Annotated in this window: 49 protein-coding genes and 4 tRNA genes (2 of these 53 only partly in view); 36 read left to right on the top strand and 17 right to left on the bottom strand. The window is 64.9% G+C overall.

Features of this window, described 5'->3' with window-relative positions; genetic code table 11:
- The 13 genes from cysS to ileS form a co-directional block, all read left to right on the top strand.
- A protein-coding gene (gene cysS / locus BMX99_RS11190; RefSeq protein ID WP_093451599.1) for a cysteine--tRNA ligase crosses the window boundary here: on the top strand, positions 1-515 show its end. Its footprint begins 982 nt before the window's first position; 515 of the gene's 1,497 nt are visible here — the last part of the coding sequence; the start codon falls outside the window, past its left edge; its stop codon occupies positions 513-515.
- A gap of 90 nt (positions 516-605) precedes the next feature.
- On the top strand, positions 606-2,240 hold the full coding sequence (gene cimA, locus BMX99_RS11185; RefSeq protein WP_093453229.1) for a citramalate synthase: 1,635 nt from the start codon (positions 606-608) through the stop codon (positions 2,238-2,240).
- 43 nt (positions 2,241-2,283) lie between these two features.
- A complete protein-coding gene (locus BMX99_RS11180; protein ID WP_093451597.1) occupies positions 2,284-3,264 on the top strand; it encodes an alpha/beta hydrolase in 981 nt (326 codons plus the stop codon).
- Positions 3,257-4,024 carry a squalene/phytoene synthase family protein gene (locus tag BMX99_RS11175; RefSeq protein ID WP_093451594.1) on the top strand — a complete coding sequence of 256 codons (768 nt, stop codon included), beginning with the start codon at positions 3,257-3,259 and terminating at the stop codon, positions 4,022-4,024. Before BMX99_RS11180 ends, BMX99_RS11175 begins: the two co-directional genes overlap by 8 nt.
- A gap of 38 nt (positions 4,025-4,062) precedes the next feature.
- Entirely contained in the window at positions 4,063-4,833 is a 771-nt protein-coding gene (gene truA, locus BMX99_RS11170; RefSeq protein WP_093451591.1) for a tRNA pseudouridine(38-40) synthase TruA, read from the top strand.
- Between the two features lie 198 nt (positions 4,834-5,031).
- Positions 5,032-5,892: a uroporphyrinogen-III C-methyltransferase gene (gene cobA / locus BMX99_RS11165; RefSeq protein ID WP_093451589.1), complete on the top strand. Its 861-nt coding sequence runs from the start codon at positions 5,032-5,034 to the stop codon at positions 5,890-5,892.
- 4 nt (positions 5,893-5,896) lie between these two features.
- A complete protein-coding gene (locus tag BMX99_RS11160; protein ID WP_093451586.1) occupies positions 5,897-7,210 on the top strand; it encodes a cobyrinate a,c-diamide synthase in 1,314 nt (437 codons plus the stop codon).
- Between the two features lie 178 nt (positions 7,211-7,388).
- Complete coding sequence (locus BMX99_RS11155; protein ID WP_093451583.1) at positions 7,389-8,612, top strand: MFS transporter; 1,224 nt, start codon at positions 7,389-7,391, stop codon at positions 8,610-8,612.
- Between the two features lie 197 nt (positions 8,613-8,809).
- Complete coding sequence (locus BMX99_RS11150) at positions 8,810-10,237, top strand: YcjX family GTP-binding protein (protein ID WP_093451580.1); 1,428 nt, start codon at positions 8,810-8,812, stop codon at positions 10,235-10,237.
- Entirely contained in the window at positions 10,234-10,719 is a 486-nt protein-coding gene (locus BMX99_RS11145; protein WP_093451577.1) for a GNAT family N-acetyltransferase, read from the top strand. Before BMX99_RS11150 ends, BMX99_RS11145 begins: the two co-directional genes overlap by 4 nt.
- Positions 10,716-11,747 carry a YcjF family protein gene (locus BMX99_RS11140; RefSeq protein WP_093451574.1) on the top strand — a complete coding sequence of 344 codons (1,032 nt, stop codon included), beginning with the start codon at positions 10,716-10,718 and terminating at the stop codon, positions 11,745-11,747. The genes BMX99_RS11145 and BMX99_RS11140 overlap by 4 nt, the downstream gene beginning before the upstream one ends.
- Positions 11,744-12,052, top strand: coding sequence for a hypothetical protein (locus tag BMX99_RS11135; protein ID WP_139199498.1), 309 nt, complete (start codon positions 11,744-11,746; stop codon positions 12,050-12,052). Before BMX99_RS11140 ends, BMX99_RS11135 begins: the two co-directional genes overlap by 4 nt.
- Positions 12,053-12,521: 469 nt before the next feature.
- Positions 12,522-15,440 carry an isoleucine--tRNA ligase gene (gene ileS / locus BMX99_RS11130; protein WP_093451569.1) on the top strand — a complete coding sequence of 973 codons (2,919 nt, stop codon included), beginning with the start codon at positions 12,522-12,524 and terminating at the stop codon, positions 15,438-15,440.
- Positions 15,441-15,704: 264 nt separating this feature from the next.
- On the opposite strand, the gene BMX99_RS11125 is transcribed toward ileS, so the two are convergent.
- The gene (locus BMX99_RS11125; protein WP_093451567.1) at positions 15,705-16,724 is read right to left on the bottom strand and encodes a ketopantoate reductase family protein; all 1,020 of its coding nucleotides are present in this window, start codon (positions 16,722-16,724) and stop codon (positions 15,705-15,707) included.
- Between the two features lie 271 nt (positions 16,725-16,995).
- Between BMX99_RS11125 and BMX99_RS11120 the strand changes: the two genes are divergently transcribed.
- From BMX99_RS11120 to preA, 4 genes are all read left to right on the top strand, one after another.
- Positions 16,996-19,149, top strand: coding sequence for an anthranilate synthase (locus tag BMX99_RS11120; RefSeq protein ID WP_093451564.1), 2,154 nt, complete (start codon positions 16,996-16,998; stop codon positions 19,147-19,149).
- 228 nt (positions 19,150-19,377) lie between these two features.
- Positions 19,378-19,701, top strand: a complete 324-nt coding sequence (locus BMX99_RS11115) for an H-NS histone family protein (RefSeq protein WP_093451561.1) — start codon at positions 19,378-19,380, stop codon at positions 19,699-19,701.
- Positions 19,702-20,007: 306 nt separating this feature from the next.
- Positions 20,008-21,345 (top strand): NAD(P)-dependent oxidoreductase, encoded by a 1,338-nt coding sequence (locus tag BMX99_RS11110; RefSeq protein WP_093451559.1) that lies wholly within the window; start codon positions 20,008-20,010, stop codon positions 21,343-21,345.
- Between the two features lie 3 nt (positions 21,346-21,348).
- Positions 21,349-22,653: an NAD-dependent dihydropyrimidine dehydrogenase subunit PreA gene (gene preA / locus BMX99_RS11105; protein WP_093451556.1), complete on the top strand. Its 1,305-nt coding sequence runs from the start codon at positions 21,349-21,351 to the stop codon at positions 22,651-22,653.
- A 94-nt stretch (positions 22,654-22,747) separates the two neighbouring features.
- Here preA and BMX99_RS11100 read toward each other — a convergent pair whose 3' ends face one another.
- Together BMX99_RS11100 and BMX99_RS11095 are read right to left on the bottom strand one after the other, a co-directional pair.
- Entirely contained in the window at positions 22,748-23,965 is a 1,218-nt protein-coding gene (locus BMX99_RS11100) for an MFS transporter (protein WP_093451554.1), read from the bottom strand.
- A gap of 221 nt (positions 23,966-24,186) precedes the next feature.
- Complete coding sequence (locus BMX99_RS11095) at positions 24,187-24,804, bottom strand: TetR family transcriptional regulator C-terminal domain-containing protein (protein WP_244525550.1); 618 nt, start codon at positions 24,802-24,804, stop codon at positions 24,187-24,189.
- 198 nt (positions 24,805-25,002) lie between these two features.
- Between BMX99_RS11095 and BMX99_RS11090 the strand changes: the two genes are divergently transcribed.
- The 6 genes from BMX99_RS11090 (at position 25,003) to BMX99_RS11065 (ending at position 30,813) form a co-directional block, all read left to right on the top strand.
- A complete protein-coding gene (locus BMX99_RS11090) occupies positions 25,003-26,253 on the top strand; it encodes a Zn-dependent hydrolase (protein ID WP_093451548.1) in 1,251 nt (416 codons plus the stop codon).
- A 139-nt stretch (positions 26,254-26,392) separates the two neighbouring features.
- The gene (gene hydA, locus BMX99_RS11085; RefSeq protein ID WP_093453226.1) at positions 26,393-27,853 is read left to right on the top strand and encodes a dihydropyrimidinase; all 1,461 of its coding nucleotides are present in this window, start codon (positions 26,393-26,395) and stop codon (positions 27,851-27,853) included.
- Positions 27,854-28,636, top strand: coding sequence for an ABC transporter ATP-binding protein (locus BMX99_RS11080; RefSeq protein WP_093451545.1), 783 nt, complete (start codon positions 27,854-27,856; stop codon positions 28,634-28,636). It begins immediately after the preceding gene.
- Positions 28,629-29,054, top strand: a complete 426-nt coding sequence (locus BMX99_RS11075; protein ID WP_093451542.1) for a GNAT family N-acetyltransferase — start codon at positions 28,629-28,631, stop codon at positions 29,052-29,054. The genes BMX99_RS11080 and BMX99_RS11075 overlap by 8 nt, the downstream gene beginning before the upstream one ends.
- Positions 29,051-29,968, top strand: coding sequence for an ABC transporter permease (locus BMX99_RS11070; RefSeq protein WP_093451539.1), 918 nt, complete (start codon positions 29,051-29,053; stop codon positions 29,966-29,968). The genes BMX99_RS11075 and BMX99_RS11070 overlap by 4 nt, the downstream gene beginning before the upstream one ends.
- Entirely contained in the window at positions 29,965-30,813 is an 849-nt protein-coding gene (locus tag BMX99_RS11065; protein WP_409371776.1) for an ABC transporter permease, read from the top strand. The genes BMX99_RS11070 and BMX99_RS11065 overlap by 4 nt, the downstream gene beginning before the upstream one ends.
- A 152-nt stretch (positions 30,814-30,965) precedes the next feature.
- On the opposite strand, the gene BMX99_RS11060 is transcribed toward BMX99_RS11065, so the two are convergent.
- Positions 30,966-31,526 carry a VPLPA-CTERM sorting domain-containing protein gene (locus tag BMX99_RS11060; RefSeq protein WP_170848750.1) on the bottom strand — a complete coding sequence of 187 codons (561 nt, stop codon included), beginning with the start codon at positions 31,524-31,526 and terminating at the stop codon, positions 30,966-30,968.
- A gap of 372 nt (positions 31,527-31,898) precedes the next feature.
- On the opposite strand from BMX99_RS11060, the gene BMX99_RS11055 reads away from it, so the two are divergent.
- Positions 31,899-32,894: an ABC transporter substrate-binding protein gene (locus BMX99_RS11055; RefSeq protein WP_093451534.1), complete on the top strand. Its 996-nt coding sequence runs from the start codon at positions 31,899-31,901 to the stop codon at positions 32,892-32,894.
- A gap of 134 nt (positions 32,895-33,028) precedes the next feature.
- Here BMX99_RS11055 and BMX99_RS11050 read toward each other — a convergent pair whose 3' ends face one another.
- Positions 33,029-33,664 carry a PAS domain-containing protein gene (locus tag BMX99_RS11050; RefSeq protein WP_093451531.1) on the bottom strand — a complete coding sequence of 212 codons (636 nt, stop codon included), beginning with the start codon at positions 33,662-33,664 and terminating at the stop codon, positions 33,029-33,031.
- Between the two features lie 495 nt (positions 33,665-34,159).
- On the opposite strand from BMX99_RS11050, the gene lon reads away from it, so the two are divergent.
- Positions 34,160-36,574: an endopeptidase La gene (gene lon / locus BMX99_RS11045; RefSeq protein WP_093451528.1), complete on the top strand. Its 2,415-nt coding sequence runs from the start codon at positions 34,160-34,162 to the stop codon at positions 36,572-36,574.
- 72 nt (positions 36,575-36,646) lie between these two features.
- On the opposite strand, the gene BMX99_RS11040 is transcribed toward lon, so the two are convergent.
- Positions 36,647-36,829 (bottom strand): hypothetical protein, encoded by a 183-nt coding sequence (locus tag BMX99_RS11040; RefSeq protein ID WP_093451525.1) that lies wholly within the window; start codon positions 36,827-36,829, stop codon positions 36,647-36,649.
- Between the two features lie 228 nt (positions 36,830-37,057).
- Here BMX99_RS11040 and BMX99_RS11035 point away from each other — a divergent pair, with 228 nt between their 5' ends.
- The 3 genes from BMX99_RS11035 (at position 37,058) to BMX99_RS11025 (ending at position 39,564) form a co-directional block, all read left to right on the top strand.
- Entirely contained in the window at positions 37,058-37,441 is a 384-nt protein-coding gene (locus BMX99_RS11035) for an HU family DNA-binding protein (RefSeq protein ID WP_170848751.1), read from the top strand.
- A 104-nt stretch (positions 37,442-37,545) separates the two neighbouring features.
- Positions 37,546-37,620, top strand: a tRNA-Val gene (locus BMX99_RS11030).
- Positions 37,621-37,818: 198 nt separating this feature from the next.
- The gene (locus BMX99_RS11025) at positions 37,819-39,564 is read left to right on the top strand and encodes a sugar phosphorylase (protein ID WP_093453220.1); all 1,746 of its coding nucleotides are present in this window, start codon (positions 37,819-37,821) and stop codon (positions 39,562-39,564) included.
- Positions 39,565-39,969: 405 nt separating this feature from the next.
- Here BMX99_RS11025 and BMX99_RS11020 read toward each other — a convergent pair whose 3' ends face one another.
- Together BMX99_RS11020 and BMX99_RS11015 are read right to left on the bottom strand one after the other, a co-directional pair.
- Complete coding sequence (locus tag BMX99_RS11020) at positions 39,970-41,190, bottom strand: glycosyltransferase family protein (protein WP_093451520.1); 1,221 nt, start codon at positions 41,188-41,190, stop codon at positions 39,970-39,972.
- A gap of 63 nt (positions 41,191-41,253) precedes the next feature.
- Entirely contained in the window at positions 41,254-42,024 is a 771-nt protein-coding gene (locus BMX99_RS11015) for an HAD-IIB family hydrolase (RefSeq protein ID WP_093453217.1), read from the bottom strand.
- 46 nt (positions 42,025-42,070) lie between these two features.
- Here BMX99_RS11015 and BMX99_RS11010 point away from each other — a divergent pair.
- Positions 42,071-42,146 (top strand) — tRNA-Val (locus tag BMX99_RS11010).
- A 16-nt stretch (positions 42,147-42,162) separates the two neighbouring features.
- Here BMX99_RS11010 and BMX99_RS11005 read toward each other — a convergent pair.
- A complete protein-coding gene (locus BMX99_RS11005; RefSeq protein ID WP_093451518.1) occupies positions 42,163-43,401 on the bottom strand; it encodes a lytic murein transglycosylase in 1,239 nt (412 codons plus the stop codon).
- A gap of 266 nt (positions 43,402-43,667) precedes the next feature.
- Between BMX99_RS11005 and BMX99_RS11000 the strand changes: the two genes are divergently transcribed.
- The 3 genes from BMX99_RS11000 (at position 43,668) to BMX99_RS20015 (ending at position 44,938) form a co-directional block, all read left to right on the top strand.
- Positions 43,668-43,744: transfer RNA gene (locus BMX99_RS11000), tRNA-Asp, on the top strand.
- Between the two features lie 197 nt (positions 43,745-43,941).
- Positions 43,942-44,018: transfer RNA gene (locus BMX99_RS10995), tRNA-Asp, on the top strand.
- Positions 44,019-44,131: 113 nt separating this feature from the next.
- Positions 44,132-44,938 carry a CatB-related O-acetyltransferase gene (locus BMX99_RS20015; protein ID WP_093451515.1) on the top strand — a complete coding sequence of 269 codons (807 nt, stop codon included), beginning with the start codon at positions 44,132-44,134 and terminating at the stop codon, positions 44,936-44,938.
- Here BMX99_RS20015 and BMX99_RS10985 read toward each other — a convergent pair.
- Entirely contained in the window at positions 44,935-45,696 is a 762-nt protein-coding gene (locus BMX99_RS10985) for a hypothetical protein (protein WP_244525551.1), read from the bottom strand. The two genes, BMX99_RS20015 and BMX99_RS10985, sit on opposite strands and share 4 nt — an antisense overlap.
- Positions 45,697-45,826: 130 nt before the next feature.
- On the opposite strand from BMX99_RS10985, the gene BMX99_RS10980 reads away from it, so the two are divergent.
- Positions 45,827-46,705 (top strand): glycosyltransferase family 2 protein, encoded by an 879-nt coding sequence (locus BMX99_RS10980; protein ID WP_093451513.1) that lies wholly within the window; start codon positions 45,827-45,829, stop codon positions 46,703-46,705.
- Positions 46,706-46,750: 45 nt separating this feature from the next.
- On the opposite strand, the gene BMX99_RS10975 is transcribed toward BMX99_RS10980, so the two are convergent.
- Both BMX99_RS10975 and BMX99_RS10970 read right to left on the bottom strand, forming a co-directional pair.
- Complete coding sequence (locus BMX99_RS10975) at positions 46,751-48,127, bottom strand: M20/M25/M40 family metallo-hydrolase (RefSeq protein ID WP_093451511.1); 1,377 nt, start codon at positions 48,125-48,127, stop codon at positions 46,751-46,753.
- A 254-nt stretch (positions 48,128-48,381) separates the two neighbouring features.
- Complete coding sequence (locus tag BMX99_RS10970; protein ID WP_093451509.1) at positions 48,382-49,092, bottom strand: endonuclease/exonuclease/phosphatase family protein; 711 nt, start codon at positions 49,090-49,092, stop codon at positions 48,382-48,384.
- 58 nt (positions 49,093-49,150) lie between these two features.
- Here BMX99_RS10970 and BMX99_RS10965 point away from each other — a divergent pair, with 58 nt between their 5' ends.
- Both BMX99_RS10965 and BMX99_RS10960 read left to right on the top strand, forming a co-directional pair.
- Positions 49,151-49,765 (top strand): hypothetical protein, encoded by a 615-nt coding sequence (locus tag BMX99_RS10965; protein ID WP_315855982.1) that lies wholly within the window; start codon positions 49,151-49,153, stop codon positions 49,763-49,765.
- Between the two features lie 38 nt (positions 49,766-49,803).
- A complete protein-coding gene (locus BMX99_RS10960; protein ID WP_093451506.1) occupies positions 49,804-50,679 on the top strand; it encodes a DMT family transporter in 876 nt (291 codons plus the stop codon).
- Positions 50,680-50,816: 137 nt separating this feature from the next.
- Here the strand turns inward: BMX99_RS10960 and BMX99_RS10955 are convergent, their stop codons facing one another.
- The 3 genes from BMX99_RS10955 to BMX99_RS10945 all read right to left on the bottom strand — a co-directional run bounded on the left by BMX99_RS10955 (position 50,817) and on the right by BMX99_RS10945 (position 53,773).
- On the bottom strand, positions 50,817-52,235 hold the full coding sequence (locus BMX99_RS10955; protein WP_093451503.1) for a protein adenylyltransferase SelO: 1,419 nt from the start codon (positions 52,233-52,235) through the stop codon (positions 50,817-50,819).
- Between the two features lie 156 nt (positions 52,236-52,391).
- Complete coding sequence (locus tag BMX99_RS10950; RefSeq protein ID WP_093451500.1) at positions 52,392-52,838, bottom strand: GNAT family N-acetyltransferase; 447 nt, start codon at positions 52,836-52,838, stop codon at positions 52,392-52,394.
- Complete coding sequence (locus tag BMX99_RS10945) at positions 52,835-53,773, bottom strand: nucleoside hydrolase (protein WP_093453208.1); 939 nt, start codon at positions 53,771-53,773, stop codon at positions 52,835-52,837. The genes BMX99_RS10950 and BMX99_RS10945 overlap by 4 nt, the downstream gene beginning before the upstream one ends.
- A 116-nt stretch (positions 53,774-53,889) precedes the next feature.
- Here BMX99_RS10945 and BMX99_RS10940 point away from each other — a divergent pair, with 116 nt between their 5' ends.
- Positions 53,890-54,771, top strand: coding sequence for a hypothetical protein (locus tag BMX99_RS10940; protein ID WP_139199496.1), 882 nt, complete (start codon positions 53,890-53,892; stop codon positions 54,769-54,771).
- 78 nt (positions 54,772-54,849) lie between these two features.
- On the opposite strand, the gene BMX99_RS10935 is transcribed toward BMX99_RS10940, so the two are convergent.
- Complete coding sequence (locus tag BMX99_RS10935; protein WP_093451494.1) at positions 54,850-55,863, bottom strand: Fe(3+) ABC transporter substrate-binding protein; 1,014 nt, start codon at positions 55,861-55,863, stop codon at positions 54,850-54,852.
- A gap of 78 nt (positions 55,864-55,941) precedes the next feature.
- Positions 55,942-56,278, bottom strand: the 3' portion of a protein-coding gene (gene mazG, locus BMX99_RS10930) for a nucleoside triphosphate pyrophosphohydrolase (protein ID WP_093451491.1). It continues 545 nt past the right edge of the window; only the last 337 of its 882 coding nucleotides appear in the window; its start codon lies beyond the right edge, outside the window; the stop codon is at positions 55,942-55,944.

Genomic DNA, 56,278 nt, shown 5'->3' with positions numbered 1-56,278 from the left:
CCACGCTGCGGAAGATCGCCTTGCGCCTGAAAGACGCCTTGGAACTTGATCTCTGGTCGAGTTTGACACTGTTTGTGCCGCCGAAAGAACTGGTGGACGCCCTTTGCGACGATCTCAATACGTCGCTGGCTTTGACGCATCTGAACAGATATCTCAAAAACTCGGAAATCCATAACCTGCTGGGAACCTTGGTTTTACTGGGCTTTTCTCCGGAGGGCTTGATTGAGGAGTTTGCCTACTTCGAAGCGCGTGCGGGCGACAATGGCGTCACGCGGGGCAGCCAGTACTCCAGCCTTGGCGGCGACCCGGCCAACGGACAAGCTGATCTGCAAGGACTTGGCAGGAAGCTTGCTGAATTGCGGGAAGCCGCGATGGCGAGCAAGGATTTTTCCGAGGTGGACCGGCTCAAGGCCGCGCTGATTGAGGCGGGGGTCGAGGTGCAGATGTCGAAAAATGATGTGACGCTGTTGCCCGGTGCGGGGTTCGATCCGGCCAAGCTGGAGGGGCTGCTGTGAGCTCGGCCAGCCGCGGCGCGGGGCGGAGAGCGACCGGGGCGCTGCCCCGGACCCCGAGATATTTCGGGCAAGAGGATGGAGGGGCGCGGCATGGCTAAGGCCAACACGGTAAAGGAACGGTTGTTTCTTTATGACACGACGCTGAGGGACGGGCAGCAGACCCAAGGGGTGCAGTTCTCGACGCCCGAGAAGCATCAGATCTGTGCCATGCTGGACCGGCTGGGTGTGGATTACATCGAAGGCGGCTGGCCCGGGGCGAACCCGACGGACAGTGCCTTTTTTGCCGAAGCGCCCGAGACGCGCGCTCGGATGGCGGCCTTTGGCATGACCAAGCGGGCCGGGCGCTCGGCCGAGAATGACGATGTGCTGGCGGCGGTGGTGAACGCGGGGACGCAGAGTGTCTGCCTTGTCGGCAAGACCCATGATTTTCACGTCACGACCGCGCTTGGCATCGAGCTGGACGAGAATGTCGAGAACATCCGCGCCTCGGTCAAGCATCTGGTGGCGCAGGGGCGCGAGGCGCTGTTCGACGCGGAGCATTTCTTTGATGGCTACAAGGCCAATGCGGCCTATGCGCTGGAGTGCCTGAGGGCGGCGCATGAGGCGGGGGCGCGCTGGATCGTGCTGTGCGACACCAATGGCGGCACCCTGCCGGTGGAGATTGGGCAGATCGTAGGTGAGGTGATCGCGGCGGGGATCCCGGGCGATCATCTGGGCATCCATACGCATAACGACACGGCCAATGCGGTGGCGGGGTCGCTGGCGGCGGTGGATGCGGGCGTACGGCAGATTCAGGGCACACTGAACGGCTTGGGTGAACGCTGTGGCAATGCCAACCTTGTGACGCTGATCCCGACGCTGCTGCTGAAGGAGCCCTATCGCAGCCGATATGAGACAGGGGTGAGCGAAGAGGCCCTGCAGGGGCTGACGCAGGTATCGCGTCAGCTGGATGATATCCTCAACCGGGTGCCGGTAAAGCAGGCGCCTTATGTCGGGGCCTCGGCCTTTGCGCATAAGGCGGGGTTGCATGCCAGCGCGATCCTCAAGGATCCGTCGACCTATGAACATGTGGACCCGGGGGTTGTCGGCAATACGCGGGTGATCCCGATGTCGAACCAGGCAGGGCAGTCGAACCTGCGCCGCCGTCTGGCCGAGGCGGGGCTGGAGGTGCCGGCGGGCGATCCGGCGCTGGCGCGGATCCTGGACGAGGTGAAGGCGCGCGAGGATCGCGGCTATACCTACGACTCTGCCCAGGCGAGCTTCGAGGTGCTGGCGCGGCAGGTCCTGGGGCAGATGCCCGAGTTCTTCGAGGTCAAGCGCTACCGGGTGACGGTAGAGCGGCGGAAGAACAAGTACGATCAGATGGTCAGTCTGTCGGAAGCGGTCGTCGTGGTGAAGGTCGATGGCGAAAAGCGCCTGTCGGTCAGCGAGTCGATGGATGAGGCCGGGACCGATCGCGGCCCGGTGAACGCGCTGGCGACTGCGCTGGCCAAGGACCTGGGCCAGTACCAGGAGGCGATTTCGGACATGCACCTGGTCGACTTCAAGGTGCGGATCACCCAGGGCGGGACCGAGGCGGTAACCCGCGTCATCATCGACAGCGAAGACGGGGCCGGGCGGCGCTGGTCCACGGTCGGGGTCAGCCCGAACATAGTGGATGCCTCGTTCGAGGCGCTTCTGGATGCGATCAACTGGAAGCTGCTGCGCGAAACGCAAGCGGGCTGACGGCAGGGACCGCAGTAAGGCCAATGGCAGGGAGAGGACGGAAATGATCATCAAGGTGCTGACGATTGCGGGGATCTCTCTGGCCATCACGGCGGGGATTGCCCTGGGGCTGGTGGCGTCGCAAAAGCCGCGGGATCTGGTCGGCGGAACGGGCGGTCTGGATTTCGACCGGCTGATGGGCGCGGGTGCCGCGCCGCTGCCGGTGCAGGAGGCTCCGTTGCGCGATGGATCCAAGACCTTGGTGCGGCATCTGGAGGGGCCCGAGGGCGCGCCGCTGGTGGTTCTGGTGCATGGCTCGGGCTGGGATGGCGGCCAGTTCGACGGGATGGCGGCGGAATTGGCGCAGGTGGCCGATGTGCTGGCCCCGGACCTGCGCGGCCATGGTGCCGCGCCCGATCGGCGCGGGGATGTGGATTACGTCGGCCAGATGGAAGATGATCTGGCGGATCTGATCCGGGCCTATAGACGCGATGAAAATCAACGGGTTGTGCTGCTGGGCCATTCCTCTGGCGGAGGGCTGGTGATCCGCTTTGCGAAGGGGGCTAACCGGGCGCTGATGGATCGGGCGGTGCTATTGGCGCCGTTCGTGCAATATGACGCGCCGATGCAAAGGCCCAATTCGGGGGGATGGGCGCAGCCGCTGACCCGGCGGATCATCGGGCTGTCGATGCTGAACATGGCGGGGATCACGGCGCTGGATCATCTGGTGGCGATGCAGTTCCGCATGCCCGACGCGGTATTGAGCGGGCCGCAGGGCCACCGCGCGACGACCGCCTATAGCTGGCGGTTGAACAAGGGCTATGCGCCGCGCCGCGACTGGCGCGAGGATGTGGGGTCGCTCCCGCCCTTCCTGCTGGTGGCGGGGCGCGAGGACGAGGCCTTTGTCGCCGAGGGCTATGAGCCTGAATTCACGAAATATACCGGCGAGGGGCAGTATCTGCTGCTGGAGGGTGTGGGCCATCTGGACGTGGTGAATGATCCCGCGACCCAAGCGGCGGTGAAGGATTTTCTGGCGAATGGCTGACTTTGATCTGAACGCCTGTGCCGCCCTGGTGGAGCGGGGCGATCCGGTGCGGTTCCGCGCGGCCATGGCGGCCCCGGTGCCGGCGCGGGCGGTGCTGTTTCCGCTTTATGCCTTCAATATCGAGGTGGCGCGCGCGCCCTGGGTGACCGGAGAGCCGATGATCGCGCAGATGCGGCTGCAATGGTGGCGCGATGCCCTGGCCGAGATCGCAGAGGGCGGCGTGGTCAAGCGGCACGAGGTGGTGACGCCCCTGGCGCTGGCGATCCGGGCCGAGGACGTGCCCGCGCTGGACCGGCTGGTGGCGGCGCGGGAGAGGGATATTTCGGGTGAGCGGTTCGCGGATGAGGCCGCGCTTTGGTCCTATCTGGAGGCCACGGCGGGCGGGCTGATCGAGGTGGCGGCGCGGCGTCTGGGCGGGGGCACAGCGATGGCGGCCTCGGCGGGACGGGCGCTTGGGCTGGTGAACTGGCTGATGGCGGTGCCGGCGCTGCGGGCGGCGGGGCGGCAGCCTTTGCCGGAAGGTGCCGATATCGCGGCGCTGGCGCGCGAGGGGCTGGTGGCTTTCGACGTGGTCGGGCGGGGCTTGCCGGGCCTCACGGCCTCGGCGCGCGGGGCGTTCCTGCCACTGGCGGGGTTCCGGGGCGTGTTGCGCCGGGCGGCGCGGGACGTGGCGGCGGTGGAGGAGGACCGGCTGGAACCGGGGCCCTTTGCCGCGCGCCTGCGGCTGGCGTTGACCGCCGCGACGGGGCGGCTGTGGTAGGGGTTTACGCCTTGCGGCGCGACAGGTAGAGGGCCGGAATGCCCAGATTTGCACTTCAGATCGAGTATCACGGCGCGCCCTTTGCCGGGTGGCAGCGCCAGGCGGATCAGCCCTCTGTTCAGGGGGCGATCGAGGCGGCCTTGGCGCGTCTGGAGCCGGGGGCGCATACGATTGCCGCCGCCGGGCGGACGGACGCGGGGGTGCATGCCACGGGGCAGGTGGCCCATTGCGACCTGGAGAAAGACTGGGATCCCTTCCGCCTGTCGGAGGCGCTGAACTATCACGTGAAGCCCGCGCCGGTGGCGATCCGCGCCTGTGTGCGGGTGGCCGATGACTGGCACGCCAGGTTTTCCGCCATGGAGCGGCGCTATCTGTTCCGGCTGTTGATGCGGCGCGCGCCGGCGACCCATGATGCGGGTCTGGTCTGGCAGGTGCCGCATGATCTGGATCTGGATCTGGTGCGGCAGGGGGCCGAACATCTGGTCGGGCATCACGATTTCACCACCTTCCGGTCGGTGATCTGCCAGGCGAAGAGCCCGGTGAAGACGCTGGACGAAATCCGGGTGGAGCGGGTCGAGGGGTTCTCGGGCCCCGAGCTGCGGTTCCATCTGCGGGCGCGGTCGTTCCTGCACAACCAGGTACGGTCCATCGTCGGCACGCTGGAGCGGGTTGGCGCGGGGGCCTGGACCCCGGAGCGGGTGCGCGAGGCGCTGGAGGCGAAAAACCGCGCGGCCTGTGGTCCGGTCTGCCCGCCGCAGGGGCTGTACCTGGTTGGGGTTGGTTATCCGGATGCGCCGTTCGGGGGGTAATTGGGGTGTTGGTCCGGTTGGGACCAAGGCCCGGCCGGTGCGCGAAATGGTGAGGGGGCTGGGGGACGCTGTCCCCCTGCGACAGTCGGGGACTGTCGCCTCCCCCTGGGATATTTGGGAAAACCAAAGAGACGCATTTGGGAGCTGCCGCGTCGCAGCGGGGTTTTCTGTTTCCGCCAGAGGGGGCATATTGGAGCGATGAGCGAGTCTTTGACATTGCCGGCAGGTCCGGTTGGCGGGTGGCCCGAGTTGCAACCGGGCTGGGTCTGGCTGTGTGGCGCGGGCCCGGGTGATCCGGGGCTGCTGACGCTGCATGCGGTCAATGGCCTGCGCCAGGCCGACGTGGTGATCTACGACGCGCTGGTGCAGGAGGATGTGCTGAGCTGGGCCCCCCAGGCCGAGCATATCTATGCCGGCAAGCGCGGCGGCAAACCCTCGGCCAAGCAGCGCGACATTTCCCTGCGCCTGGTCGAGCTGGCCCAGGAGGGCAAGCGCGTGCTGCGGCTGAAGGGGGGCGATCCCTTTGTCTTTGGGCGCGGCGGGGAAGAGGCGCAGACGCTGATCCAGCACGGCGTTCCGGTGCGCATCATTCCCGGCATTTCGGCGGGTATCGGCGGGCTGGCCTATGCCGGCATCCCGGTGACGCATCGCGACGTGAACCAGTCGGTGACCTTTGTCACAGGGCACGACCAGTCGGGCAATACGCCGGGGTCGCTGAACTGGAAGGCCATCGCCGAGGGCGCGCAGGTGCTGGTGATCTACATGGGCATGAAACATGTGGCGCAGATCGCAGGCGCGCTGCTGGACGCGGGCCGCCCGGCGGATGAGCCGGTGGCCGTGGTGTCCCAGGCGACGACGCCGGATCAGAAGGTGCTGGAGACCACCCTTGGCCGAATGGTCGAGGATATCGCCGGATCCGGCATGGAGCCGCCGGCGATCCTGTGTATCGGGCGATCTGTCCTGATGCGTCAGGTGCTGGACTGGCAGGGGCTGGCCGCGGGTGAGGCCCCGCGCAACCTGGATCCCCTGGGGCGCGGGCGACCGGCCGAGGTGTCCTGATCCGATGGCTGCAGGCCGGGGGGTGATCCTGGCCGCGCCGTCTTCGGGCGCGGGCAAGACGACGGTGACGCTGGCGTTGCTGCGTCTGCTGGCGCAGAGGGGCGTTGCGGTCCGGGGGGCGAAATCCGGGCCGGACTATATCGATCCGAAATTTCACGAGGCCGCCTGTGGCCGGGTCTGTCTGAACCTGGACGCCTGGGCGATGACGCGCGCCCGGGTGGCGGCGCTGGCCGGGGCCGGGGGTGAGGCAGGGGCTGACGAAGGGCTTTTGGTCATCGAAGGGGCCATGGGGCTGTTCGACGGGGCCCCGCCGGACGGGCGGGGCGCGGTGGCGGATCTGGCGCGCGATCTGGCCCTGCCGGTGGTTCTGGTGGTGGACGCGGGTCGGATGGCGCAATCGGTGGCCCCGCTGGTCGCGGGCTTTGCGGGCCATGATCCGGGCGTGCGCGTGGCGGGGGTGATCCTGAACAAGGTCGGATCGGCGCGCCACGCGGGGATGCTGCGCCGGGCGTTGGAGCCTCTGGGCCTGCCGGTGCTGGGGGCGCTGCCGCGGCGGGCGGATCTTGCGATGCCCTCGCGCCATCTGGGGCTGGTGCAGGCGGGCGAACGGGCGGATCTTGAGGACTTCCTGGATCGTGCGGCCGAGGCGCTGGAGGGCGGCGTGCCGGGGGATCGGCCCTTTGACCTTGAGGCGCTGGTGGAGCTGGCGACCGGGCTGCCGCAGGCGGGCGACGCGCCGGGTATGGAGCCACCGGCACAGAGGATCGCCGTGGCGCAGGACCAGGCCTTTGCCTTTGCCTATCCGCATCTTTTGCGCGACTGGCGCGCGCGCGGAGCCGAGATCACGCTGTTTTCGCCGCTGATGGACGATCCGGTTCCGCAGGCGGATTTCGTCTATCTTCCCGGTGGTTACCCGGAGCTTCACGCCGGGCGCATTGCGGCGTCCGAGGTGTTTCTGACCTCCCTTCGGGCACATGCGGAAACGCGGCCCGTCTATGGCGAATGCGGCGGCTACATGGTGCTGGGCGAGGGGCTGGTGGATGCCGAAGGCACCCGGCATCGCATGGCGGGGCTTCTGGGGCTTGAGACCTCGTTCCAGACGCGGCGGATGCATCTGGGCTATCGTCGGTTGCGCGCGGGCCAGGGGCCGATGCAGGGCGATTGGGCGGGGCATGAGTTCCACTATGCCACCACGCTGAAAGCTGAAGGTGAGGCGCTGTTCCAGGCCTGGGATGCCGAGGGCACGCGGCTGGAGGACATGGGGCTGCGGCGAGGACATGTCGCCGGGTCCTTTGCGCATGTGATCGACCGGGGCTGAGCAACGCTCCTTAGCCGCGGACCTGAGAAGCGGGCTGGATCAGGGGGCCAAGCACCAAGCCAGGGCCGGGGTTCAGTCAGTCCCAAGGGCCGGCGCAAGTTTCTGCATGCACAGGTCTGCAACCACACGCGGCGGTTTGCCGCTTGTGCGGGGCTTGGTCGCGGGCTACGGATTTCGCATGAGCAATCCTGAATACATCCCCGACGACGCCCGCGCGAAACGCAATGTGATCGTGCTTGTTCTGGCCCAGGCGCTTCTGGGCGCGCAGATGCCGATGATCTTCACCATTGGCGGGCTGGCGGGGCAGTCGCTGGCCTCGAACGTGTGTTTTGCGACGCTGCCGATTTCCATGATCGTGCTTGGGTCGATGATCGCGGCGACGCCCGTGTCGGCGATCATGCAGAAATACGGACGGCGCGCCGGGTTCTTCCTGGGGGCCGCAGGCGGCGCAATCGGCGGGGTGATCGGGGCCATCGGGCTGTATTACGCCTCCTTCCCGATCTTCCTTCTGGGATCGTTCTTTACCGGGTTCTACATGTCGGCGCAGGGGTTCTATCGCTTTGCTGCTGCCGATACCGCGTCCGAGGCCTTCCGGCCCAAGGCGATTTCCTATGTCATGGCGGGCGGTCTGGCGGCGGCGCTGATCGGGCCTCAGCTGGTCAAGGTGACGGCGGACGCCATGGTCGTGCCCTTCCTGGGCACCTACCTGGCGGTGATCGTGGTCAATGTGGTCGGATCGCTTCTGTTCACCTTCATTGACATCCCGCGCCCGCCGGTGCCGTCGCAGGACGCGCCCAAGGGGCGCAGCCGGAAAGAACTGATCACCACGCCCGCGATCGCCGTGGCGGTGATCTGTGCCATGGTCTCCTATGCGCTGATGAACCTGGTGATGACCTCGACGCCGCTGGCGGTCGTGGGCTGCGGCTTCGACAAGGGCAATGCGGCCGACGTGGTGTCGATGCACGTGCTGGCCATGTATGTGCCCAGCTTCTTCACCGGCCATCTGATCGCGAAATTCGGGGTCGAGAAGATCGTCGCCGCCGGTCTGGTCATCCTTGCAGGTGCCGGGGCCGTGGCGTTGCAGGGGGTCGAGCTTGAGAATTTCTTTGTCGCGCTGGTGCTTCTGGGCGTGGGCTGGAACTTTGGCTTCATCGGGGCGACCACGATGCTGGCGGGATCGCATGCGCCGCATGAACGCGGACGGATGCAGGGGCTGAACGACCTGATCGTCTTTGGCGGGGTCACCGTGGCCTCGATGGCGTCGGGCGGGCTGATGAATTGTTCGGGCGGCACCGCGCAGGCGGGCTGGACGGCGGTGAACCTGGCCATGGCCCCCTTCCTGGTGCTGGCGGGCGGGGCGCTGATCTGGCTGGCCTTCCGGCCCAAGGGGCAGGCGGCCTGAGAACAGGCCCGAGGCGGGACCTGAGACGGGGCTTTAGAACGGGCCCAAGACGGGCCCGGGCAGGGCGGGCGCAGGGGAAACCGCGCGCCTGAACCCGCCAGATCGCGGAAAACCAAAGGGAAATCCCTTGGAAAACCTCTGGCAGGCGGGCGGATGCGTGCCTATCTTGACCCCATGGGCAGAAGGGGACGCAATCCGTGATCATTGGCGATATTGCCGACAGCGTCGCGCGGCAGGTCGAGGCCGTGGGCGACACCGTGACGGGTGCCTTCTTTGAGCCGGTCATCCGTCTGGGCGTCACCGGGCTGGCGCGGGCGGGCAAGACGGTCTTCATCACCTCGCTGGTGGCGAACCTGCTGGACCGGGCGCGGATGCCGGGGCTTCTGGCGCAGTCCGAGGGGCGGATCGTCAGCGCCTATCTGCAGCCCCAGCCCGACGACACGGTGCCCCGGTTCGACTATGAACCCCATCTGTCCGCGCTGACCGGTGCCGATCCCCACTGGCCCGAGAGCACCCGTGCGATTTCCGAGTTGCGGCTGTCGCTGAAGGTCCGGCCGCGGGGGCTTCTGTCGGGGATCCAGGGGCCGCGCGTGGTGCATCTGGATATCGTCGATTATCCCGGCGAATGGCTGCTGGATCTGGGCCTTCTGGATCGCAGTTTCGCGGAATGGTCGGAAGAGATGCTGGCGCGGCTGCGCGGCCGGGAGGAGGCCGCAGGGTTTCTGGCGGTCATGGCGGATCACGCCGGGCAAGAGGAATGGGATGAACCGCAGGCCCAGGCGCTGGCGCGGGCCTATACCGAATACCTTCAGGCCGCGCGGGCCGCGGGTTATTCCGATCTGACGCCGGGGCGGTTCCTTCTGCCCGGGGAAATGGCCGGGTCTCCGGCGCTGACCTTTGCCCCCATGACGCCCGAGGACAAGGCCCCGCGCAAGGGCCTCTGGCGCGAGATGGAGCGCCGCTTCGAGGCATATAAATCCCAGGTCGCCAAACCCTTCTTCCGCGATCACTTTGCCCGGATCGACCGTCAGGTGGTGCTGGTCGATGCGCTTGGCGCGATCCACAAGGGGCCGCGCGCGGTCGAGGATCTGCGCCAGACCATGGCGGACATCCTGGGGGCCTTCCGGCCGGGGCGGAATTCCTTCCTGTCGCGCATCCTGATCGGCCAGCGGGTGGAAAAGATCCTGTTTGCGGCCACCAAGGCGGATCACCTGCACCACGCACAGCATGGCGCGCTGACGGGGATCATGCAGGCGCTGGTGCGCGATGCGGTGGACCGGGCGCAATTCGCCGGGGCCGAGACTCAGGCGCTGGCTCTGGCGTCCCTACGGGCCACGGTCGAGGAAACGCTGACCCATCAGGGCCGGCCTTTGGATTGCGTACGTGGAACCTTGCTTGAGGCTGACGGCACGCGCGGGCGCAAGGCGGCGATGTATCCCGGAGAGCTTCCCGAAGATCCCGCCCGGTTGCTGAACCCCGCGCGGCAGGGGCAACAGGCCTGGCTGGATGGCGAATATGACCTGATGAGCTTTGCCCCCGCGCTGCTGCGCCTGAAGCCCGGCGAAGGCCCGCCGCATATCCGTCTGGACCGCGCCGCACAGTTCCTGATCGGGGACCGGCTGTGAGCCGGCTGGTGATCCGCGACGGGGAACCGTTGGATGCGGGGGCCACGGGGGCGATCCTGGGCCAGTCGGTGCGCGATCACCGCTGGATGCCGCAGCTGTATTCCGAGGCCGAGAATATCGCCCATCTGGGGCGGCTGATCGACCTTGGCTGGGTGCGGGTGGCCGTGGATGGGGTGATCCGGGGATTTCTGGCGCGCGAAGGGGCCTATGTGCATGCGCTATACGTGGCGCGGGGCGCGCGCGGGTCGGGCATCGGGCGGCGGCTGATTGAGGACGCGATGGCCCAGGTCGACCAGTTGGAGCTGCACACCTTCGAGGCCAACGCCGGGGCGCGCCGGTTCTATCTGCGCATGGGGTTTATCGAGGCCGAACGGTCCGACGGCGCGCGCAATGACGAAGGGCTGCCGGATATTCGATACGTCTGGCAGGCCGGGCGCGATGCGACCCGGGCGAGGGGCGAAAGAACAGGAGCAAGCGCATGAGCGAAGGCAAACGCCGCGGGCCGGTGATGATCGACCTTGAAGATACCCGCGCCGACACCCCCGAGGTGAACCCGGCCGAAGCCCCGCCCGTGCCCGATGCGCCGGGGGTGCTGTCCGGCTCCATGCCCGAGGGGCGCGCGATGCAGATGGCGGCAACGCTCGCCGGACGGAGACCGTCGCGGCTCGCCCGGTGGTTCTGGGGGCTGCTGGCCACGCTTGTCGGGGCCTTTGTCTCGGTCGCGGCCTGGAACGTGGTGACTGGGCTGATCGCCTCGAACCTCTGGCTGGGCTGGGCGGTGACGGTGCTGATCGCGGCCTTCGGGCTGGTCTGTCTGGCGATCGTGGTGAAAGAGGCCGCGGCCTTTGCCCGGCTGTCGCGTATGGACCGGCTGCACCACCTGGCGCAGGAGGCCGCGACCTCGGGCGATCTGAAACAGGCGCGCGACTTTGCCGAGAAGCTTGAAGCGATCTATCGCGCGCGTCCGGATCTGGACTGGCACCGCGACCGGTTTTCTGAACGGCGGGACGAGCAGTTCGATGCCGCGTCCCTGCTGGCGCTGGCCGAGGCCGAGCTGGTCGCCCCCCTCGACGCCGCCGCCCTGCGCGAGGTCGAGGCCGCCGCGCGCCAGGTCGCCACGGTGACCGCGCTGGTGCCCCTGGCCTTTGCGGACGTGGCGGCGGCGATGACCAGCAATATCCGCATGATCCGCCGGGTGGCCGAGGTCTATGGCGGGCGGTCCGGCACGCTTGGGTCCTGGCGGCTGATGCGGGCGGTGATGACGCATCTGGTGGCCACGGGGGCGGTGGCCGTGGGCGATGACATGATCGGATCGGTGCTGGGCGGCAACGTGCTGGCCCGGCTGTCGCGCCGCTTTGGCGAAGGCGTGGTGAACGGTGCGCTGACCGCCCGCGTTGGCGTCGCCGCGATGGAGGTCTGCCGTCCCATGCCCTTTGGCGAGGGGCGCCGCCCGTCAGTAACTGGCGTGCTGCGCCGGGCGCTGACCGGGCTTTTCGGGGACAAGGCATGAGCCGGGTCTTGCGTGCTTTGGCGCGAGTGTTTCGGCGCGAGAGGGCGGTCGTGGAGCCGGACCCGGTGCAGGAGCCCGACCGCGTCGCCGATGCCTCGGACCCGGCGGTGGCGCTGGCGATGCGGATCATGGCCGAAGAAGGGGCGGTTTCGGATGAGGCCACGCTGGCCGAGGAGCTGGCGGCGGTGAAGGCGGAATATGCTGAGGCTAGGGACGAGGACCGGCCGGCGCTGATGCGCCAGATCGCGCAGCTGTCGATGCGGCAGGCCATCGCGCGGGAGGCGCGGAAGAAGTTTCTGTCGTGATGGGCTGTCTCGCGTCGAGGGGGTGAAGCGGACGGGGGCGCTGGCCCGTCACGCCGGAGGTTTGTCACGTAGAGGTGGGCGAGGGGGCGCTGGCCCGTCACGCCAGAGGCGTGCCGACGTAGAGGCGGGCGAGGGGGCGCTGCCCCCTCGCGCTCCCCCGGGATATTTCTGGCAAGAGGATGAGGGAAGGGGGCGCTTTGGTGGGGGGTGTGTTTGGGGGTGTGTTTGGGGGGGGCGGGGGGAGGTTGGATAGGGCGGGCGCAGCGCGTCGGGCGGGGCGGGGCGCGGGCATTCGTCGCTTTACCCTGTGCGGGGGCGGGCCTATAAGGCGGGCAAGATGTTTGGTTTTGCGATCATCATTCGAATTACATGCCCGGCGCTCTGAGCAGAGACGCCGGGACAAGGCGTATGGGATCCCGCGCCGCCACACCCCCTGACAGACACACCGAATTGAAACGGATCACTCAAGATGTGCGCCGATACGCCAAATACGCAGCCTGACTACAAAGACACGCTGAACCTGCCCAAGACCGATTTCCCGATGCGCGCGGGGCTTCCCAAGCGCGAACCCGACTGGCTTGCCAGATGGGAGAAGATCGGCGTCTATGACCGCCTGCGCGAGAAAGAGGGCCGGGAGCCCTTTACCCTGCATGACGGCCCCCCCTATGCCAACGGCCATCTGCACATCGGCCATGCGCTGAACAAGACGATCAAGGACATGATCGTGCGCTCTCACCAAATGATGGGGCATGACAGCCGCTATGTGCCGGGCTGGGATTGTCACGGGCTTCCGATCGAATGGAAGATCGAGGAACAATACCGCAAGAAGGGCAAGAACAAGGACGACGTGCCGGTTGTCGATTTCCGCCAGGAATGCCGCAAGTTCGCGGAAGGCTGGGTCGACGTGCAGCGCGAGGAGTTCAAGCGCCTGGGCATCACCGGCAATTGGGCCGATCCCTATCTGACCATGAATTTCCACGCAGAGCGGGTGATCGCCGAGGAATTCATGAAGTTCCTGATGAACGGCACGCTTTACCAGGGCTCCAAGCCCGTGATGTGGTCGCCGATCGAGCAGACCGCCCTGGCCGAGGCCGAGGTCGAGTATCACGACAAGGAAAGCTTCACCATCTGGGTGAAGTTCAAGGTCGCGAACGAGGGTCACGATCTGCAGGGCGCGCATGTGGTCATCTGGACCACCACCCCCTGGACCATCCCGTCGAACAAGGCCGTCGTCTATGGGGCGGATTATGCCTATGGCCTTTACGAGGTCACCGGCACGCCCGACGAATGCTGGCTGAAGGTGGGCGAAAAATATCTGCTGGCGGACAAGCTGGCGGCGCAGACCTTTGCCCGCGCCCGTCTGGAAGATGGCCAGTGGACCCGTGTACGCGATGTCTCCACCGAGGAGCTTTCGGGCCTATCCTTGCAGCACCCGCTTGCCGGGGCCGAGGGGTCGAACGGCGAATGGGACGATCTGCGCGATTTCCGCGCTGCGCCCTTTGTCACCGACGAGGAAGGCACCGGGTTCGTGCATTGCGCGCCCTCCCACGGGATGGAGGAATACGAGCTGTATCGTGACCTTGGCATGCTGGAACAGGTGATCACGTACAACGTGCTGGACGATGGGTCCTTCCGCAAGGATCTGCCCTTCTTTGGTGGCAAATACATCCTGAACCGCAAGGGCGGCGAGGGCGAGGCCAACAAGGCGGTCATCGACAAGCTGGTCGAGGTCGGCGGGCTGATGGCGCGCGGCAAGATCAAGCATTCGTACCCGCATTCCTGGCGGTCCAAGGCCCCGGTGATCTATCGCAACACGCCGCAGTGGTTTGCCGCCATCGACCGCAAGGTCGGCGACGGCCGCGATGAACATGGCGAGACGATTCGCGAACGCGCGCTGAAATCCATCGAGGAGCTGGTGAAATTCACCCCGATCTCGGGCCGCAACCGTCTGCATTCGATGATGCTGGCACGGCCCGACTGGGTTCTGTCGCGTCAGCGTGCCTGGGGCGTGCCGCTGACCTGCTTCACCCGCAAGGGGGCGCTGCCCACGGATGCGGACTTCCTTCTGCGCGATCCGGCCGTGAACGCCCGTATCGCCGAGGCCTTCGAGGCCGAGGGCGCGGACGCCTGGTACAAGGACGGCGCGAAGGAACGGTTCCTGGGGGCTGACTACAACGGGGACGACTGGGAGCAGGTGTTTGACATCCTCGACGTCTGGTTCGACTCGGGCTCGACCCATGCTTTCGTGCTGCGCGACCGTGAAGACGGCACCGAGGACGGCATCGCCGATGTCTACATGGAGGGCACCGACCAGCACCGCGGCTGGTTCCATTCCTCGCTTCTCGAGGCCTGCGGCACCCTGGGCCGCGCGCCCTATCGCAATGTGGTCACCCATGGCTTCACGCTGGACGAGAAGGGCAACAAGATGTCCAAATCGCTTGGCAATACCGTGGCCCCCGAGGATGTCATCAAACAGTACGGCGCGGATATCCTGCGGCTCTGGGTTGCGCAGGCGGATTATACCGCCGACCAGCGGATCGGTGACACGATCCTGAAGGGCACCGCCGACAGCTATCGCCGGCTGCGCAACACCATGCGGTTCATCCTGGGATCGCTTGGGGATTTCTCGGAAGATCAACGGGTTGCGCCCGCCGATATGCCCGAGCTGGAGCAATGGGTGCTGCACCGCCTGGCCGAGCTGGACGATGTGGTGCGCCAGGGGTATCGCGCCTTTGATTTCCAGGGTGTGTTCCAGGCGGTCTTCAATTTTGCCACGGTGGAGCTGTCGTCGTTCTATTTCGATATCCGCAAGGATGCGCTGTATTGCGATGGCGAAACCCCGCGGGCCCATGCGGCGCGGACCGTGCTGGACATCCTGTTCCACCGTCTGACCACCTGGCTGGCGCCGGTGCTGGTCTTCACCATGGAAGAGGTCTGGCTGGAGCGCTATCCGGGCGAGGACAGCAGTGTCCACCTACAGGATTTCCCCGAGACGCCCGCCGCCTGGAAGAACGACGCCCTGGCCGCCAAATGGGCCCGTGTGCGTCAGGCGCGCCGGGTGGTGACCGCAGCGCTGGAAATCCAGCGCACCGAGAAGGTCATCGGCGCCTCGCTTGAGGCGGCACCGGTGGTGCATGTGGAGGACGCAGATGTTCTGGCGGCGCTGAAGTCGGTGCCCTTCGAGGATGTCTGCATCACCTCGGCCATCAGCCTGACCGCCGATCCCGCCCCGCAGGAGGCCTATCGCCTGCCGGAAGTGCCGGGTGTTGCGGTGGTCTTTGAAAAGGCCGATGGCGAGAAGTGCCAGCGCTGCTGGAAGATCCTGCCGGACGTGGGCAGCCATGCGCATGACGCGGTCTGCGGCCGTTGCGACGGCGCGCTGGACTGAGGTCTTCGGTCCTTCGGGATCGGACAGGTGAGATTGAGAGACCCCGGAGCCATTTGGCTTCGGGGTCTTTTCTTGTGGAGTGGGTGGGGCTGGTCCATCACGCCGGGGGCGTGCCGACGTAGAGGGGGTGAGGGGGCGCTGTCCCGTCACGCCGGAGGCGTGCGACGTAGAAGGAAGCGAGGGGGCGCTGCCCCCTCGCGCTCCCCCGGGATATTTCTGGCAAGAGGATGGGAGGAGGGGGCGCGGGTTGGGAGCGGCGGTGCCTCAGGCGGATTGGTGGGCGCGGTCGACGTGGCGCAGGATCTCGACGGCGAGGTCGAGCATCGGGCAGGGCACGCCGCGGGCGTGGCCGACGGCGGCGGCGGCGGCGAAGATCGGCTCGATCTCCAGCGGTCGGCCCTTTTCCAGGTCCTGCAGGGTCGAGGTCTTGAAGGCCGGGTTGCGCAGGGCCAGGGCCAGGCGCTTTTCGGTGCTCATCTCGATCGTGGCGCCTTCGGCGGTGGCGATGGCGCGGACCTCCTCCATGATGGCGGCGGTGAAATCGTACAGCGGCTTGGCGGCCAGGTTCGTGCCATTGGGCGTGCGGGTGATCGCCGAGACCGCGTTGAGCGAGCAATTCGACATCATCTTGGTCCAGAGCGCATCGACGAAGGGCCGGGTCTGGCGGATCAGCCAGCCCGAGCTTTCCAGAAGCGCGGCGATGCGGGTGACGTCGCTGCGGTCCTCGCCCTCGAGCCGGCCAAGGTCAAGATAGCCCGAGATGTCATAGGAGATCAGTCCCGGTTCGGGCGTCGAGGCCCCGAGATAGGCGATGGTGCCGATGGCGCGGTCGCGTCCGATCGTGGACCAGAGCACGCCGCCGGGGTCGACCTCATCCGCGCCTTTGGTGCCGCCCTGGCCGTCGGGCAGCGGGTACCACCAGGGCACGCCGTTCACCACCGGCAGGATGCGCCCATGCGGGGCCAGCAGCGAGGCCAGCGTGCCGGCCAGGGGCGGGATCTGATGGCCCTTGAGCGCGGTGATCACCACGTCCTGCGGCGGCAGATCCTCGGGGCGGTCGGTCACGGTGACGTTCAGGGTCTCGACCTCTCCGTCCGGGTGGCGAAGGCGCAGGCCGTGATCGCGCAGCGCGGCAAATTGCGCACCACGGGCCACCAGTGTCACGCGGCCGATGTCGCCGGTCCCGGCCGCGCGGGTCAGATGCGCGCCGATGACGCCGCCGATCGCGCCAATCCCGTAGACGCAGATATCAAGCGGGCGGTCGGGAAGAGGGGGAAGCGTCATGGCAGATCCTGTCTTTGGAAAGGTTTCCGGCACGATAGGCGCGGCGGCGGCCAAGGTCGAGCCGAACAATCGGTAAAGCCGGGCATTTACAATGCGCTTGCCGGTTGGTAACGAAACGACGTTTGGACGAGGAAGGGCAATGCCATGACCGGCATCCTGTGGCAGGGCAACCAGATCGAGGGGCGATGGCGCGGCGTGACCCGCAGCTGATCCCTTTCCCTTTGCTCCCGGCCCCTCTGATGCGGCGGCCGCCATCCTGAACGAGACCCCCATGACTGACCTGACCTACCGGACCGACAGCGGTCTGATTGTCACCCGGCGCGAAGTTGCCGCCGATTATTTCCACGACAGCGATGCGCTGGCCGAGCAGTTGAACAGCCACTGCGGCGCGCTGTTTTCGTCGAACTACGAATACCCCGGGCGCTACACCAGATGGGAATTCGGCTTCTCGGAGCCGCCGGTGATCATCGAGGCGCGCGGACGCCAGATGCGGATCGCGGCGCTGAACGCGCGCGGCACGGTGATCCTGAAGCTGCTGCGCCCGGCGCTGGACGGGCTGGATGAAATCGAGAGTCTGAGTGAGATCGCGGATGGCTTTGCGCTGGTCGTAAAAACGCCCGAGCGGGTCTATAACGAGGAAGAGCGGTCGCGCGCGCCTTCGGTCTTTTCGGTGCTGCGCGCCATCGTCGGGCATTTCAAGTCGGACGAGGATCATCACCTGGGGCTGTATGGGGCCTTTGGCTATGACCTGGCCTTCCAGTTCGAACCGATCCAGTTTGAGCTGACCCGCCCCGAGGATCAGCGCGACCTGGTGCTGTTCCTGGCCGACGATCTGCTGGTGGCGGACCATTATTCGACCTCGGCCGTGCGGTATCGCTATGACTTCTCGGACGGCACGCACAGCACCGAAGGTGTGGCAGGCGGCGGCGCGGCGGTCCCGTTCGAGATCGGCCGCCAGGACGTGCCGCGCGGCGATCACAACCCGGGCGAGTACGCCGAACTGGTGCGCCATGCCAAGGCGTCCTTCCGGCGCGGCGACCTGTTCGAGGTGGTGCCGGGGCAGGTGTTCTATGAGCCTTGCAAGGACTCCCCGTCCGAGATCTTCAAGCGGCTGAAAAAGATCAACCCGGCCCCCTTCGGGTTCATCATGAACCTTGGCGACCGGGAATATCTGGTCGGCGCCAGCCCCGAGATGTTCGTGCGCGTGACCGGCCGCCGGGTCGAGACCTGCCCGATTTCCGGTACGATCAAGCGTGGCGCGGATGCGATCGAGGACAGTGAACAGATCCTCAAGCTGCTGCAGTCCAAGAAGGACGAGAGCGAGCTGACCATGTGTTCCGACGTCGACCGCAACGACAAAAGCCGGGTCTGCGAGCCGGGCTCGGTCCGGGTCATCGGTCGCCGTCAGATCGAGATGTATTCCCGTCTGATCCACACGGTCGACCATATCGAAGGCCGGCTGCGCGCCGGCATGGATGCCTTTGACGCCTTCCTGTCCCATACCTGGGCAGTGACGGTGACGGGCGCGCCCAAGCTTTGGGCGATGCGTTTCATCGAGAAGCACGAGAAATCGACGCGCTACTGGTATGGTGGCGCGGTCGGGGCCGTGGGTTTTGATGGCGACATGAACACCGGCCTGACCCTGCGCACCATTCGCATCAAGGATGGTGTGGCCGAGGTGCGCGCCGGCGCGACGCTGCTTTATGACAGCGATCCGGACGAGGAAGAGGCCGAAACGGAGTTGAAGGCCAGCGCCATGCGGGCGGCCATCCGGGGCGAGACGCGGGCCAATGACGGCGGCGGCGACGACTGGCGCGCGGCGCGCGGGCAGGGAAGGCGCATTCTTCTGGTCGATCACGAAGACAGTTTCGTGCACACGCTGGCGAATTACTTCCGCCAGACCGGGGCCGAGGTATTGACCACCCGCAGCCCGGTGGCCGACGCGGTCTTTGACGATTTCAAACCCGATCTCGTGGTGCTTTCGCCGGGGCCGGGCAATCCGAAGGATTTCGATTGTTCGGGGACCATTGAAAAGGCGCTGTCCCGTAATCTGCCGCTATTTGGCGTCTGCCTGGGATTGCAGGCGATTGCCGAATATTTCGGGGCCGAGCTGGGGCAATTGGACGTGCCGATGCATGGCAAGCCGTCCCGCGTATCGGTGACCGACCCCGGCGTGGTCTTTGACGGGCTTCCCGAAACAGTGACCATCGGTCGCTATCATTCGCTGCACGCCAAGTGCGAAAGCCTTCCGAATGATCTGACGATTACCGCGGAAACAGATGACGGAATCGTGATGGGGCTGCAGCATGGCCAACTGCCTGTGGCGGCGGTGCAATTCCACCCTGAATCGATCATGTCGCTTGGTCAGAACGCCGGATTGCGGATGATCGAAAACGTGGTCTCGGGGCTGAAAAAGGCCGAATAAAGGCACATCCCGTACAATGGTTTTACGATTGGAAAATGCCCGGCTTGTCCGGGTATTTTTTCAACCTATACTTCTGATACGCTCAATGAATTAAGGGAATACTATTGAGAATTGCGATCTGACACAATTCCGAACTTGCGCAATATTGTCTTTGAAATTACCCGATTCAAAGGAACACCTATCCCTAGGGAAGCCCTGGGGCCCACGCGATCAAAGCAAGAGAGTTACATGAGCACCATTGATCTGAATTCGCTGTCTTTGGATGAGTTGAAAAAGCTTCGGAAGGATGTCGATCTCGCCATCAAAAATTTCGAAGATCGGAAGAAAAAAGCGGCGCTTGCCGAATTGGAGGCCAAGGCAGCCGAGTTCGGTTTCTCGCTGAACGACCTGACCGGCGGCGTCCGCGCCCGCAAGGTCAATCCGCCGAAATACCGCCACCCCGAGAACCCCGACCTGACCTGGAGCGGCCGCGGCCGTCAGCCGGACTGGTACAAGGAACTGACCGGGGCCGGCACCGCGCCCGAGGATCTTCTGATCGTCAAATCGGCCTGATCCGGGCCTATCTGGCGGGGCGCGATGGCCCTGCTGCCAAAAAATGCGCCAGTGCCATGCTGCACTGGCAAAATGTCCAAGGGGCGAAGCTGCGGCTTTGCCCTTTTTTCTTTGTTTTCCGGTCTGTGACGCGCTGAGCGGCTTCCACGGGACGCTCAAACGCGCCCCGTCCGGAATGCCCGCAGTTTCAGCAAAACCGCCCATATGCGGCAGCTGCAGCCATCCTCAAAAAATTTACCAATTGATAAAAATTTTTTCCGTGCCACTCTGAATGGGTACCCAGGTGAGACCAAGGTAAGGACAGACATGACCCATAATCCAAGGACAATTGGTATCGCGGCGGGCCGGATTGCACCGGGTGAGCTGGCGGATAATTTCTCGGATCTGCATCCTCCGCTGGATTGGCATGAAGCGCGTGTGCAGGCGGATCGCTGCTATTTCTGTCACGACGCGCCCTGCATGGAGGCCTGTCCGACCTCGATCGATATTCCGCTTTTCATCCGCCAGATCGCGACCGACACGCCCGAGGCGGCGGCGAAGACGATCTTCGATCAGAACATTCTGGGCGGCATGTGTGCGCGGGTCTGTCCGACCGAAACCCTGTGCGAAGAGGCCTGCGTGCGCGAAGCGGCCGAGGGCAAGCCGGTCAGGATCGGAGAGCTTCAGCGCTATGCCACCGACCGCCTGATGGCGAAGGACGTGCATCCCTATACCCGCGCCGCCGTGACCGGCAAACGCGTGGCAGTGGTCGGGGCCGGGCCGGCGGGCCTGTCCTGCGCGCATCGTCTGGCCATGAAGGGCCATGACGTCGTGGTCTATGACGCGCGTCCCAAACCGGGCGGGCTGAACGAATACGGCATCGCCGCTTACAAAAGCACCGATGATTTCGCCCAGGCCGAGGTTGACTGGCTGCTGAAGATCGGCGGCATCACCATCGAGACCGGCAAGAAGCTGGGCGAAGGCCTGTCGCTGGATGCGCTGACGGCGGATTACGACGCGGTGTTCCTGGCCATTGGCCTGGGCGGCGTGAACGCGCTGAGCGCCGAAGGCAATGATCGCGCCGGGGTCGAGGATGCGATTTCCTTTATCGCGGATCTGCGCCAGGCGACGGATCTGACCAGTCTTCCCGTGGGCCGCAACGTCGTGGTGATCGGCGGCGGCATGACGGCGGTGGATGCGGCGGTGCAGTCCAAGCTTCTCGGGGCCGAGAGCGTCACCATCGCCTATCGCCGCGGGGCCGACCGCATGGGCGCGTCGAAGTTCGAACAGGATCTCGCCGCCTCGCATGGGGTGCGCATTCTGTTCAACGTCATGCCGGTGGCCGTGCATGGCAACGGGGCCGCGACCGAGATTGAGCTGGAGTATACCGAAGACCGCGATGGCAGGCTGACGGGCACCGGGGAAACCTTCCGCCTGGCGGCAGATCAGGTGTTCCGCGCCATCGGCCAGACCCTGACCGACGCGCCCGAGGGGATCGAGATCGTCGGCGGCAAGATCGCGGTCAACGGCGCGGGGCGCACGTCCCTCGCTGGTGTCTGGGCCGGGGGCGACTGCGCCCAGGGCGGAGAGGACCTGACCGTCACCGCCGTGGCCGAGGGCCGCGACGCCGCCGAAGACATCCACGCAACTTTGATGGGGGGCTGAGACATGGCTGACCTGACGACAGACTTTCTTGGCATCAAATCCCCCAATCCGTTCTGGCTGGCCTCGGCCCCGCCGACGGACAAGGAATACAACGTCCGCCGCGCCTTCGAGGCCGGCTGGGGCGGCGTGGTCTGGAAGACGCTCGGTGCCGAAGGGCCGCCGGTGGTCAATGTCAACGGGCCCCGCTATGGCGCGATCTGGGGCGCGGACCGGCGCCTTCTGGGGCTGAACAACATTGAACTCATCACCGACCGCCCGCTCGAGGTGAACCTGGAGGAAATGGCGCGGGTGAAGGCGGATTACCCGGACCGGGCGCTGATTGCCTCGCTCATGGTGCCCTGTGACGAAGCCTCGTGGAAGGCGATCCTGCCGCGCGTGGCGGAAACCAATGCCGACGGGATCGAGCTGAACTTTGGCTGTCCGCACGGAATGGCAGAACGCGGCATGGGATCGGCCGTGGGCCAGGTGCCCGAGTATATCGAAATGGTCACACGCTGGTGCAAGCAGTATTACGACCGGCCGGTGATCGTGAAGCTGACGCCCAATATCACCGACATACGCCGCCCGGCCGAAGCGGCGAAGAACGGCGGCGCCGATGCGGTGTCGCTGATCAACACGATCAATTCGATCACGTCGGTGAACCTCGACACCTTCTCGCCCGAGCCGATGATCGACGGCAAGGGCACCCACGGTGGCTATTGCGGCCCGGCGGTGAAACCCATTGCGTTGAACATGATCGCCGAGATCGCGCGCAATCCCGAAACGCACGGTCTGCCGATCAGCGGCATCGGCGGCGTGACCACCTGGCGCGACGCGGCGGAATTCATGGTGATGGGCTGCGGCAACGTGCAGGTCTGCACCGCCGCGATGACCTATGGCTTCAAGGTCGTGCAGGAAATGATCTCGGGGCTGTCGCAGTGGATGGACGAAAAGGGCTATGCCTCGACCGATGAGTTCATCGGCAAGGGCGTTCCGAACGTGACGGACTGGCAGTTCCTGAACCTCAACTACGTCACCAAGGCGAAGATCGACCAGGACGCCTGTATCAAGTGCGGGCGCTGCTATGCGGCCTGCGAAGATACCTCGCACCAGGCGATCGCCATGTCAGAAGACCGCAGGTTCGAGGTGATCGACGAGGAATGCGTGGCCTGCAACCTGTGCGTCAACGTCTGCCCGGTCGAGGATTGCATCACCATGGTCGAGATGGACAAGGGCTCGGTCGATCCGCGCACCGGTCGCGAGGTTGGCGATTACGCCAACTGGACCACCCATCCGAACAACCCGTCCTCGGTGCCCGCGGCCGAGTGATCGGGGACCCAGTCGGATAAACAGACGGCCCGTTCTGGCGAGCGGGCCGTTTGCTTTCGGGGTGGTATAGCTGCGCCCCGGCGGGGTGCGTGGATCACTCGATCCCGCTGCGTCGCGCGTCCCACAGGGTGATCGCGAACAGCACAACACCTGCCGCCGACAGGGCCGCGCCGACGTAACCCGAAGCCGGGAAGCCATAGCCCGCCGCCACGACCCGCGCCGCAAGGAAGGGCCCAAGCGCATTGGCCAGGTTGAAGGCCGCATGGTGAAGCGAGGCCGCCAATTGCTGCGCATCGCCGGCCACGTTCATCAGCCGGGTCTGCATCACGGTGGACACGCCGCCGAGGACGGCCATCAGTGCCACGGCGATCCCCATGGTCCAAAGGCCCGCAGTTGCCGCCAGCGGATAGGCCAGCAGGACCAGCGCCCCGCCACCGAAGGCCACGAACCCGGTCAGGTTCATGTTGCGGTCGGCAAAGGAGCCCATCACCAGGTTGAAGACGGTCATGCCCGCGCCTGCGACCACCAGCATGATGGCCACATCCGTTTCCGACCCGCCAAGCGTCGTCTGCACGGTCGAGGCGATATAGGTATAGACCGCAAAGAAGCCGCCAAAGCCGATCGCGCCGGTCGCCAGCGTCAGCCAGACCTGCCGGTTCTTCAGCGCCCCCAGTTCGCGCAGGGGGTTGGCATTGGGATCGGCCGGGGTGCGCGGGGCCTTCAGCGTCACCGCCAGCGCGGTGGCCAGCGCCAGCGCGCCGACGAACAGGAACCCCGACCGCCAGCCGATATATTGGCTGGCCCAGCTGGCCACGGGCACGCCCAGGGTGGTGGCCAGGGTCAGCCCCAGGAAGACCCGCGCCACGGCTGACGCGCGTTTGTCGCGCGGCACGACCGAGGCTGCGACCAGCGCCGCCACCCCGAAATAGGCCCCATGCGGCAGGCCCGACAGGAACCGCGAGGCGGTGAACAGGGCAAAGTCCGGGGCCAGCGCCGACAGGGTGTTGAAGACCGCAAAGGCCAGCATCAGCCAGACCAGCAGCATCCGCTTGCGCATGCGGGTGCCGGAAACGGCCAGAACGGGGGCGCCGACAACCACGCCCAGGGCATAGGCGCTGATGGCATCGGCGGCGCGCGCTTCGCTGACGCCAAGATCGGCGGCAAAGTCGGGCAGCAGCGCCATGGCGGCGAATTCGGTGGTGCCGATGGCAAAGCCCCCCATCCCAAGCGCAAACAGAACGGCGCGGGGCGAAAAGGCGGGGCGGTCATCGGAATAACCCTGGGGGGCGGTGTCTTGGGCAGTCGGGCTCATGCTTGGCTTTCGGTTGGCGTGCGGACCGGCGCGCGGGCCGGACGTCGATGCGCCTTGTGACGCACAGCTCTCTCCCTTTGGCGCAGATAGACCGGGGCCGGGCGCAGGGCAAGGCCGGGCAGGGCGCGCGCCCCGGCGCAGGCGCGGTTGCGTTTTTCCAAGGTGTCTTTGGGGGCGGCTGCCGGGGGTGATGGCCGGATCAGGGGCCGCTTAGCGGCGGATCAGGGGGCCAGCATCCGGGTGAACAGCGTAACGAGGTAGTCTTCGGCCTGGGGGAAGGGATCGGTGACCTTGGGGCCCAGGACCGTGCGCACCTGCACGTCGAAATCGGCGTAATGCTGGGTCAGCGACCAGATCGAGAAGATCAGGTGATGCGGATCGGCGGGGCGCAGGCGTCCATCCTCCATCCAGCCGCGGATGACCTGTGCCTGTCCGTCGACCAGGGGTTTCAGCACCTCTTCGAGACCGGCCCCCATGTTGGGCGCGCCCTGGATGATCTCGTAGGCGAACAGCCGGCTTTCGCGCGGCATGTCGCGGCTCATCGTCAGCTTGCGCCGGACATAGGTCAGGATCTCGTCCAGCGGATCACCGTCGGGGTTTATCTGGCGCAGCGGGTCCAGCCAGGTATCCAGAAGGTTTTCAAGTAGATGGGTGTGGATCGCTTCCTTCGAGGGGAAGTAATACAGCAGGTTGGGCTTGGACAGGGATGCGGCCTTGGCGATCTGGTCGACGGTCGCGCCGCGGAACCCATGGGTCGAAAACACGTCCAGCGCCGCTTCCGAGATCTGGGCGATCTTGTCCCTTTGGATGCGGGTCTGTCCGCCGGTATTGTCCTTCACGCCTGTCATGCCCTTAAAAATGCCTTTCCGTTCAATGTTTCCGACTTGGTGGATCAAGTCCACCCCGCGTAAAAATTAACCACGAAATCACCCGCACCCTGTGGGACATATGCCGATTTTCTTGACTGAGGGGAGACCTCTGTTAGCGTTGGTTTGACCGTTTGGTCAAAACAGCAACAGGCTCCCCGGAGGAATATCATGGCGGCACCCGGCGAAAACTTTCGAATCAATGGCGACCGGCTGTGGGACAGCCTGATGGAGATGGCCCAGATCGGACCGGGCGTGGCGGGCGGCAACAACCGCCAGACCCTGACCGACGAAGACGGCGAAGGCCGGGCGCTGTTCCAGAAATGGTGCGAAGCGGCGGGCTGCGAGATGGGGCTGGACAGCATGGGTAACATGTTTGCCATGCGGCCGGGCACCGACGTGGACGCGCTTCCGGTTTACGTGGGCTCTCACCTCGATACGCAGCCGACGGGCGGGAAGTACGACGGCGTGCTGGGCGTTCTCGGCGGGCTCGAGGTCGTGCGGACGCTGAATGACCTGGGCGTGAAGACCAAGCATCCGATCGTGGTGACCAACTGGACCAATGAAGAAGGCACCCGCTATGCGCCGGCTATGCTGGCCTCGGGCGTGTTTGCCGGCGTGCATGAGGAGGACTGGGCCAAGGACCGCGTCGATGCCAAGGGCAAGCGGTTCGGGGATGAGCTGAAGCGCATCGGCTGGGAAGGCGAGGAACCGGTTGGCAGCCGCAAGATGCATGCCTTCTTTGAGCTGCACATCGAACAGGGCCCCATCCTGGAGGCCGAGGGCAAGGATATCGGCATCGTCACCCATGGCCAGGGCCTGTCATGGATGCAGCTGACGATCCGCGGCAAGGATGCGCACACCGGGTCCACCCCGATGCCGATGCGCAAGAACGCGGGCCTGGGCATGGCCAAGGTGCTGCAACTGGTGGACGAGATCGCCTGGTCCCACGCCCCCCACGCGGTTGGCGCGGCCGGTCACATCGACGTCCACCCCAATTCGCGAAACGTGATCCCGGGAGAGGTCGTCTTTACCGTCGATTTCAGATCGCCCGATCTGGCGGTGATCCAGGACATGGAGGCGCGTCTGAAAGAGGGCGCGCAGGCGATCTGTGACGAGATGGGCCTGACGGTCGAATTTGAAAAGGTCGGCGGCTTCGACCCGGTGGAATTCGACGCCACCTGTGTCGGCGCGCTGCGGGATGCGGCAGAACGGCTGGGCTATTCGCATCGCGACATCATTTCGGGTGCCGGGCATGACGCCTGCTGGATCAACCGGGTTGCGCCGACGGCCATGGTGATGTGTCCTTGTGTCGACGGGCTAAGCCACAACGAGGCCGAGGAGATCTCCAAGGACTGGGCCGCGGCCGGGGCAGACGTTCTGCTGCATGCGGTGGTCGAGACGGCGGGGATCGTGGAGTGAGATTTCGCCCGCCGCTTGTGCGGCGGCCGACCGGGCCGGGGGCTCTGCCCCCGGACCCCCGGGATATTTGAGAAAACCAAAGAGGGTTGCCGAAGAGGGCTGCCACAGAGGTCCGCATGAGGACCAAGGGGAGATGGACATGAGCAAGGTCATCAAGGGCGGCACGGTCGTCACGGCGGATCGCCAGATCAAGGCGGATGTGCTGATCGAGGGCGAGAAGATCGTCGAGATCGGCGAGAACCTGAAAGGGGACGAGGTCATCGACGCGAGCGAGGCCTATGTGATCCCCGGCGGGATCGATCCACACACCCATCTTGAGATGCCCTTTATGGGCACCACGGCGGCCGAGACGTTCGAGACCGGCACCTGGGCCGCGGCCTGTGGCGGAACGACCATGCTGATCGATTTCTGCCTGCCGGGCGAGGATGGGTCGATCAAGAACGCGATCCAGGAATGGCACCGCAAGTCCGCGCCGCAGATCTGTTCCGATATCGGCTATCACATGGCGATCACCGGCTGGAACGAGAACATCTTTGCCGAGATGAAGGATGCGGTCGACGCGGGCGTGAACAGCTTCAAGCATTTCATGGCCTACAAGGGCGCGCTGATGGTCGAGGATGACGAGATGTTCGCCTCGTTCCAGCGCTGCCGCGAGCTGGGCGCGCTGCCCATGGTGCATGCGGAGAACGGCGACCTGGTCGATCTGATGCAGAAGAAGTTCCTGGCCGAGGGCAAGACCGGCCCCGAATGGCACGCGCGGAGCCGTCCGCCGGAATTCGAGGGCGAGGCCGCGAACCGGGCGATCACCATTGCCGACGCGGCGGGCACGCCCCTCTATATCGTGCATGTGTCCTGCGAACAGGCGCATGAGGCGATCCGGCGCGCGCGGCAGAAGGGGATGCGTGTCTATGGCGAACCCCTGGCGCAGTTCCTGACCCTGGATGACAACGAATACCTGAGCGAGGACTGGCTGCATTCGGCGCAGCGCGTGATGTCGCCGCCCTTCCGCGGCAAGGAACATCAGGACGGGCTTTGGGCCGGGTTGCAGTCCGGTTCGCTTCAGGTGGTGGCGACGGACCACGCGGCATTCTCCAGCGAACAGAAGAAGATGGGCGTTGGCGACTTTACCAAAATCCCGAACGGAACGAACGGTCTGGAAGAGCGTCTGGGCGTGCTCTGGACCCAGGGCGTGGAGACGGGCCGCCTGACGCCCGAGGAGTTTGTCGCCGTGACCTCGACCAATATTGCCAAGATCCTGAACATGTACCCGCAGAAGGGCGCGATCGTGCCCGGCGCGGATGCGGATGTGGTGGTCTGGGATCCGTCGATTTCCAAGACGATCAGCGCCTCGAACCACCATTCGATTCTGGATTACAACGTCTTCGAGGGCTACGAGGTCACCGCCCAGCCGCGCTATACGCTGAGCCGGGGCGAGGTCATCTGGGCCTGGGGACAGAATTCCCAGCCGCAGCCGGGCCGGGGCCGGTTCGTGCCGCGCAAGCCGTTCTCGTCCGCAGCCAAGGCGCTGTCGAAGTGGAAAGAGCTGAATTCGCCCCGCTCTGTGCAGCGCGATCCGATGAATATTCCGGCGGGGATTTAAGTGACTTCGACTGCAGTGATTTCGGCCAAGGGTCTGGACCTGACCTTCCAGACCAACGACGGCCCCGTGCATGCGCTGAAAGGCGTGGACCTGGATATCGGCAAGGGGGATTTCGTGTCCTTTATCGGGCCGTCGGGCTGTGGCAAGACCACCTTCCTGCGCTGTATCGCGGCGCTGGAGGAACCCACAGGCGGCACACTGAGTGTCAACGGCATGACGCCCGAAGAGGCCCGCAAGGCGCGCGCCTATGGCTATGTCTTCCAGGCGGCAGGGCTGTATCCCTGGCGCACCATCGCGGGCAATATCAAGCTGCCGCTTGAGATCATGGGCTTTCCCAAGGCGGAACAGAACGCGCGTGTCGAAAAGGTGCTGGAACTGGTCGACCTGGCGGGGTTTGGCGGCAAGTTTCCCTGGCAGTTGTCGGGCGGCATGCAGCAGCGCGCCTCGATCGCGCGGGCGCTGTCGTTTGATGCCGACATCCTGCTGATGGACGAACCCTTTGGTGCGCTGGACGAAATCGTGCGCGACCACCTGAACGAAGAGCTGCTGAAGCTGTGGGCGCGGACGGGCAAGACCATCGGGTTTGTCACCCACTCGATCCCCGAGGCGGTGTATCTGTCCACCAAGATCGTCGTCATGTCGCCCCGGCCCGGACGGATCACCGATGTGATCGACAGCCCTCTGCCGAAGGAGCGCCCGCTGGACATCCGCGACACGCCGGAATTCCTGGAAATCGCGCATCGGGTGCGGGAAGGGCTGCGGGCAGGGCATGCCTATGACTGAGGCACGCAGGGCAACACGCGACGACATCCCCGCCATGGCCGGGATCATCAACGCCTGGATCGACGGGACAAAGTGGTTTCCCCGCGTCCTGTCCGACCAGGTGATCACCGAGGCTTTCGAGGGGGCCTTTGACCAGCGCAGGATGTGGGTCGCCGGGGATCCGGTTGCCGGCTACCTGTCGCTGAACCCGGACACCGGGCAGGTCGCAGCATTGTATTGTGCGCGCACCGGAGAGGGGCTGGGACGCGCGCTGATGGACCGGGCGAAGGAGGGGCGGGATCATTTGTTCCTGCACACCCATGTGCCGAACCGGGGGGCGCAGCGGTTCTATCGGCGCGAGGGCTTCAAAGAGGTCTCGCGCCATCAGCCCGAACCGCCCGAGACCGTGGAAGAGATCCGCATGGAGTGGCACGCATGAGGGCCATATTTCCCGTTCTGACCGTCGTCGCCGTGATCGTGGCGCTGTGGTACGCGGCCTGCGTGCCGATGAACATCCATTTTGCTGTCACCCAGGCGGAACGCGCCGGGCAGGTGGTCACGCCCGAGGGTGCGAGAGAGCGGCGCGAGATGGGGGCGATCCCCCTTGCGCTGAAGAACCCGTCGGTCTGGGGCGATACCTTTGCCCAGGACAAGCCCCGTCTGCCCGCGCCGCACCAGGTCGCGGTGGAACTGTGGGAGACCACGGTCGAGAAGAAGGTGACCTCGAAACGGTCGCTGATCTTCCACGGCTGGATCACCCTGTCGGCGACGCTTCTGGGCTTTGCCATCGGGTCCGTCGCGGGGGTTCTGCTGGCCGTGGGGATCGTGCATTCCCGCGCCATGGACATGAGCGTCATGCCCTGGGCCATCGCCAGCCAGACGATCCCCATTCTGGCAATTGCGCCGATGATCATCGTGGTGCTGAATTCCGTGGGTCTTCAGGGGCTTGTGCCCAAGGCGATCATCTCGGCCTATCTGTCGTTCTTTCCGGTGGTCGTGGGCATGGTCAAGGGGCTGCGGTCGCCGGGCGCGATGCAGATCGACCAGATGCGCACCTGGAGCGCGAGCGCGAACCAGACGTTCTGGAAGCTGCGGATGCCGGCCTCGGTGCCCTATCTTTTTGCCTCGCTCAAGATCGGGATTGCCGCAAGCCTTGTCGGGGCCATCGTGGGGGAACTTCCCACGGGCGCGGTGCGGGGCCTGGGCGCGCGTCTGTTGACGGGCAGCTACTATGGCCAGACCATCCAGATCTGGTCGGCGCTTTTCGCGACCGCCATCCTGGCGGCGGCCCTGGTGGCGATTGTCGCGGGGCTTGAGCGCGTGACCCTGAAACGCATGGGGGTGGGACGATGAGCCTGTTGATCCTGATCCTGGCGCTGCTGATCTGGGCCGGGGCCTGGCGGCTGAACGTCGTCATCGCCAATGGTCGGCGGGCAGACACCCGTGCGGCGCAACTGGGCGTTCCGGCCATCTTCGGCCTGACCCTGCTGATCCTGTGGGAACTGATCGTGCGCGGCCTGGGCATTCCGCTGGTGATCCTGCCGCCGCCCACGATGATCGCGGACCGGTTCATGGGCAGCCTGCCGATCCTCTGGGCGGATTTCGTGCAGACGGTCGTGAAGGGGGCGCTGTCGGGCTATGTGATCGGCTGCCTTGCGGCCTTTGGCACCGCGATCCTGGTGGACCGCAGCGATTTCCTGAAGCGCGGGCTGATGCCCGTGGGGAATTTCGTCGCCGCCCTGCCGATCGTCGGCACCGCGCCGATCCTGGTGATGTGGTACGGGTTCGACTGGCAGTCCAAGGCGGCGGTGGTCGTGGTCATGGTCTTCTTCCCGATGCTGGTGAACATCACCGCAGGGTTGCAGGAAACCACCACGATGCAGCGCGACCAGATGAAAACCTGGGCGGCCAGCTATTGGCAGGGGTTCTGGAAACTGCGGCTTCCGGCGGCGATGCCCTTTGTCTTCAACGGGCTGAAGATTTCGTCGACCCTGGCGCTGATCGGGGCGATCGTGGCGGAATTCTTCGGCTCTCCGATCGTGGGGATGGGGTTCCGCATCTCGACCTCTGTGGGGCAGCTGGCGCTGGACATGGTCTGGGCCGAAATCGTCGTCGCCGCCCTCGCCGGATCGGCCTTTTACGGGCTGATTGCCCTGATCGAGAAGAAGGTGACCTTCTGGCATCCCTCTCAGCGCTGAGCGGCTGGCCAAGGTAAAATCGCGTACGGTCGTCAAGACTGCGAACCGCCCCTGACCTGGTGGTCCGGGGCGGTGTCATGTATTTCGTGCAGCCGTTCAAACTGGCGCACGTGGTGTGGGGTTCAGTCCTTGGCGTGGACCCGCCGGGCGGTTCAGGCCTTTTTTCGGCGCAGTGCACCAAAAGCGGCCAATCCGCCGACCATCAGGGGCAGGCCTGCGGGGACCGGAACCTGATTGACCAGGTCGAAGGTAAAGGTCGAATAGCCAACACCCGCCCCGGTCGAGCTGTCGTCAAACAGCAGACGCGTGATGGCACCGTAGGAAGACAGGTCCACGGTCTGATCCGGCGTGCTGAAGTTCAGCGTCGTGATCAGCAGATTGCCCAGCCCGTAAATCGACAGGGCCACGGCATCGCCGGAGTGGCTGCCGTCGATGTCGAAGCTGAGGTTTTTCACGGCCGAGGAGAAGGCGATTTCCGTGTCGGCTTCGCAATTGAATACGGTTGGATTGAGCGAACAGAACCCGTCAGCGGCACCGGCGGCACCCGCGCCAACAAGGATGTTCCCGCCCGACGTGTTGGTGATCGTCGCGCCGCCCAGGGAAATGGAACTTCCATAGGTTCCAGCACCGAAGGCCACGAAATCCAGTGTTCCGGCCTGCGCCAGGCCCGTGCTTGCGGCCATCAGGGCCCCTGCAAGAAGAAATGTCTTCATAATAGTCTCCATTCAAATCGTTAATTGCGTTTTGCTGATCCTGTCGCGTCCGAGCGCGGTGCGGCGGGGTCACATCGATTTGACGGTCGTTCTTTACCTTTCGTCAACTTGCCATTCGAAAAAGGCTGTTGGGGGGTGGCGATTGCCTTGGTTTTGGGCTTGGCGCAGCTCTCCGAGAGTAAATAGTTGGAAAATTTCTTGATTGAAACGCGATCTGCGCGCAACTTTTGACCAGAGGGTCAATTCTTGCGTGACCCCAAAGCGGCCTGACGCATGTCATCAGCCGCATGTCGAAAGACAAGAAGGGTCCAAGGCAACAGGGTCCCGACAACAGGGCCCAAAGCCATTGGGCGAAAACCAACAGGGGTAAACATGAAAAAGATTCTAGCTACTTTCGCGGCAGCCGCAGTGTCGGCGGCAGGGGTTGCGGCTCCGGCCATGGCGGATGACGAGGTGAAGCTGCAGCTGCAGTGGGTCACCCAGGCGCAGTTCGCGGGCTATTACGTGGCGCTGGAAAAGGGGTTCTACGACGAAGAAGGCCTGGATGTGACCGTTCTGCCCGGCGGCCCCGACATTGCTCCGCCCCAGGTTCTGGCCGGCGGTGGCGCGGATGCCATGTTGAACTGGATGCCCTCGGCGCTGGCCGCACGGGAAAAGGGCCTGCCGGTGGTGAACATCGCGCAGCCGTTCAAATCATCGGGGCTGATGCTGACCTGCTGGAAGGATACCGGCATCACCGGTCCGCAGGATTTCAAGGGCAAGACCATCGGCGTCTGGTTCTTCGGCAATGAATATCCCTTCCTCAGCTGGATGAGCCAGGAAGGCATCTCGACCGAGGGTGGCGAGGATGGCGTGACGGTTCTGAAGCAGGGCTTCAACGTCGATCCGCTGATCCAGCGCCAGGCCGATTGCATCAGCACCATGACCTACAACGAATATGGTCAGGTTCTGGATGCGGGTGTGTCCGAAGATGAGCTGGTGACCTTCAAGTACGAGGACATGGGCGTCGCCACGCTGGAAGACGGAATTTACGTTCTGGAAGAGAACCTGGAAGATCCCGCCTTCAAGGAGAAGATGGTGAAATTCGTCCGCGCCTCGATGAAGGGCTGGAAATACGCCGAGGAAAACCCGGATGAAGCGGCCGAGATCGTCCTGGAATACGACGAGACCGGTGCCCAGACCGAGGCGCACCAGAAGCGCATGATGGGTGAAATCGCCAAGCTGACCGCCGGATCGAACGGCGCGCTGGATGAGGCCGATTTCCAGCGCACCGTCGACACGCTGCTGGCGGGCGGCTCTGACCCGGTGATCACCGCGCAGCCCGAAGGGGCCTGGACGAGCGAGATCACCGACGCGGCGCTGAACTGAGCGTCACTCGGGAACGGGCCCCCAGGGGCCCGTGCCTTCGGCGAGAGTATTTTGGGCAAGATGATCCCGGGGGGCGGCGCGCTTTTGTGCGCCGTTTTTCTTTTGTCCGGCCGGTGGTTGGGGCTGGGGCGCGATCAGGAGGGTGTGGGCTCGTCGTCGCGGCGCAGGATCGAGCGCATGGCGGCCAGTGCCGCGTTGGCATTGCTGACGGTCTGGTCTAGCTGATCCGAAATCATCGCCAGTTTCGCCGCATCCGTGGTGCTGCGGATCACCCGGCTGGTGCCCGCCAGGGTCGAGGTGACATTGGCGAAGGTGTGCAGGATCTCGGCCAGCTGGTCGAGCGTGTCCTGATCGTCTTCGGGCGTTGCCCCCTGCCGGGCCTCGGGCGCGGGCGAGAGCAGGGCCGAGATCACCAGGACGGTGTCGACCATGCCGTTGGCATAGGAAAGCGGGCAGGCCTCGATCTCCCACTGGGTGGGTTCGCCGGTGCCGTGGAAGGTGCCGTTGAAGCCGCCGGTCTGCCCCGAGAGCGCCTGGGTGATCAGCTGACGCGCCTGCGTGGCGGCGGCCCCGTCCCAGAAGGTCGTCCAGACCTGGCCGCAGACCTGGTCCTGGGTGGTTTTCAGAAGCTCGAGCCCGCGGGTGTTCACGGCGGTGATGCGGCCGTCCCGGTCCAGCACCTTGATGCAGAGGTTGCGTTGACCGATGCTTTCCAGGATCGAGGAAAGCGCAGGCACGGCGTGATCGTAATTTTCACCAACGAGCGACATGGCAGTGTCCCGGGGCTGAATAAAACGGCAAGGCGGAGTGCGGATTTCGGAGCAGGTCCCGGGACGGTCCCGGGCCGAAATGGCGGAATTTGGAAAAGGTGACAGAAGGGATACCGGGCAACGCTGGTTTTGGCAATTAAACCAGGAGAACAATTATGCAAAGGGATAGGTTCTGCGACTTTGGTCGCGCTTGAGGTCGTGCCTGTCGGTGCAGGCTGGGTCAGGCAAGGCGCGGGATGCGGGAATAAGTGGCGTGGGGGCAAAATCACGAAACCGTGGCTAAGCCTGCGAAACGCGGGTGAAAAGCGTCGAATCGCGCGGTGTTTTCGTCAAAACGCGGCCATATCGGCCTTGGCTTCCCCCGCGCGGACGGGCAGAGTACCTGCCAGCGGTTGAATCCAAGAACAGGCACCCCAGATTCAGCTTACGTGAACAGGAAGACCCACGCGTTGCCGCACCCGGGACGGCGGGTCTTGCCCAAGATAAGGAAAGAGCATGCAAGAGCCTCTTAACCCCTCCTATCCCGTCCTGCCGCTGCGCGACATCGTGGTGTTTCCGCACATGGTGGTTCCGCTGTTCGTGGGACGTGACAAATCCGTCAAGGCGCTTGAGGAGGTCATGGCCGAAGACAAGCAGATCCTGCTGTCCAGCCAGATCGACCCCGCTGAAGACGACCCCCAGGCCGACGGCATCTATGACGCCGGCGTGCTGGCCAATGTGCTGCAGCTGCTGAAACTGCCCGATGGCACCGTGAAGGTGCTGGTCGAAGGCACCACGCGTGTGCAGATCCTTGAATTCGTCGACAACCCCGATTTCTTCGAAGCCAAGGCCGAGTATCTGAACGAGGTCACCGGCGACGAGGAAACCATCGAAGCGCTGCTGCGCTCGGTCGGGGAAGAGTTCGAGCGCTATGCCAAGGTCAAGAAGAACATCCCCGAAGAAGCGCTGAGCGCCGTCAGCCAGACGATGGAGCCCGCGAAGCTGGCCGACCTGGTCGCCGGTCACCTGGGCATCGAGGTGCAGCAGAAGCAGGAGCTTCTGGAGACGCTGTCGATCAGCGAGCGGCTTGAGAAGGTCTATGGGCTGATGCAGGGCGAAATGTCCGTTCTGCAGGTCGAGAAGAAGATCAAGACCCGCGTGAAATCCCAGATGGAGCGGACGCAGCGCGAGTATTATCTGAATGAGCAGATGAAGGCCATTCAGAAGGAACTGGGCGACGGTGAGGACGGCGAGGGCGAGATCGCCGAGCTGGAAAGCCGCATCGCCGAGACCAAGCTGTCCAAGGAAGCCCGCGAAAAGGCGGAAGCCGAGCTGAAGAAGCTGAAGAACATGTCGCCCATGTCGGCCGAGGCGACCGTCGTGCGCAATTACCTGGACTGGATGCTGTCGATCCCGTGGGGCGTGAAGTCGCGCGTGAAGAAGAACCTGCACGGTGCCGAAGAGGTGCTGGATGCGGATCACTATGGGCTTGAGAAGGTCAAGGAACGCATTGTCGAATACCTGGCCGTGCAGCAGCGATCCAAGAAGCTGAAGGGCCCGATCATGTGCCTTGTCGGCCCTCCGGGTGTCGGTAAGACCTCGCTTGGTAAATCCGTGGCGAAGGCGACGGGGCGCGAGTTCATCCGGATTTCCCTGGGCGGCGTGCGGGATGAGAGCGAGATCCGCGGTCACCGCCGGACCTATATCGGGTCCATGCCCGGCAAGATCATCCAGGCGCTGAAAAAGGCCAAGACGACCAACCCGCTGATCCTTCTCGATGAGATCGACAAGATGGGTCAGGACTTCCGGGGCGACCCGGCCTCGGCCATGCTGGAAGTGCTGGACCCTGAACAGAACGGGACCTTCGTGGACCACTATCTTGAGGTGGAATACGACCTCAGCAACGTGATGTTCCTGACCACGGCGAACAGCTACAACATGCCCGGGCCGCTTCTGGACCGGATGGAGATCATTCCGCTGGCCGGCTACACCGAGGAAGAGAAGCTTGAAATCACCAAGCGGCATCTTCTGCCCAAGCAGATCAAGAACCACGGTTTGCGCAAAGGCGAATTCGAGGTCTCGGACGAGGCGCTGATGGAGATGATCCGCCGCTATACCCGCGAAGCGGGCGTGCGGAACCTTGAGCGTGAGCTGGGCAAGCTGGCGCGGAAGGCCGTTACCTCGATCATCAAGGGCGAGGCCGAGACGGTGACCGTCACCGGCGAGAACCTGGATGAGTATCTGGGCGTGAAGAAGTACCGCTATGGTCTGGCCGAGAAGGAAGACCAGATCGGTGTTGTCACAGGGCTGGCCTATACCAGCGTCGGGGGAGACCTGCTTCAGATCGAGGCGCTGCGCCTGCCGGGCAAGGGCCGGATGAAGACCACCGGGAAACTGGGCGACGTGATGAAGGAATCGATCGATGCGGCGTCGTCCTACGTCCGCTCGATCGCGCCCGAAATCGGGGTGAAGCCGCCGCGCTTTGACACGATGGACATCCACGTGCACGTGCCCGATGGCGCGACGCCCAAGGATGGCCCTTCGGCCGGTCTGGCCATGGTGACGGCGATTGTCTCGGTGCTGACGCAGACCCCCGTGCGCAAGGACATCGCCATGACCGGTGAGGTCACGCTGCGCGGCAATGCCTCGGCCATCGGCGGGTTGAAGGAGAAGCTTCTTGCGGCGCTTCGTGGCGGCATCAAGACGGTGCTGATCCCCGAAGAGAACGAGAAGGACCTGGCCGACATCCCCGACAACGTGAAAGAGGGGCTGGAGATCATCCCCGTGACCCACGTGCGGGACGTTCTGAAACTGGCGCTGACGGGCACGCCCGAGGCGGTGGAATGGGACGAGGAAGCCGCCGCAGACGCCGCCATGGCGCGTGCTGCGGCCATGCCCGGCGGGTCCGAGCAAAGCTCGACCGCGCATTAAGCGTGGTCCAGGTGCCCGCAGGGGTGCCGCAAACAGGGAAACGCCCCGGTCACAGCGACCGGGGCGTTTTCGTTACTGCAGGGCCGCGATGACGGTCAGCATCGCAAGGTAAAGCGGCAGCGCCGCCCCGGCCGAGGAATTCGTCGCCTCTTGCACAATGACGGGGGCCTCGACAGCGGGTTCGGCATAGGATCCGGCTTGGACCGCCCCGGTCAGGGCGGTGGATGTGATCAGGGCAAAAGTCAGTGTTTTCATCAAAATTCTCCTGGTTACGGGAAACCGGCAGATCGGTTTCAACAGCGGCAGCAAGGCAACCGCGCGAATTTTCCGAAGATTTTCACGATGCGTCAACGGTTTATGGGGTAACGCTTGGGCGATGCTTCAGCGCGGGTGATGCGCAGGGCAGGGCGGCTGACCGGAAAGCGGTAATTGATCCGTGCCACTTCCTGCATATGTTGCCAATACGTCAAGAAAGGTGACCAAGTGACGACAGATGGTTCCCGCCCCGGCGCGCCTATCAGCGCGGCCTCGGATGCGAAACGCGTGGCCCGCAAGGCCGCTCGCAGTGCCGTGGCCCTGGCTGCGCAGTCCAACCACCCCCAGGGCCGTGCGTCCGACGACGTGCCCGAGCTTCGGTTGAAAGAACTTCTGGACCAGGTGGCCGAGGGGCAGGACCTGAAACGCGCCGACGTCCGCCGTGTGCTGGAAGAGGCGCTGAACCAGATCGGCTCCGCCCTGGGCGAGGGGCGGGATCTGTCCCTGCCGGGTCTGGGCAAGCTCAAGGTCAAACGCGCCACCCGCAAGGGCGACCGCCGCGTGATCGAAGCCCGGTTGCGCCAGGATGCGGCGCCCGAGGGGCGTGAATAAACCGACCGGTACGCGACGGTTCAGCGCGCTGGCCAGCGACGGTGCGGAAAGCGTGAAAACCGGGGTTGCCACGCCCCGGATTGCCGTTTAAAGACCCAGCCTACGGGTGATTAGCTCAGTGGTAGAGCGCTTCGTTCACATCGAAGATGTCAGGAGTTCGAATCTCTTATCACCCACCATTCCCTTTTCGTCTGATGTTCTGAACCGGCCCTGATCCCAGGGCGGCATGACCCGTCGGTTTTCTGCCCAGGCCCCCGATTTCAGCGAGATATTCAGCTATTGCCCGCCCGGTTGTGGCAATGCGGGCCGGGGAAGGGTCAAGCACCTTGCCTCTGATCCGGCGAAATGGGATGTGAAGGGAAAGCCCTATGGATCCCATGCTTGATTTCGACGCAACGTTTCGCGCCCGCCTGACTGCCCTTCTGGCGCAGATCTACCCCGATCACCCGGCTGATGAGCTGGGTCAGCAGATCACCGATGCCTTCTGGCCCGAAGGCTCCAGCCACCGCAAACGCGGCCGGACGCCGGGCAACCGGCAATGGTCGGAACGCGATGCGCTGGTCATCACCTATGGCAATTCGATCATCGACGGGCAGCATAAGCCGCTGGATCTGTTGCGGGATTTCCTGCATCGCGAAATGGCGGGCGTGGTGAACGGCGTGCATATTCTGCCGTTCTTTCCTTATACCTCGGACGACGGCTTTGCAGTGACGGATTATCGGGCGGTGAACCCGGTGCTGGGCGACTGGGCGGATATTTCGCGGATCGGGTCGGAATTCCTGCTGATGTCCGACCTGGTGCTGAACCACGTGTCGTCCCAGTCGACCTGGTTCAACGACTACCTGCAGGGCCACGCGCCCTATGATCAGTTCTTCTTCGAAGCCTCGCCCGAGGATGACCTGTCCGACGTGGTGCGCCCGCGCACCCAGCCCCTGTTGCGCGAGGTCGAGACATCGCGCGGCATCCGCCACGTCTGGTGCACCTTCAGCCACGACCAGATCGACCTGGATTTCCGCAACCCCGAGGTGCTTCTGGAATTCCTGCGGGTCATGCGGCTGCATATCGACAATGGCGTGCGGATCCTGCGGCTGGATGCGGTGGCTTTCATCTGGAAAGAGGTCGGCACCCGCTCGATCCACATGGCGCAGACCCATGCCATCGTGCGGCTGATGCGCCTGCTGGCGGATTTCGCGACGGAACCGCTGATTCTGCTGACCGAGACCAATGTGCCCAATGCCGAGAACCTCAGCTATTTCGGCAACAGGAACGAGGCGCACGCGGTCTACAACTTCTCGCTGCCGCCCCTGGTGCTGCATGCGATGATGTCGGGCCGCGCGGACAAGCTGATCCGCTGGCAGGGGGCGATGCCCCCGGCGCAGCTGGGCTGTGCCTACCTGAACTTCACCGCCAGCCACGACGGCATCGGCATGCGCCCGGCCGAAGGCATCCTGTCGCCCGAAGACGCCGCGCAGGTGATTGAAACGGTTCGAGATTTTGGTGGCCGCGTGTCCATGCGCGCGCTGCCCGGCGGCGGCGAAAGCCCCTATGAACTGAACATCACCTGGTTCGAGGCGATGAAAGGCACCTTCGCCGGAGAGGACGATCATCAGATCGCCCGCTTCCTTGCCAGCCAGACGCTGGTCATGGCACTGGAAGGCATCCCGGCCTTCTACATCCATTCGCTTCTCGCCACGCCGAACGATCACGAAGGGGTCGAGAAGTCGGGCCACAACCGCGCGATCAACCGGCACAGATGGGACTACGGCGTGCTGCAAGAACGGCTGGCCGATCCCGCAACCAACCAGCACGTGGTGCTGGAAGAGATGAAGCGCCGCATCGACATCCGCCGCCGCCAGCGCGCCTTCCACCCCAATGCGACCCAGTTCACGCTGCAGCTGGATAAACGGATCTTCGGGCTATGGCGGCAGAGCCTGGACCGCGACCAGTCGATCTTTGCGCTGCACAACGTGTCCTCGGATGCCTTCGACATCGACCCCTATGCGATCAACCTGATCGAAGGCGAGGACTGGGTGGACCTGATCACCGGCGAAAGCATCGACCCCACGGACGCCAGCATCGCCTTCGCCCCCTACCAGTGCCGCTGGATCACCAACCGCGCGTAATCCAAAGGCGCGCCTGCGGCGCACTCCTTTTTATAAAAGCGGGCGCAATCCAACCGTTGCTAACAGTCCCCACGATGCGAGAAGCGGCGGGCGGGTGGAACAGGGCTCTGCCCCCCTTGGGCAAGTGCAGACGACGGACGTGGCAGGGGGCCCAGTCTAACCGTTGTTTGCAGTGCCCCAGTCGCGAGACGCGGCGGCCAGGCGAGAGATCGCGCCCTTATCCGAGGCAAGTGGAAAAAAACGAACGTGGCAGGGGGCGCTGCCCCCTTGGCGTCAAAGCTGAAGCTTTGCCACCACCCCCGGGATATTTGAAAAAACCAAAGAGGGCAGATGCGCCGCGCCGCCCACTCTTTGGTTTTCATAATTATCCTGGGGGGAGTCCGAAGGACGGGGGGCTAGCCCCCCTTAGCCGTAATCCTTCAGATCTGCCGCCACCGCCTTGAGCATATCGGTCATCAGGCTGCTGTCGGCGGCGTGGACGCGGTTCCAGGTCGGGATGAAGGGCGTCTCGGAGGGGTTGTCGAGGAAGATGCGGCCGGCTTCCATGATGTTTTCGGCAAACAGCTCGGCGGTGCGTTCCTCGGTGTGGCGGTCGACGGTGAGGCCGTTCATCGTGGCGTCGTTGTAATAGGCCTCGAGCAGGTCGAGGGCCGAGCGGTAGTAGGTCGCCTTGAGGGTGCGGAAGACCTCTTCGTTGAAGACCGTGCCATCGGCGGCGAGCTTGCGGAAGACGGCCTTGCAGATGTCGATCGACATGCGCGACAGGCCGGTGGTCTTGTCGTCCTCGGACAGGTCCTGGTGCTTGTGGTCGTAGTGGTCCGCGATCTCGACCTGGCAGACGGATTTCGGGGCGAGGTTGCGCCAGGCCTCGGAGAGGACGCCGATTTCCAGGCCCCAGTCCGAGGGGATGCGCAGATCCGCCAGGATCGAGGTGCGCATGGCGAATTCCCCCGACAGCGAATAGCGGAAGGCGCGCAGGAAATCGATATAATCGCGGTCCCCGATGACCTTCTTCATGGCGATCAGCAGCGGAGAGACCAGCATCCGCGCCACGCGGCCGTTGATCTTGCCGCCGCCGACACGGGCGTAATAGCCCTTGGCCACCTGGTAGGGGAAATTCGGGTTCACTACCGGATAGACCAGCCGGGCCAGGAGTTCCTTTTCGTAGGTGACGATGTCGCAATCGTGGATCGCCACCACGTCGCTGTCGGCGCAGGCCAGCAGGAAGCCGATGCAACCCCAGACGTTCTTGCCCTTGCCGGGTTCGGTCGGGGCCAGGCCAAGGCTTTCCAGCCGGGCCTCGATCGCCTTCATGCGCGGGCTGTCGTTCCAGATCACCACGTGGTTCTGCGGCAGAACCGAGAAGAATTCGCGGGCGTGGCGGTATTGGGCCTCATCGGCGCGGTCGAGGCCGATGACGATGCGGTGCAGATAGGGGACCTGGGCCAGTTCGGAGAGGATCCTAGGCAGCGCCTCGCCCTCGAGCTCGGAATAGAGCGAGGGCAGTATGAGAGAGATCTTGCGGTTCGAGGAATAGCTGACCAGCTCGTGGGTCAGATCCTCGGTCGTGCGGGTGCGCAGGTTGTGGATCGTGGCGATATTGCCGTTCTGATGAAAATCCGCCACGTCGAAAATCCTTTGTCCGGGTTAGGGGCTGAGCGCAGGTCTGGCCACGGGTCTGGCCGGGGCTCACGGAAAAGTTAGCGCGAGAATACTTTCGTTCCAACCGCTTGGGCCGGGATTTTTGCTTCGGGTGATGGTCATGCCGTCTTCCTTGGCAAGTTTCGGCAGCGGCGTGCCCGAGGGGTTCGCGATGATAAAACCGCGATCGGCGGTTTCCAGCATTTCGACGTCATTCGGGGCATCGCCCAGGGCCACGGTGCGGGGATGGCCGTAGAGGGCGGCGATCTCCTCCATCCGGTCGGCCTTGGTGCCACCGAAGGACAGGGTCAAAAATCGGCCGCCCTGACGTGCGGTGACGCCCAAGTCAGTGAGGGCGGCGATGAAGGCCTTACGCGCGGCCTCATCGCCGTCAAACAGCCCGGGTTCCGAGAAGGCGCGGCGGCGGGCCAGGGGGGCGCTGTCGGGGGCAAGGCCGGTGATCTGGGCCACATCGGCGTCGGTCATGTCGCCAAAGCCTGTGAAGCATTTGCGCAGGGGGGCGGGCAGGCTGTCCAGAGTGGTGCGCAGGCGGGCGTAGGGGGCGGCGTCGTCATCGGGCGTGGCATGGGCGGGTAGGATGCCGGCGCCGTTTTCCACGATGGCGGGGCAGGCCGACAGACCCATGGCGGCGCGCAGGGGGGCGATTTCGGCCGCGGTCTTGGACGAGGCCAGAACCACCGGCACGCCGCGTTCGGCCAGGTGATCCAGCGCGGGCTGCGCCGCCGTCCAGCTGTAATCGTGATGATCCAGCAGGGTGCCGTCGAGATCAGTGAAGACGATAAACGGAGGCTGTGTCATATGGCCCTTGCCCTTGGTGTGCCACATGCGCTATGTGCCGCCGCACGGGTGATTAGCTCAGTTGGTAGAGCGCTTCGTTTACACCGAAGATGTCGGGAGTTCGAGTCTCTCATCACCCACCATCCTTCCTGAAATCCGTCACTTTGCCAATGCCTTGACCAGCGATGCGGTCGGGAAACAGGTTGCTGTTCTGCCCGTTGCCTCCTGCCAGCGCCCGATTGAACGGCGGGTGCGGAAGCCGGGCAGGCCGTCGGCCCCGCCGGTGTCATGCCCCATGGCCTGAAGGCTGCGTTGCATCACGGCGATGTCGGATCTGTTCATGCGGCCAAGGGTGTCCCAATCTGTTCGGAAATCGCCAGATCCATATTGGATGCGGTCGCCCACGTGGCCGACGAAAAGCGCGTAAAGATCGCTCATGTTATAGTCCTTCAGCACGTAGAAATTCCGCGTGACCAGGAAGGCGGGGCCGTGGCGGCCGGCGGGCAGCATCAGGAACCCGTCCTCATTGGCCTCGGGCTGCGGGAAGGGCCGGCCCGAGGTGCGGGTGACGCCAAGCGCTGCCCAGTCGCGGATGCGTCGGCCCTGATCGGGGCCTTCCAGCGCGCAGGACAGGGTGGCGGGCAGGGTGACCTCGAACCCCCAGTCGCGGCCCTTTTGCCAGCCGTGCTTGGCAAGGTAGGCGGCGATCGAGGCGATGGTATCTGCCTCGGACCGCCAGATGTCGGCACGGCCATCGCCATTGCCGTCGGTAGCGTATTTCAGGAAGTTCGATGGCATGAACTGCGGCTGACCAAGCGCCCCGGCGCGGCTGCTTTTCATGGCACCCGCAGGGGCGTGACCGGCCTGGGCGATCTTGAGGGCGGCGATCACTTCGTCGCGGAAATAGGCATCGCGGCGGCCCATGAAGGCCAGGGTGCCCAGGGTGCGAAAGGCGTTTTCGGGGATCGCGGCGCGGCCATAGCTGCTTTCGCGGCCCCAGATCGCCAGGATGATGCGGGCGGGCACACCGGTGCGGGCCTCGGCCCGGGCCAGGGCGGTGGCGTGCTGGCGGGCCATCTGGCGGCCGATGCTGGTGGCGCTGTCCAGGGTGCCGCGGGTGAAATAACGCGCGGGGGCCCCGAATTCGGACTGACGCTGCTGCTGCGGGACCTTGGGGCCGCCGGGGGGCGAAAGGTCGGGCAGGGACCAGTCCAGCGTCACACCGCGAAAGGCGCTGTCAAAGGTGGCGCGGGCAATCCCGGCGCGCCGCGCCTGAGGCCAGAGCGTCGTAGTGAGCCAGGATTGAAACTGCGCCTCAACAGCGGCCCGGGATTGCGCAAGGGCGGGCAGGGGCATCAGCAGGATGCAAAGGCACAGGCAGAGGGCGCGCAGGATCATCGGGGGGCTTCCTTGGGCCGGGTCGCGGGGGGGCGTCGGGAACAGCATAGGCAGCGGCGGGGTGATTTGGCCACCGGGGATGCAGGATGTGGCCCGTCCGGGCCGATTTGGGCGCGGCAAGCGGCACGGCGGCAAGGTTTTCACCCGCCCCGCGATCCACAAACCAAGGGCTTTCCACAGCTTTCGTCGGATGCGATGAAATTTTCGCGGTTTTCATGCTTGACGCCGTCGCATGGGGGCCATATCACGCCCTCCACAGCAGCTGCGCGGTTGTAGCTCAGTTGGTTAGAGTACCGGCCTGTCACGCCGGGGGTCGCGGGTTCGAGCCCCGTCAACCGCGCCACTGCTGTCATATCCTGATCCTCTTGGATATCGGTGAAAAAGCGCTCCTTCCGGGGCGCTTTTCGCGTTTCAGGGGGCTGGTTTGCGTGCATTTTCCCAACCTGTCCCGGCAGACACCCGGCGGCGCGAAAAGCTGCCCGGCGAAGGTCGATTTCTGCTTGACGGGTCGCGGGGCATGACCTATTCCGCCCCTCACGCGCGGTTGTAGCTCAGTTGGTTAGAGTACCGGCCTGTCACGCCGGGGGTCGCGGGTTCGAGCCCCGTCAACCGCGCCACTTCCCCCTCCTGCATGATATTGTTTCGCATTTTAGCGCATTGCGTCTGTCGCAATTGTGCTGGCAAATTCGGCCTGCCTTTGCCAGTCTGATCCCGGCAAGGCGGGAAAGACATGGCAAAGATCGAAGTTACCGAAGCGCTTCACAAGGCATTCGAATCGCTGGCGATTTTCCAGAAGCGCACCGGCATGCGCGGGAAGATGCGGCCGGGCTATCCGCGCCGCTGGAAAATCGGGCAGGTGATCGCCATCGGGCCTGACTGCGTGGTCGAACCCTTCTCGACCCTGGCCGACGGGGATCAGATCCCCTCGGTCGGGTCGTTTTCCGAGGTCGCCTCGGCCTTTCCCGGTACCACGCGGATCGGGCGGTTCTGTTCGATCGGGCTTGGCGTGCGGTTCACCGGTTTTCGCCACCCGGTCGAGGCCGCGTCGTCCTCCTCCGCCTTCTTCAACCCGCAGCGCGAATTCTTCGCCGCCTATGCCGCCTCGCGCGAGGTCGAGACAGGCCAGCGCCCGCAGATCACCGCGCCGGTCGATGCACCGCAACCACAGCGCGGCCCGCTGGTGATCGGCCATGACGTCTGGATCGGGGACGGCGCCGTGCTGCGTGGCGGGATTACTATCGGTGACGGCGCGGTGATCGCGGGCGGGGCGGTGGTGACCAAGGATGTGCCTGCCTACGCGGTGATCGGCGGCAACCCCGGCCGGGTGATCCGCCAGCGCTTCCCCGATGAGATCTGTGCCGCGCTTCACGACAGCCGGTGGTGGGAGATCGAGCTGGAGGACCTGCTGCGCCTGCCCATGGGCGACCCGGCGGCGCTGGTCACCGCCATCGCGCAGGCCAGTGATCTGCGCCGGTATGATCCCGACCGCACGTCGCTGTTGCGCCGGCTGGCAAAGATGGGTGTCGTGGGGACTTAATCGTAGGTGTAGCCCAGCTGCGACTCGAGCGTCAGGTCAAGCTGGGCGCGCAGGAAGCCCATGTCGCGCGGCGACAGGGCATCGGGCGTGTCGGGGCGGGTATAGCCATCGACCGAGGTGTTGAAGCGGTTGCCCAGCCGGGCCTTGACGGTCTTCAGATCGGCGTGTTTGCGGGTCAGCCCATAGGCGGCGCAAAGCCAGTCCAGCGTGCCCTCGGGATCGGCCAGAAAGCTTTCCATGCGGATCACGGCCACATCGCCGCCGCGCACCAGCATCGACAGGTGCCCCTCAAGCTTGGCGCGGCGCAGCGCAAAAAGGTTGCCAAAGGGCCGGCCGGTCAGCGGGTGGCGGTCAAATTGAAGTTCCTCTCCCTCTGCCGCAAGCTCGGGGTGGATGGTTTCGAAATCCGCGATCCGGTCGACCTTGCCGCGCCAGGTTGCGCGAATGAAGTCCGAAAATTCAAGCAGTTGCAGCGATGGATGCCCGTGCCAAGGCCGCTTGTGCATCGACAGGGCCCAGGCGCGGGCGTCACGGATGCAGACGATGGTCAACAGGTTGCGCGGCACCGCCAGCATGCGGGGAAAGCCGTGCTTCCAGCCAAGCGCCTCGGTCCGGAAGAGATCGACGTTCTTCTCGATCATCTTGCGCAGGATATTGGTGCCCGAGCCGCGTTCGCCGATCACCTGGAACATCGCCGGCGGGGTGTCCTGACGGCGCAGCGCGTGGCGTCCGGTTTCGGCAAAGTCGGATGGCAGCATCGGAACCTCGGGTCTGGTCCACTTGGTTTACGATTCTCACGCGGGGAAAAACAAGTTATTGCTTGGGAAAAGCGGCCCTGCAGTGCAGATGGCCGAAACGTGGTCAACACGCGACAAGAGGGGCTGATCGATGCAATCCACCGCCTGCGCCGTCACCATGGTGCGCGACGATGAATTCTTCCTGCGGATCTGGCTGGACTATTACGGCGGCCACCTGGGGCTTGAGAACTGCTATGTCATCAACCACGGGCGCGGGGATGCGGTGGCAAAGCTGGCCAAAGGGGCCAATATCATCGGCCTGCCGGGGGATCCGCACAAGAACTTTGATGCCAAGCGCTGGCGGCTGCTGAACGGCATCGTGACGGGGCTGCGCGGCTATTATGGCCACGTAATCGTGGGGGACGTGGACGAATTGGTGGTGGTCGACCCGGCCTCGGGCAAGACCCTGCTGGAGTTCCTGGAGCGTCGGCGCACCAACCGGGTGTTCACGCCGCTTGGGCTGGAGGTCGTGCAGCGCCTGGATCTTGAGGATCTGCCGATCACCGACAAGGTTCTGGGCCCGCGCGCCCATGTGCGCCTGGCCCCGCATTATTCCAAACCTTGCGTGATCTCGACCGCGACCAAGATCGCCCGTGGCGGACATTACACGCAGTACGACCAGCTTAATGCGCCGGACAACCTGTATCTGTTTCACCTGAAGTTCTGCGATTTCGCCGCCTATCAGCAGGCGATGGACCGGCGCAATGCGGTGACGGCAGAGGTCGGGGTCGAGAGCGTGGCCGAGGCCTCGATCGGGCGGCACTGGTTCGCCGAGGCGCGTGGCGACGATCGGGCCGAATTCGAAGGATTCGCGGCGCTGCCCCTGGCCGAGGGGTTCGAGATGAAGCCCTTCCGCGACGCCATGGCCCGCAGCTTCCGCCCGCGTGGCGACACGGGATTCTATGAATTCGACCGGCCCGATGTGGCGGTGCAATTCCGCCTGCCGGACCGGTTCTTCGGTCTTTTCTGACCGTGCGGCTCCCCGCGCCCTGACAGGCGCGGGTCGCGGGCCGGCTCAGCCCTTGCTGATCGCGTCGAGGATACGTGCCCAGCTGCGGATGCCCTTGTGGAAGGACGACAGGTCGTATTTCTCGTTCGGGGAATGGATCTGGTCGTCATCCTTGCCAAAGCCGATCAGCATGGCGTCGGTGTCGAGGATCCGCTTGAAATGCCCGGCAATCGGGATGGACCCGCCACAGCCCACATAGGCCGCCGGATTGGGCCATTCGTCGGACAGCGCCTTGCGGGCGGCCTCGAACGCGGGGTGGTCAATTTCCATCTGGCTGGCCTGGCTGGCGCCGTGGCCGTGCCAGTCGACCTGGCAATCCTTGGGGAGCTGGCTTTCCACGTAGGCGCGGAAGTTCTTGCGGATGGCATGGGGATCCTGCTGGCCAACCAGGCGGAAGCTGATCTTGGCATGGGCCTTGGATGGCAGGACGGTCTTGAAACCATCGCCGGTGTAGCCGCCCCAGATGCCGTTGACCTCGCAGGTCGGACGCGACCAGATCATTTCCAACGGGGTGCGGTCCTGTTCGCCGGCCGGCTCGGACAGTCCGACCTCACCCAGGAATGAGCCGTGGTCAAAGCCCAGCCCCTGCCATTGGGCGCGGATCTCATCGGGCAGTTCGGGCACGCCTTCGTAGAAGTCCGGCACGGTGATGCGCCCCTGGTCGTCGTGCAGCCCGGCAATGATGCGCGACAGCACCCGGATCGGGTTCATCGAGGGTCCGCCATACATGCCGGAATGGAGGTCCTTGACCGGGCCGGTGATCGTCAGCTCTTCGCCCAGTAGACCACGCAACATGGTGACGATGGCGGGCGTGTCCTCTCCGAACAGGCCGGTGTCGCAGATCAGGGCGACGTCGGTCTTCAGCTCTTCGGCGTTGTCATTCATGAAGGGCACAAGGGACGGCGATCCGCTTTCCTCTTCGCCCTCGAAGAAGAAGGTGATCTTGCAGGGCAGCTTACCGTTCTCGGCGATCCAGGCGCGGCAGGCTTCGACAAAGGTCATCAGCTGGCCCTTGTCATCTGAGGATCCACGTCCGCGAATGACCTTGCCGTTCGCGGTCTCCTCAAGCTGGGGATCGAACGGGTCGCGATCCCACAGGTTCAGCGGATCGACCGGCTGCACGTCGTAGTGACCGTAGAACAGCAGATGCGGCGCGCCTTCTCCGATGTGGCCGACGACCATCGGATGGCCGGGGGTCGGGCGCTTCTCGGCCTCGGCCCCGAGCGAGCGCAGATCGTCCACCAGCCAGTCCGCCGCCCGGTCGCAGTCGGCCTTGTAGGCCGGGTCGGTCGAGATCGAGGGGATGCGCAGCAGATCAAGAAGGCGGTCGGTCGCTTCTGGGATCTGGGCGTCGATGCGGGATAGAACGGCGTCGAGTGACATGGGAGCTCCTATTATTTTGCGCCGACCCTATCAGCGGGCTGTGGAGTGTCCAGTGACGGCGATGCAAAGGGGGCTCTGCCCCCTTGGGCGTCAAAGCTGAAGCTTTGCCACCGACCCCCGGGATACTTGGAAAAACCAAAGAGGGAGGGTCGATGCTCTCTTTGGTTTTCGAAAATATCCCCGCCGGAGGCATCCAACATCTGCCGAAAGAACAGGTAGTTGGGGCGGCGCGCGACAGAAGCGAGGCGCGCGCGTCAGGGCGCGATGAGCGTGACGGTCAGGGGCAGGTGATCCGAGGCGATACGGGCGGGCTGGGCGAGGTGGGCGGAAGGGGGATGCGTGGCGCGCAGGCGCGGGCAGAGGGCGAAGCGGTCGAGCCGGCCAAGCGGGCGCAGGGATGGAAAGGTGGCGGGGGCGGGCAGGAAGCTGAGACCGTCGAGCGCGTGGTCCAGAACCTCGATCGCGCCCCATTCGTTGATGTCACCGGCCAGAAGGGTCGGTGCGGGGGGCAGATCTGCCAGATGGGCCGAGATCGCGTGCAGTTGGGCCAGGCGGTCGCGGCGGCGCAGCCCCAAATGCACGCCGATCACGCGCAGGGGTCCGATCAGTGTCGTCAGCTCGGCCCGTATGGCGCCGCGCGGCTCAAGCCCCGGCAGGGTGATCTGATCGATTTCGCGCAGCGTCAGCCCTGGACGCATCAGCATCGTGTTGCCGTGCCACCCGACCGACGGCCCGCCGGGCGAGACCGGAGAAAAAGGCAGAAGTTGCCAGCCCTCGGCCCGGATCATGTCGCGCGGCAGGGCGGCGGGGCGCGGAGGCAGGCGCTTGTCGACCTCTTGCAGGACCACAAGGTCCGCGCCGATGTCCGACAGCACCCGCAGGCTGCGTCCGGGGTCGCGGCGCAGGTCCATGCCGACACATTTTTGCAGGTTCCAGGTTGCCACTTTGAGGCTGAGCGCTTTCATAGATGGGAAGGTAGCGATGACGCGGGGAATTTCACAGGTGTTGCGGGATCAAAGTCGAGTGACGCAGGCCATCTGGCTGGCACTTCTGGTTGCCGCGGGAGAGGCGCTTTGGACCGGGCGCTATTCCCTGGCCTTCGTCGCCCTGGTGACCATCGGCCTGTCGATCCTGCCGGTCTACGTGGCCAGATGGGCGCAGATCCAGGTGCCCAAAAGCTTCATGCTGGCGGTGGTCATGTTCGTCGGCGGCACGATCTTCCTGGGCGAGGTGGCGGATTTCTACAACCGGTTCTGGTGGTGGGACATCGCCATGCACGGAGGCTCCGCCGTGGGCTTTGGCCTGATCGGATTCGTGCTGGTTTTCATGATGTTCCAGGGGGATCGCTTTGCCGCGCCGCCGGCTGCCATCGCGGTTTTCGCCTTCTGTTTCGCCGTGGCCATCGGTGCCATGTGGGAGATCTTCGAGTTCTCGATGGATGAGCTGTTCGGCTTCAACATGCAGAAGTCCGGGCTGCGCGACACCATGGGCGATCTGATCGTCGATTGCGGGGGCGCGCTTCTGGGGGCCGGGTCGGGCTATGCCTATCTGCGCGGGAAAGCTGCCGGAGGGCTGGCCGGGCTGATCGAGGATTTCGTTACGCGCAATCCCCGGTTCTTCAAAAAGCGTAGAAAATAGGCGTTGACGGGACCGTATGGTCCGACCCCAATGCGCGGATGAGAAAAGACCAACTTGATCTTCCGGGCGCATCGGCGCTGTTTCTTTTCGTGCTGGTTCTGGCGGGCAACCAGATCATCATGAAGCTGACCTCGGAAGGGCTGAGCCCGGTGTTCCAGGCGGGGCTGCGGTCACTGTTTGCCTGCCTGGCGATCCTGGTCTGGATGCTGGCGCGGGGCGTGTCTTTCGGCAACCTGCGCCGCGACATGGGGCCGGGGCTGGCCATGGGGCTGGCCTTTACGCTGGAATTCATCGGGCTTTTCAACGCGCTGGACATGACGACGGTCGCGCGGGCCTCGATCATCTTTTACACGATGCCGATGCATCTGAGCCTTGCCGCGCATTTCCTGATCCCCGGAGAGCGTCTGACCCGGGTCAAGGTGATCGGGCTGATCTGTGCCTTTGCGGGCGTCGTCGTCGTGCTGGCGGACCGGTCGGGCGGACAGGCGAGCCTTGCGGGCGATCTTCTGGCCTGGCTCGGGGCCATCGGCTGGGCGGCGATTGCGCTGATCGTTCGGATCACGCGGATTTCCGAGGCCCCGCCCGAGGCGCAGCAGCTGTGGCAATTGTCCTTCTCGGCGGTGGCTTTGCTGCTGGTCGCACCGCTGTTCGGGCCGCTGGTGCGGGATTTTGGCCCGGAGCATATCTGGATGATGGGCTACCAGGTCTTCCTGGTGGCCAGTTTTGGCTTTCTGGGTTGGTTCTACCTGATGAAGACCTATCCTGCCTCGACCATCGCAAGCTTTTCCTTCCTGACGCCGGTCTTTGCGGTCTTTATGGGCTGGGCCTTCCTGGGAGAGGCGCTGCATCTGTCGGTGCTGGTGGCCCTGGCGCTGGTGTCTTTCGGGATCGTGTTGATCAACCGCCGCGGGTGACTGGTCCGGGTGACCGGGGCGGGTGATTGGGCCGGGGGCCTTGCCCGGGCCCTAGGTGCCCCTTGGCTGGTGTCGCGCGGCGGGGGTTTTCCACCCCCGCACCCCCGGAGAGTATTTTTGGCAAGATGATGGGGATTTCAGGTGCCGCAGAAGGTGGCGGTGACTTGTTCCTGGGCCGTGGGCGGCGTGGTGAGGCCGGTGTCAGCGGGTGTCGTGTAGGGGGTGGAGAGCGCCCGGCGCAGGGTCTCAAACAGGGCCATGTCGCCGGATTGCGCGGATTGGATCATCTGTTCGATCCGGTGATTGCGCGGGATCACGGCGGGGTTGGAGCGGGCCATGAGGGCCGGGGCCTCGGGTTCCGTTGCGAGGCGGTCGTGCCAGCGCGCGGTCCAGTCAAGGAAGGCGTCGCGGTCGGCGAAGTGGTCGCGGGCGTCATTGTCGGGCAGGGCGCGGAAGCTGTTGGTGAAATCCGATCCGCCGGACTGCATCAGCGAGAGCAGCTCGGAGATCAGGCCGCGATCTTCGGGGCGGGGCGAGGAGATGCCGAGTTTGGCGGCAAAGACCCGCAGCCAGGCGGCGTCGATCAGGTCCGGCATGGCGTGCACGGCGGCGGTGAAATCCGGGATGGCGGCATCCGGGTCGGGCATCAGCGGCAGCAGGGCCGAGGCGAGTTTCGCCATGTTCCAGGGCAGCACGGGCGCCTGGTTGGAATAGGCGTAGCGGCCGTGCTGGTCGATGGAGCTGAAGACCGTATCGGGGTGATAGGTATCCATGAAGGCGCAGGGGCCGTAGTCGATCGTTTCGCCCGAGATCGAGGTGTTGTCGGTGTTCATCACCCCATGGATGAAGCCGACGCCCAGCCATTTCGTCACCAGGTCTGCCTGGCGATTGATCACGCCCTGCAGGAAGTGCAGCGGGTCGCGGGCGGAAGGGTCATGGCGGTCGACCGCGTAGTCATAGAGCGCCCGGAGGGAGGCGCGGTCGTCGCGGGCGGCGAAATATTCGAAATGGCCGACGCGCAGGTGCGAAGAGGCCACGCGGGTCAGAACGGCGCCGGGCAGGGCGACCTCGCGCTGGATGCGGTCGCCGGTGAGGGTCGCGGCCAGGGCGCGCGTGGTGGGGATGCCCAGGGCGTGCATCGCCTCGGAGACGATGAATTCGCGCAGCACGGGGCCAAGGGCGGCGCGGCCATCGCCATTGCGGGAATAGGGGGTGCGGCCCGAGCCCTTGAGCTGAATGTCGCGGCGCTGGCCGGTGCGGTCGATGACCTCGCCCAGCAGCAGCGCGCGCCCGTCCCCAAGGGAGGGAGAGAAGCCGCCGAACTGGTGCCCGGCATAGGCCTGGGCCAAGGGCTCGGCCCCGTCGGGCAGGGTATTGCCTGCAAGGACCTGCGGATCGGGCGTGCCGGTGATGCCCAGATCCGCCGCCAGGGGCGCGTTCCAGGCCAGCAGCGAAGGCGCGCTGACGGGCGCGGGGGGCTGGCGGGTGAAAAGCGCCGCGGGCAGGCGGGTATAGCTGTTGTCGAAGGGGATCTGCATCGGGCTGGATTGGGTCATGGACGACAGGTAAGGCGGCAGGGGCGCGGTTTCCAGCCCTGTTTATGGGCCCTGGTTTCTTGGCCCCAGTTTATGGGCGCTGTTTCGAGGCCCTGTTGAGAGGCCCATTATTGGGCCCTCATTCCGCGCCCTGTTTCAGGTCCGGCGCGGGCGGCGTCAGATCTTCTTGGTCATCAGCATGTAGCCTTCGCGCGGCTTGAACAGCTGACGGCGGTACATCTTGACGGTCTGGTCGTCGTCTTCGCGGACCTCGAGGTGCAGGGCGCGCAGGCCGGTTTCTGCCAGGGTCTTGGGCAGCTGTTCCAGCACCTCGGTGGCGATGCCACGGCGGCGCACGGCGGGGCGGACGTAGAGTTCGTCGACAAAGCCGTCCATGCCGCCGAATTCAACCGACCAGCCGAAGGTCAGGATGATATAGCCGATCGGCGCGCGCGACGGGCCCATCAGCCAAACGGCCCCATAGGGCGAGCCGTCCAGCAGGGGGGCAAGCGCCTGAACCCGATGGTCGTCATCCAGCGGCAGGCCGAATTCCTCGTGAAAGGCGGCGACCAGGGGCAGGAGGCGAGGCAGATCCTCGGGGCCGGCAAGGTGCAGCGCGGTCACAGGCGGGCCAGCCTTTCGGTCAGCAGGGCAAAGAAGCCGTCGGCGTCGATATCGCCCATGAACATCGCATTGGGCGCGCGGTCGGTCACGCCCCACCAATCGGCGACGGTCATGCCGCGGGTGAGGGGCGAGGCGACCTCGATCTCGACGTTGACGTGGCGGCCGGAGAACAGCTCGGGCCGGATCAGATAGGCGGTGACGCAGGGATCATGCAGGGGCGCACCTTCGGATCCGTATTTCTCCTTGTCGAAGCGTTCGAAGAAATCGGTCATCTCGGCCACGGCCTTGCCCACGGGGGTGCCGAGGGCGCGGAAGGCATCGTTGCGCGCGGGCGTCACCAGCGCCTTGTGCGTCACATCCAGCGGCATCACCACGATCGGCACGCCAGAGCGGAATGTGATCTCGGCCGCCTCGGGGTCGACGTAGATGTTGAACTCGGCCGCCGGGGTGATGTTGCCAACCTCGAGATAGGCGCCGCCCATCAGGACGATTTCCTGCACCTTTTCAATGATGTCGGGCGCGCGTTCGAAGGCGGTGGCGATATTGGTCAGCGGCCCCAGGGGGCAGAGCGTGACGGTGCCTGCAGGTTCCGCGCGCAGGGTGTCGATGATGAAATCGACGCCGTGGCCGTCCTGCAGGGCCATCAGCGGATCGGGCAGCTTCGGCCCGTTCAGCCCGGTCTGGCCGTGCACATGTTCCGCCGTGACCAGCGTCTTGGCCATGGGACGGTCGCAGCCGGCATAGACCTTCACGTCCGGTTTGCCCGCGAGTTCACAGATGATGCGGGCGTTCTTGGCCGTCAGCTCCAGCGGCACGTTGCCTGCGACGGCGGTGATGCCCAGCACCTCGATCTCTTCGGGGCTGGCCAGGGCCAGAAGAATGGCGACGGCGTCGTCCTGTCCGGGGTCGGTGTCGATGATGATCTTGCGGGGCATGGTCCGGGGCATGGTCGTCCTGTGGGTGGTTTGGCGCAGGGTGGCGCGGGGTCGGGCAGATGTCCATGGGGGACAGCACATTGCGCGGGTTTGCGTTCTGGCCCATGCTGCACGGAATGGCGAGCGGTATCTACATTCACGCCGGGGCACATCGCACAGGGACGTCCTCGTTCCAGATGTTCCTGTCGGTCAACGCAGAGGCGATCCGGGCAAGGGGCTATGACCTGGCCTATCCCGGCCGGGACGATATTCCCGGCGGGCGGCTGCGGCTGCGCCTTCCCGGACCCAGCACCGGGGGCAAGCGCAAGCAGGAACTGCGGGAATTCCTGGCCGAGGAAATGCAGGTCTATTCCACCGCGCCCGACCGGCCGCTGATTCTGTCGGAAGAAAACATCCCCGGCCGCATGATGCCCTTCTACGGAGGAGAGTTCTTTCCAGCGATCCGGCGGCGGCTGAAGTTCCTCAAGGCGCATCTGCCGGGGCCGGTGGACCGATTGGTCTATGTGCTGCGTCCTTATGATGAGCTTTTTGCCTCGGCCTATCGCAAGCGGGCCGAGGACAACGCCTGTCCGCCCTTTGCCGATCTGAAGCCGGGGATGATCGCGATGAAGGCCGGCTGGCCGCATGTGATTTCAGCCCTGCGGGACGTGTTGAAACCGAGTGAGCTGATCGTGCTGACCTATGACCAAAGGGGCAGCAACCGGGATCTGTTTGGCCACCTGGTGCCGGATCTGGCGGAAGGCGATTGGGTGGAACCCGAACGGTCGCTGAACGTCTCGGCCACGGATGCGGGGCTGATGGTGCTGCAGAAACACTATGCCACGGGCCTGACGCTGGAGCGGAAGGAATGGCAAGAGGTGCTGCGGCTGTATTCCAGCGAGACCGGCGATCGGGGATTCGCGTCCTTTGACGAGGATGAGACCGCGCAGATCCGGGCGCGTTATGCCAACGACCTGGCCGAGCTGCGCGACATGCCCGGTGTTGCGCTGATCGAATAACTTCGCTGCGTATCCCCTTGATGCAAAAGAAAACGGGCCCCGAAGGACCCGTTCCCGATTTCAGCGATTTGGCCGCGATCAGCCGTCGAAATCGACGTCCTGGATCAGCTGCAGCGCCTGCGGGCGCAGGTTGGCCAGATCCATCAGGTTGGTGTCGTCCGCGGTGAACTCACCCCAGCCTTTGACCAGGTCGATGGCTTCGGTGCCCGGCGCGATCGGGTATTCATAGTTCGCGGCGGCGTAGATCTCCTGCGCCTTGGGCGACACCAGGAATTCCATCAGCTTCAGGGCGTTTTCCTTGTTCGGGGCTGCCTTGGTCATGGCCACACCGGAGATGTTCACATGCGCGCCGCCCTCTTCGAAGGTCGGGAAGACGATGCGGACGGAATTCGCCCATTCGGTCTGTTCCGCGTCTTCCAGCATCTTGCCCATGTAATAGGTGTTGCCGACCGAGATGTCGCATTCGCCGGCCCAGATCGCCTTGACCTGTGCGCGGTCGTTGCCCTGGGGCTTGCGGGCGAGGTTGGCCTTGACGCCTTCCAGCCAGGTCTTGGTGGCCTCTTCGCCGTGATGGTGGATCATCGCCGAAACCAGCGCCACGTTATAGGCATTGGTGCCGGAACGGATGCAGATGCGGTTCTTCCACTTGGGGTCGGCCAGGTCTTCGTAGGTGGTGACTTCGCCGTCGGCCACGCGATCCTTCGAGGCATAGACGATCCGCGCGCGGGTCGTCAGGCCCCACCAATGACCGTCGGGGTCATGATAGGCTGCGGGCACGTTTTCGGTCAGCACGTCCGAGGTGACAGGCTGTGTCAGGCCCGCGTTCACCACGGCCGCCAGGCGCGAGATGTCGACGGTAAAGACCAGATCCGCGGGCGAGCGGTCGCCTTCGGCTTCCAGGCGTTCAACCATGCCCTTGTCCAGGTGCGCGACGTTGACCTTGATGCCGGTCTCTTCGGTGAAGGCATCGGTCAGCGGGGCCAGAAGCTCGGGCTGGCGATAGGAATACAGGTTCACTTCTTCCGCGACGGCCGGGATGGCGGTCAGGGCAAGGGCGCCTGCAAAGACGGAAGTGCGGATCGAAAAGGTCATTTATGGCCTCCTAGGGGTTGTCCTTGGCTGCGCCTTAAATCTTACTGTTTTACTTGGGTCAATGCCTGATTTTTTTGCTCAAGCTTTTGTGCCGGGGTCTGCCGGGGGAGCGGTGGCGGCGCGTTTGGCCGCCTTTTCCGCGGCCTTGGCGGCATCCCACAAGGCGTCCATTTCTTCCAGGTTGCTTTGCTCGGGCGTCTTACCGCGTTGTTTCAGCGCGGTTTCTATTGCGCCGAAGCGGCGGGTGAACTTGGCGTTGGCACGGCGCAGGGCGGCTTCGGGATCGACGCCCATGTGGCGCGACAGGTTGGCCATGACGAACAGCAGATCGCCCATCTCTTCCTCGATCTCGTCGGGGCCCAGGGTGTCGCGCGCCTCGACCAGTTCGGCGGCTTCTTCCTGGATCTTCGCCAGC

The sequence above is a fragment of the Pseudooceanicola nitratireducens genome (assembly GCF_900109195.1).
GTDB classification, from domain to species: domain Bacteria; phylum Pseudomonadota; class Alphaproteobacteria; order Rhodobacterales; family Rhodobacteraceae; genus Pseudooceanicola; species Pseudooceanicola nitratireducens.
Note: the sequence above shows the minus strand (reverse complement) of the source record. Positions and strands in the feature narration are given on the sequence as shown.

What these genes read in the sequence shown, in the direction of transcription:
- cimA (WP_093453229.1), top strand. Translation starts at nt 606, where the DNA reads ATGGCTAAGGCCAACACGGTAAAGGAACGGTTGTTTCTTTATGACACG.
- BMX99_RS11180 (WP_093451597.1), top strand. Translation starts at nt 2,284, where the DNA reads ATGATCATCAAGGTGCTGACGATTGCGGGGATCTCTCTGGCCATCACG.
- BMX99_RS11175 (WP_093451594.1), top strand. Translation starts at nt 3,257, where the DNA reads ATGGCTGACTTTGATCTGAACGCCTGTGCCGCCCTGGTGGAGCGGGGC.
- truA (WP_093451591.1), top strand. Translation starts at nt 4,063, where the DNA reads ATGCCCAGATTTGCACTTCAGATCGAGTATCACGGCGCGCCCTTTGCC.
- cobA (WP_093451589.1), top strand. Translation starts at nt 5,032, where the DNA reads ATGAGCGAGTCTTTGACATTGCCGGCAGGTCCGGTTGGCGGGTGGCCC.
- BMX99_RS11160 (WP_093451586.1), top strand. Translation starts at nt 5,897, where the DNA reads ATGGCTGCAGGCCGGGGGGTGATCCTGGCCGCGCCGTCTTCGGGCGCG.
- BMX99_RS11155 (WP_093451583.1), top strand. Translation starts at nt 7,389, where the DNA reads ATGAGCAATCCTGAATACATCCCCGACGACGCCCGCGCGAAACGCAAT.
- BMX99_RS11140 (WP_093451574.1), top strand. Translation starts at nt 10,716, where the DNA reads ATGAGCGAAGGCAAACGCCGCGGGCCGGTGATGATCGACCTTGAAGAT.
- BMX99_RS11135 (WP_139199498.1), top strand. Translation starts at nt 11,744, where the DNA reads ATGAGCCGGGTCTTGCGTGCTTTGGCGCGAGTGTTTCGGCGCGAGAGG.
- ileS (WP_093451569.1), top strand. Translation starts at nt 12,522, where the DNA reads ATGTGCGCCGATACGCCAAATACGCAGCCTGACTACAAAGACACGCTG.
- BMX99_RS11125 (WP_093451567.1), bottom strand. Translation starts at nt 16,724, where the DNA reads ATGACGCTTCCCCCTCTTCCCGACCGCCCGCTTGATATCTGCGTCTAC.
- BMX99_RS11120 (WP_093451564.1), top strand. Translation starts at nt 16,996, where the DNA reads ATGACTGACCTGACCTACCGGACCGACAGCGGTCTGATTGTCACCCGG.
- BMX99_RS11115 (WP_093451561.1), top strand. Translation starts at nt 19,378, where the DNA reads ATGAGCACCATTGATCTGAATTCGCTGTCTTTGGATGAGTTGAAAAAG.
- BMX99_RS11110 (WP_093451559.1), top strand. Translation starts at nt 20,008, where the DNA reads ATGACCCATAATCCAAGGACAATTGGTATCGCGGCGGGCCGGATTGCA.
- preA (WP_093451556.1), top strand. Translation starts at nt 21,349, where the DNA reads ATGGCTGACCTGACGACAGACTTTCTTGGCATCAAATCCCCCAATCCG.
- BMX99_RS11100 (WP_093451554.1), bottom strand. Translation starts at nt 23,965, where the DNA reads ATGAGCCCGACTGCCCAAGACACCGCCCCCCAGGGTTATTCCGATGAC.
- BMX99_RS11090 (WP_093451548.1), top strand. Translation starts at nt 25,003, where the DNA reads ATGGCGGCACCCGGCGAAAACTTTCGAATCAATGGCGACCGGCTGTGG.
- hydA (WP_093453226.1), top strand. Translation starts at nt 26,393, where the DNA reads ATGAGCAAGGTCATCAAGGGCGGCACGGTCGTCACGGCGGATCGCCAG.
- BMX99_RS11075 (WP_093451542.1), top strand. Translation starts at nt 28,629, where the DNA reads ATGACTGAGGCACGCAGGGCAACACGCGACGACATCCCCGCCATGGCC.
- BMX99_RS11070 (WP_093451539.1), top strand. Translation starts at nt 29,051, where the DNA reads ATGAGGGCCATATTTCCCGTTCTGACCGTCGTCGCCGTGATCGTGGCG.
- BMX99_RS11065 (WP_409371776.1), top strand. Translation starts at nt 29,965, where the DNA reads ATGAGCCTGTTGATCCTGATCCTGGCGCTGCTGATCTGGGCCGGGGCC.
- BMX99_RS11060 (WP_170848750.1), bottom strand. Translation starts at nt 31,526, where the DNA reads ATGAAGACATTTCTTCTTGCAGGGGCCCTGATGGCCGCAAGCACGGGC.
- BMX99_RS11055 (WP_093451534.1), top strand. Translation starts at nt 31,899, where the DNA reads ATGAAAAAGATTCTAGCTACTTTCGCGGCAGCCGCAGTGTCGGCGGCA.
- BMX99_RS11050 (WP_093451531.1), bottom strand. Translation starts at nt 33,664, where the DNA reads ATGTCGCTCGTTGGTGAAAATTACGATCACGCCGTGCCTGCGCTTTCC.
- lon (WP_093451528.1), top strand. Translation starts at nt 34,160, where the DNA reads ATGCAAGAGCCTCTTAACCCCTCCTATCCCGTCCTGCCGCTGCGCGAC.
- BMX99_RS11040 (WP_093451525.1), bottom strand. Translation starts at nt 36,829, where the DNA reads ATGAAAACACTGACTTTTGCCCTGATCACATCCACCGCCCTGACCGGG.
- BMX99_RS11025 (WP_093453220.1), top strand. Translation starts at nt 37,819, where the DNA reads ATGCTTGATTTCGACGCAACGTTTCGCGCCCGCCTGACTGCCCTTCTG.
- BMX99_RS11015 (WP_093453217.1), bottom strand. Translation starts at nt 42,024, where the DNA reads ATGACACAGCCTCCGTTTATCGTCTTCACTGATCTCGACGGCACCCTG.
- BMX99_RS11005 (WP_093451518.1), bottom strand. Translation starts at nt 43,401, where the DNA reads ATGATCCTGCGCGCCCTCTGCCTGTGCCTTTGCATCCTGCTGATGCCC.
- BMX99_RS20015 (WP_093451515.1), top strand. Translation starts at nt 44,132, where the DNA reads ATGGCAAAGATCGAAGTTACCGAAGCGCTTCACAAGGCATTCGAATCG.
- BMX99_RS10985 (WP_244525551.1), bottom strand. Translation starts at nt 45,696, where the DNA reads ATGCTGCCATCCGACTTTGCCGAAACCGGACGCCACGCGCTGCGCCGT.
- BMX99_RS10980 (WP_093451513.1), top strand. Translation starts at nt 45,827, where the DNA reads ATGCAATCCACCGCCTGCGCCGTCACCATGGTGCGCGACGATGAATTC.
- BMX99_RS10975 (WP_093451511.1), bottom strand. Translation starts at nt 48,127, where the DNA reads ATGTCACTCGACGCCGTTCTATCCCGCATCGACGCCCAGATCCCAGAA.
- BMX99_RS10970 (WP_093451509.1), bottom strand. Translation starts at nt 49,092, where the DNA reads ATGAAAGCGCTCAGCCTCAAAGTGGCAACCTGGAACCTGCAAAAATGT.
- BMX99_RS10960 (WP_093451506.1), top strand. Translation starts at nt 49,804, where the DNA reads ATGAGAAAAGACCAACTTGATCTTCCGGGCGCATCGGCGCTGTTTCTT.
- BMX99_RS10955 (WP_093451503.1), bottom strand. Translation starts at nt 52,235, where the DNA reads ATGACCCAATCCAGCCCGATGCAGATCCCCTTCGACAACAGCTATACC.
- BMX99_RS10945 (WP_093453208.1), bottom strand. Translation starts at nt 53,773, where the DNA reads ATGCCCCGCAAGATCATCATCGACACCGACCCCGGACAGGACGACGCC.
- BMX99_RS10940 (WP_139199496.1), top strand. Translation starts at nt 53,890, where the DNA reads ATGGCGAGCGGTATCTACATTCACGCCGGGGCACATCGCACAGGGACG.
- BMX99_RS10935 (WP_093451494.1), bottom strand. Translation starts at nt 55,863, where the DNA reads ATGACCTTTTCGATCCGCACTTCCGTCTTTGCAGGCGCCCTTGCCCTG.